The organism is Leptothoe sp. PORK10 BA2, assembly GCF_034932105.1.
GTDB lineage: Bacteria > Cyanobacteriota > Cyanobacteriia > Phormidesmidales > Phormidesmidaceae > Leptothoe.
In genome coordinates this window covers 1-57,222 of the sequence record NZ_JAYGIG010000008.1, presented here as the reverse complement: position 1 = coordinate 57,222, position 57,222 = coordinate 1, and the positions used below count along the sequence as shown (strand labels likewise).

Sequence of the window (57,222 nt, the reverse complement as noted above, 5' to 3'; positions counted from 1 at the left end):
GGGCCTAGCGCCCGCCGATGGGGAACCGGCGGAGGGGTGTCGTATTAGGGCGCGCGATCGCAACTGGTGGCAAGCGTTTATTGGACATTAGGCTAGAGATCCTACATCTGTGATGCTGAGGTCACAGTGTTTCACGTCGATTTCTACGAGTGAAATTGCGCAATTGATTACGATCACTGCAACAGTGCAATCCGTAGTTGTCAGGATAGCAACAACATTTTAGGACTAAGCCAGTGATCCATGGCTAAACGGCGACTGTCCCTGACAGTTTTTCTTCGAGAATTCACGTGCTATTGGATACTGGCTACCGAAAAAGAATCGGTAAATAGCGCAATTGCTTGGCCTTGCTCCCAATCTGGCCCGTTCTTTATAAAGATAACCCTCTTATTTTAGTCACCCTGTTTCTCTGGTTAATGGCCTTGGTCATATTTAGTACGTAGAGCATTGGTTTTTACTCAGGGATTATTATGAAAGTATTGGCTAAACGGGTAATGTTAGGCGCGATCGCATCAGCGAGTCTCCTAACCGTTGGAGCTGTTGAGGCAAATGCAGCTGACATCAAAGCAACCGTCACCGCCGATAATTTTTACGGTCTCTTTTACGGCAATGAAGACGGCAGCAACTTAAACTTTGTGGGCCGCAACGAAACTGGAGATGGTGGTTCTTCTGGCGGCTATAACTGGTCCAAAGCTGAAAGCTGGGACTTTGAAGTGAATAATGATGACTACCTTTATCTGGTTGCCTGGGATGATGGTCGCGTTGCAGAATCCTGGATTGGGGAATTTGAAATCGCAGGTAAAACCTTGCTATCCGGTGCAGATGATTGGGAATACATTGTTGGTGACGATAATCCCTATTTAACTGATAAAAGCACAAACCTCTTACCCGGTAGTGATGAACTAACATCCCTAATTGACGGTGCAGAGTGGCAAGATACCGTCAGTATCGGCAAAAACGGTATCAACCCCTGGAAAACTATCGATGGCGTTGATCAAGAGTCTGACTGGTTGAAAACGGCATCCCATACCGAAGGGAAGTACACCATTTTCCGCACTGGAACAACTGTTGGTGATTTAGCCGATCTACCTGATGAAGATACTGCTGATGTGCCCGAACCTGCTTCTATGCTGGGTCTGTTGGCAGTTGGTGCCATGGTTACTACCATGAAGCGCAAGTTTAAGGCATAAATACTGAACGCATCGAATAACATCATGTCACATTAATCGTGGTGAGACTTTATTGGTCTCACCACGATTTTTAATAGGCGCACAATCGAATTTCACCCCTTCACCCCCTCAACGCGTGTGGAATCGTCATCGCAATCCACACACCATGCCTGCCGCAGGAATGAGATCGCATCGACAAAGGGCTGTGAGTTGCGCGTCACCCCCGCCAGCACTAATCCACCCTGAATGCAGGACAGCCCCACGTTGGCTAAACTTCGGGCATCGGGTTTACCCGCATCGCCAAGGGTTGTTTCCAACGAATCCAGCCAGCTCATGACCGCCTGTCTAAGGGTAGAGGTGATGTGATCGCTATTTTCACCAATGGCAAAGATGCTGACGAAACAGAGATCCTGGCCACCGTTATAGAAATCATGGGTGGCATCAAGCATCGCTGTCAGCCGCTGCGTTGGAGGAGAACTACTATTGAGTGCTGCCAACACAGTCTCACTCAGCTCATCTAAGACTTGGGTGAGCATCGCCTCGGCCATCGCACGCTTACCACCGGGGAAATAGTGATAGAGACTAGCGCGCTCCAGTCCGGTTTTCTCTGTGAGCTTACTCAAGGTGGTGCCGTCGTAACCATTTTGCCGGAACACCTCGGTCAGCTCACAGAGAATTTGAGCCCTATCTTTGGTTGGCTTTCTCATCAGTGCCTTAGAACGTAATCGATAAGACTTCTGAATGTACCACGTTGGTCAAGACGCCTTGCTCCCAGCCGCCATCGACCAGGTCATCGGCAGAGTCTTTCAGGGCAGCGGCAACCAGCCCACCAAAATGGGCATCCCGAGCGTCTTCGTCGACGAATAGGTCGTAGATAGCAAAGCGGTTTTCATCAATGCGCAGGGCATACCAAAGCACGGTTCCCGGCTCGGTCTCTTCAACAATCTTGGCCCCACCGGTCAAAAATTCCGCCAAGTTTTCCGCCTGGCCTTCCTTGGCCGTCAGTTCGATATAGCTTGCCAACCGGGGTTGACTCTCAGTATCGGCAACGCGGACCACCGAGGCTAACACCTGTGAGTTCTCCACATTGGCAACCACCCCTTGCTCCCAACCGGACTGAACGAGTTCAGGTGCTTGTTGTTGCAATGCCGCTGCCACCTGCCCGGCAAAGTGGGCAGTGCGACCATTTTCATCGGCAAAAAAGTCAACGATGCGAAAGGTATCGAAACTCTCCCGTTGGGCGACCCATTGCAGGGTGCCCGGCTCAGTGTCATGCACGATAGCGGCAGCCGAGCTAAGCAGATCAGTTAGTGCCTGCTCATTGCCTGGAGTCGCCTGAATGCGAATAGACGTCCCTTCGTTTGGCTGGGTAGTGGTTTGAGTTGCAGCAGTCATGATGTTGTCTCCTTCTTCAAGTTGAGTGGACTGGACATTGAGGCTAGTGGGTTCGACAGCGCAAGCAACGGCTGTCATGGCAGTGGAAGCAACGAGAACGGTCAAAGCGGAAAGAAGAGTGCGTTTCATGGAAAAAGATCCTTGGGGCATCAGTGGTTATGTAATGGGCTGGTGAATGTCAATCGTTTAGGTGAGTAACCTTTGTTCCGTGTCTATAATCATATTAACCGAACGTTCGGTAAAGTCAAGGGTATTCCAGCTTTTTTTTTCTGGTCTAGTCGTAAAGTATTGATGCATAAGACTTTTGAGTTTCTGGTTGACCCAGAGTTCAGAGTTGCTTGTCCTAACTTTTTGCAAAAAAAAGCCTCTGCCGATAAGGCAGAGGCTTGGAGTGTGTGTTGAAGGGAGAGTCTGAGTAGAGAAGGGTGCCTCATGAAAGATAATGAAGCTTCACAGATGTACGGAGACGCACTCGGCACCCAAACTTGGTTAGCCGACCTACGCCCCGCTAATAGCGGACCCAGTCTGTCAGCGGACGACGGACTTAGTACGGGCATCAAGACCGTTCAAACGCTCAGCTTGGATATTGTCAACGGCGTTGGATGGGCTATTTAGGGATTCGAGGCGTAGTTTGTGAACGCTGTTCTTAGTACGAGCATCCAATGCTTCTAAGCGAGTCTCTTGGATATTATCAACGGCTTTGGTGCGGGCATCCAGAGCGTTTAAACGAGTTTCTTGGATGTTATCGACAGCTTTGGTGCGGGCGTCTAGAGCCTCTAGACGAGTGGCTTGGATATCTTCGATAGCCTTGGACTGATTGTTTAGGTGGTCGATGCGTAACTTGTGAACGGAATTCTTACTGCGGCTATCCAGCTCTTCGAGGCGAGCAGACTGGATATTGAAACTAGCGGGCTCGATGGCGGAGGCAACGGGGGCAATAGCAGCGGATGCAACGAGGACGGTTAAGGCGGAAAGGATAGTACGTTTCATGGTTAAAGCTCCTGGGTGAATCAGTGAAGTGTGTTTGCTCCATTGATTACAAGAATGCAGCCGCTACCTGAACGCTATCTGACCAGTAACTGAACGTTGCTTAAGGGGTTTCTGAGATTGGCTGAGGAATTGTGGTGATGGGGGTCACAAGGATTGTTTGATGGAATTTGAAGTGGCTATCGACTTTAACCACATAAATTGACTTTGCGTTTCTGGAACCCTGAAACCACGAGCATTTGAAAGCGCATCGAGGGTTTTATCCAGACTATTGCCAAGCAGAAGATATAGGGCTGAGACAATGGTTGGGGCACGTCCTGCACTCATTCGGCAATGGGCTCCAACCACTTTGCCTGCTTCTAATTTGCTTACCAGCAGCTTCAACTTTTGCTCAATTTCTTCAGGCGCACTCATATCTGTGATGGGAACAGAAACAAATTCAATGCCTAATTCATGGGCAATCTGACTCTCTTCGGCCAAACCCAGCATCTCTTCTTCATCCTTCCCCAAGGCTGAAACCAAGACATCGACGCCTTCAGCTCGAAGATTTAGAAGATCAGTCTTTAATTCATCACCTGATCTTGGCCGAGAAACGATGACAGCTCGATTACTATTCAAACCGTTTGGGCGAAAAATTTTCATACTACCTGGCTTAGAACTTAAAATATACTTCCAGAAGTTTATATGCCTGAGAGTTAAACTGCGACCACTAATTCTCTTAGAGAAGTCTGAGCATCCGTTATCTATCGCACAACGGAAGGGAATAAGCTTAGATGAGGCTTGGACCTTTGTTCATCAACATCTCAACTGAGAGCTACATAACGAAAATCTGCAGTAAGTTGTACCAGCCGCTAATTATTCGATGAAATACTGGGCATCAGGTTTTCTGGGGGCGTAGTGTTTGGATCGATGGTTTGGGGGTTACTAGGCGCGATCGCACCCTCTAGGACTCTAGGACAGTTTGCGATCGCACCTAGCAGCCTTGCTCTAAACCAGCCGCCACTCTGCCAGCCCCTACAACCGCCGCACCAGCATACTAATCATCTGGTCAGCATCGGGCCGCAATATCAACCGATTATCGGGCACTTCGATCAGTGTGCTCCACTGGCTCGTCTCCACGTAGCGTAGATTATGCAGCAGGTGAATCGTCTGGCGAATATCGCTGGGTCGCCCTAGCAAAATATGGCGGATCGTACTGCCAGTGGGCAGTCGGTCAAAATCAGTCGGCAATGTAGACTCTGTGAAACTCATCGGGGCTTTCCTTCGCGGATTTTCCGCAATACAACAGGAGGAAATGCCCCAAAAAAAGTTAGCCACCCTGCAACTAAAATCAGGGTGGCTGTAAAATGCTCACAGCTCACCAACTGGGTTCGTCAGTTGGAAGGGTTAGCGGGGTGGTCGTGTTGGTAGCACTTCCATCTCGCGCAGCTAAATTTTTTTGGGTGCGAAAAAGCAACTTTGGACAGCTGCTTAGTTTGTAAATTATCAGGCCCAGATCGATGCGTCAAGCCAGATATTAGACGGTGCATCATCAGACCGCACCCGGCTAGATTATCTCGTTTTATAAAGCAGGTCCCGCTACTGACAGCTGACTAAACGCTAAAATGCAGACACCCACTCGGGAGTATCCCTAGTATGAAAACCCTGGCGAAATGGTCAGTCAGTGACTATCACCAGATGGTAACAGCGGGCATTTTGGCGAACCGTCAGGTGGAACTACTGGCAGGAGAAATCATTGAAAAGGTACCGGAAACACCGCTACATTACAACGTTGCCAAGCGGGACTCCCGGTACTTAGAGACGTTACTCCAGGGTAAGGCGGATGTTCGGTTTAATGGCCCCATTACCCTGGCGGATTCTGAACCGGAGCCGGATATTGCTATCGTGCGGTTGCCAGAGTCTGCTTACGATACACGCCATCCCTATGCTGAGGATATTTATTGGGTGGTGGAGGTGGCTAGGACTAGCTTACAAAAGGATTTGACGATCAAGGCGGCGATCTATGCGGCGGCTGAGATTCCTGAGTATTGGGTGTTAGATCTGAAGGGACAGCAGCTGAGGGTGTTGCGTGATCCTGTTGGGGATAAATATGAAACAGAAACTGTTTATGAGTCTGGTGTGCTGAAGCCCCTAGCTTTTCCTGAGATTTCAGTATCTATCAGTAAGCTATTGAGTTAGAGAGTGCATATTTTTACTGGTAGTTGTCAGTTGTCTAGTGAATTGACGGCCTACTACACACTAATTACATTCGGATTGAGCTAGCTAACGCATCAGGGGAGTAGTTACGTCGCGTTCCAGCTGAGTGTGATTCACTGGTTGTTTTGAAATGTATGAGCTATACCAGATAAGAATTGCTGCCTATTCATCTGACTTGGTCAGTGTAGCTCAATTCTGGATGTCATCAGAGCATATCAATGGCCCTCAAGAAAATACGTCGAAATACCAGTACCCCGGATAGTCCTGAGCAACTGTTTAACGATCTGAAAAACAGGGTTTATCCGGCAATGTTGTCCTACCAGGCAGACGTTACACGTAAATATTGTGATGAAGCTCTGGACTCAGCAGACGTTGCCCTGCAACTCCCGACAGGTAGTGGCAAAACGTTAGTTGGCCTCATGATAGGTGAGTGGCGGCGACGCAAATTTGAAGAACGTATTCTTTATGTTTGTCCAACTAACCAGCTTGTGCATCAGGTAGTTAATGAGGCGGCTAATAAATATGGTCTTCAGGTTACAGCATTCACAGGATCTAAATCTCAATACAGTGCAAGCGATAAGAGAGCATACAAAAGCGCTGAGACAATAGCAGTCACTTCTTACAGTAGTCTTTTTAATACCGCTCCATACTTTGAGAATCCGGAAGTCATCATCCTTGATGATGCACATTCGTCAGAGAATTATATTGCCGAGTTTTGGACTCTACGCATACTGCGTTTTTTAGATGGCCATGAGAGCCTGTTTGACGCATTAGCTGCACTGCTCAAACCTTTAATTCAAATGACTTCCTATCAAAAAATGGTGGGTATTCAGGAAGATGCTTGGACTAGAGGATGGGTTGATAAGCTGCCAACGCCACACTTTTTGGAAATTACACCTGACCTTATCAATATTATTGATACTCATCTCCAGGGCGAAGATCTTGATATCTGGTATTCATGGTCAGTAATTAGAAATAACCTACATGCATGTCATCTCTATATTGCTGCCTATGAGATTGTCATTCGTCCATTAATCCCTCCGACATTTAGTCACCCTCCATTCCAGAATGCGAAACAGAGAATATATATGTCAGCCACTCTTGGCTCAGGTGGCGATTTAGAACGTTTAACAGGTAGGAAGAAAATTCAGAGACTAGCAGTCCCTTCAGGATGGGATACCCAAGGTATTGGTAGAAGATTTTTTCTGTTTCCGAATCAGGAAAATCAGGAAAATCAGGCACTGGTGCTTTCATTAATGAAGAATGCAGGCCGTTCTTTAGTACTTGTCCCTCATGAAGGTTTAGCAAACACTGTCCGTGAACAGGTTGAGAAGGAAATCAAGTTCAAGACATTTAATGCACGTGATATTGAAACAACTAAATCTCCGTTTATCGAGAGTGCGCAAGCTGTAACGATTGTTGCTAATCGTTACGATGGCATTGACTTCCCTCAAGATGAATGCCGTTTGCTTATTGCACAGGGACTACCTAAAGCAACGAATCTACAAGAGAAATTCATCATGAGTCGAATGGGTGCAATCACCTTACTCAATGATCGGATTTTGACGAGAGTGATTCAGGCTATTGGGCGTTGTACTCGCTCACCGACCGATTATTCAGCGGTTGTTATCCTAGGTGATGAATTACTTGATTATTTCTTAGACAAGAATCGTAGGCGTTATCTTCACCCAGAACTACAAGCTGAAATATTTTTTGGGCAAGAGCAATCTAAAGAGGCAACGACAGAGGATTATCTGGAAAATTTCGACATATTTCTCCAGCATGACAAAGAATGGGCTGAAGGCGGTGATGATGAGATATTGTCTTTGAGGAATGAGATGTCCCAACTTGCCCTGCCAGGGACGGATGATTTGCGGAGCAGTGTTGAACATGAAGTGAAATATCAAGTCCATCTCTGGAACGGTAGCTTTCCTAACGCATTGGAAGCTTGTCGTGCAGTTCTTGGAAAGATTCAGGACCCATCTCTACAAGGGTATAGAGCCCTTTGGAATTATCTGGCCGGTAGCGTTACGTTTATGGGGCATGCGAGTGGGGTTGATGGATACCAGTTATTGTTCAAAGACTATTACACTCAAGCCTCTAAAGGAGCGCCAACTCTTCCATGGTTAAATGCCTTGTCGTCTTTTCAGCAAGAGCTAGATCCCCAGGAAAATGATGATGATACTCAAGCACTAATTATTATTGAACGGATGGAACGAGTCCTCGAACAATTAGGCGTTCGTCATGATAGAAAGTTTGAAGCTAAAGAACGTATTATTCTTGACGGTTTAGTTTCTGAAAAATCTACGGAGTTTGAAACCGCTCACGTAGAGCTTGGTCATTTGTTGGGCTATGAAGCAGGGAACAGTGAAACAAACGGTGCCCCTGATCCTTGGTGGCAAGTCGATGATAAGTTGTGCTTTGCTTTTGAAGATCATTCTTCAGCGAAAGCTACATCACAATTGAGTGTAGATAAAGCGCGTCAAGCACATACGCATCCTAATTGGTTGCGTAGCAAGCTTGAGCTTCAAGAGAATGCAACTATCATTCGTATTCTGGTGACGCCAGTGCGTAAAGCTGATGAAGGCGCAGTTCCACACCTTAAAAATGTCTATTATTGGGCATTGAGTGACTTTCAGGATTGGGCAAAAAACGCTTTATCAGTCATTAGAGAGAGCCGAAAAACGTTTTCTGGGGCTGCGAATGTGGTGTGGCGTGCTGAGGCATTAGATCAGTATAAATTACATGAACTAACACCAGCAGCTCTGATAAATAAGGTTCAAGATTCAATAGCTTCAGACATATTGGAATAATGTGCTGGACATCTTTCTTAAATAAGCGGTGAATTTGATTTTTCCTGTGACTCAAGCTCACTAGGAATGTTTCAATTTTAAGGCAACCAAGGATATTGACTAAAGTCCGGCGGACGTTTCTCCAAAAACGCCTGTTTCCCCTCTGCTCCTTCTTCTGTTAGGTAATACAAAAGCGTAGCGTTTCCCGCTAGTTCCTGTAGCCCTGCCTGCCCATCACAGTCCGCATTAAACGCCGACTTCAAACACCGAATCGCCGTAGGACTCTTCTGCAATACCTCCTGCGCCCACTGCACCCCTTCCGCCTCCAGCTGATCCACCGGAACAACATGATTCACCAACCCCATATCCATCGCCTGGTTTGCATCATACTGCCGACACAAAAACCAAATCTCCCTCGCCTTTTTCTGACCCACAATGCGCGCCAGATAGCTAGCCCCAAAGCCCCCATCAAAACTACCCACCTTCGGCCCCGTCTGACCAAAAATGGCATTGTCCGCCGCAATGGTCAGGTCACAAATCAGATGCAGCACATGGCCACCACCAATGGCATAGCCCGCCACCAGGGCAATAATCACCTTAGGCATGGACCGTATCAGCCGCTGCAGGTCCAGCACATTCAAACGGGGAATACCGTCATCGCCCACATAGCCCGCTTTCCCCCGTACGCTTTGGTCGCCCCCCGAGCAAAAGGCATACTTGCCATCGGTGTGGGGACCGGCCCCGGTGAGCAGGATGACGCCGATGGACGTGTCTTCGCGGGCATCGCAAAAAGCATCGTATAGCTCAAATACGGTTTTAGGCCGAAAGGCATTGCGCTTGTGGGGCCGATTGATGGTGATTTTCGCCATGCCGTTGGCCTTGTGATAAAAAATGTCTTCGTAGGTTTTGACCGCTTGCCAATCGACTTGCATGGTGTGTCCGCTGATTAGTTTGAATGAAAAGCCACAGCCATTATGTCAGTTGGGTGGGTCCGGCCAATCATTACAAGGCTGTTACAAAGCAAAGCTGGGACAGTCAAAACAATGGCATCTACGGGAGAATAATTCTTGGATAATAATTAAGTCTGATTCCCACCGTGTAAATCCATGGCCTACTACTGGTTTAAGTCGTTTCATATCTTTGGTGTTGTGGCCTGGTTTGCAGGTCTTTTTTATCTGGCCCGGTTGTTTATCTATCACGTGGAAGCGGAGATGGAGATGGAACCCGCCCAGGGCATTTTGAAAAAGCAGTACAGCATTATGGAAAAGCGGCTGTACAGCATTATTACAACACCGGCCATGGTGTTGACGGTGGCCATGGCGGGGGGGCTGCTCTACACCATGCCTGACTACCTACACCAGGGCTGGATGCATGCCAAGTTAGGCTTCGTGGGACTGTTGTTGTTTTACCATTTCTACTGCGGTCGCATGATCAATCAGCTGGAGGCGGGCGAATGTAAGTGGAATAGTAAAACCCTGCGTTTGTTTAATGAAGGGCCAACGCTGCTGCTGGTGATCATCGTCATGTTGGTGATTTTCAAAGGCCAGTTCCCCACCGGGGCCACCACATGGCTGATTGTGGCGCTGACAGTGTCTTTTCTGGCAACCATTCAGCTCTATGCCCGCAAACGTCGTCTGGATAAGGAAAAAGAAGTGGCCGAGGCCGCTGCGGCTGGTAAAGAACAGGTTTTGCAATCTTGACCCTATCAGTTGAAAAGATTTCGGAGGGTGGGCACTGCTCACCCTCTTTTGATTTGACGCATCACCGCTCGCTATTGCTGAACCATGAAACGTAAATCATCCTATTTTCTAGCAACCTTGTGCGCCGTATTGGCCACCGGACTGATCGCCTGGTCGGCTGTGGCCAATACGGCTGTGGCCAAAGTCCCCGTCGCCAACGGTTCGGGTGGTGCCGTGGCTTCGGTAGATGTGGAGGCCAGTCGCGTTGGCATTGAGGTGCTACACCAGGGCGGTAATGCGGTGGATGCCGCCGTGGCTACCGCTGCCGCATTGGGGGTGACTGACCCCTTCTCTGCTGGCATCGGTGGTGGTGGCTTTATGGTGATTTATCTCCACGATCAGGACCGCATCATTACCCTGGACGGTCGGGAAGAAGCTCCGGCGGCGGTCACCCCTGCTCTATTTCTTGATCCAGATGATCCAGCCGGGGGTAATCTACCGTTTTTTCCCAATCGCATGAGCAGTGGGTTAGCGGTCGGGGTACCCGGCACGCCCTTAAATTGGCAAACCGCCCTGTCCCGTTACGGCACCCTGTCCCTGGCCGATGCTCTGCATGGGGCCATAGATTTGGCTGAGTTTGGGTTTACGGTGGATGACACGTTTGCCCAGCAGGTGGCCCGTAATCGGGAACGGTTTGCTGCATTTACCTCGACGAGTGAGTTGTATTTGCCCCAGGGCGAACCGTCGGCTGTGGGGTCAACGTTTAAGAATCCTGATCTGGCTAACACCTATCGAGGGCTGGCGGATTACGGGGTGAATAGCTTTTATCGAGGAGACATTGCTGAGGCGATTGTGGCGACGGTGCAGTCGCCGCCGGTAGTTGCCGAGCCCACATTTAAGGTGATGCCTGGGGCTATGACTCTGGGGGATTTGGATCGCTATGAGGTGCGGGTGCGCCCGCCGGTGGTCAGCGACTATCGCGGCTATAAGTTCTATGGCATGGGACTGCCTAGCAGTGGCGGGATTACGGTGGCTCAGACCTTAGGCATTTTAGAGAGTAGCGATCTGGGGAGTCTGGAGCGAGGTGAGGCAATGCATCGGGTGATTGAGGCGGAAAGGTTGGCGTTTTGCGATCGCAACACCTACCTAGGCGACCCCGAATATGTCGATGCCCCCGTCGCCGGTCTGCTCAACCCCACCTACACCGCCAGCTTTTCCCTCCCTGCACGGGCCACTGATCCTTGTACTACCCCAGGCAATCCCCTGCCCCACCAAACCGACCCTAGCCCCAGTTTGACCCAAGTTCCCACCGTGGCCGCTGGCAATAGCCAAGAAGGCTTATCCACCACCCACCTAGTCACCGCTGACCAGTTTGGTAACGTCGTTTCCTATACCCTAACCATCGAATCCACCGGTGGTTCTGGCATCGTCGTTCCCGGCTATGGATTTATCCTCAACAATGAGCTAACAGACTTTGACACCGCCCTGCCCCACCCCAATGCCCCCGAACCTGGTAAACGGCCCCGCAGTAGTATGGCCCCCACCATTGCGCTGGCCCCCGATGGGCATGTGCTGGCCTTTGGCAGCCCCGGCGGTTCCACCATCATCACCACCGTCGTGGGCATTGCCACCAACCTGATTGACTTTGGCTTGCCCCTGCCCCAGGCCATTAGCGCCCCTCGGTTTTCCCAGCGCAACGGCAGTAGTACCACACTGGAGCACAGCCTAGATGGGACGGACGAGGCTAATGCCCTCCGGGAACTGGGACATCAGTTTCGCCTAACCCATGAAATTGGCGCAGCTACGGGGCTAGAAAAATTTCCCAACGGGACGATCCAAGCAGTGGCAGAACCCAGTCGTCGGGGTGGTGGGGCCGCCATGGTTGTTCATCAGGCCGTAGAATAAGTTACCCTGTGGGGTGCCCATTTATGTAGACAATTAGATAACTGCATCTACCCCGACACATTATGGTGAAGTATTGGGGATACTAGAAAAAATAAGCAGTCCTAGGGTCGCCCTATCCGTTACACAGTTCCGTTAGATAATTCCGTCACACAACTCCGTCACATAACACTTAAACCAATCTATTAAACCAACACCAGAGACGCGACAGCAGAGACGCGATTCGCTAACAGTGCTTCAAGAGTTTGACATATCAATTACAGCGGTCGGGAATGACCGATATTTGGTGCGTACGGAGCAGGTCGCACCGGGGGTTCCTCTTGCCCAGGAGCAGTTTAACTGGCCCATAGACGATTGGCTAAAGCAGTCAGCCATCCTGATGCACGACCCCCTGCTCGGCATCCTCAAGGGTGAATCGAGTCAACGCTGGGCTGCCAAACCTAATTATCGGTCAGGGCGTGACGATGCCCTTGGGGCTGATGGTCAGGTTGCCTCTCTCTTGGGCCTTGGCCAGTGCCTTTACAATGCCCTGTTTGACCAAGCCCTGCGCGATAGCTGGCTCACAGCCCAGGGGGTGGCCCAGAACCGCCGCTCTCCCCTGCGACTACGCCTCGGTCTGAAGGGAGAAAAGCTGCAGCAGCTGCCTTGGGAAGTCCTGCATGCTGGTGATCGTCCCTTGGGTACGGGGACCGATGTCACCTTTTCCCGCTACCCTCTGGATCGACGTCAGGGGTACGATCGCCCCGTGGCGACGGTGCCTGATTTTGATCAACCCCTGCGGGTGTTGATGGTGATTGCCGCCCCCAACGATCAAGACCGCTTAGAACTTGCCCGTGAGGCCAAACATCTCCAAAATGAGCTATGTCCCACAGCCATGCGCTCTGGGGGCAGCTATGACCTGTTGCCCAAGCAACAACTCGACGTACAGCTAACGGTTTTAGAGCAGCCGGGGCGAGCTGAACTCACCCAAGCCCTAGAGCAAGGCCACTATCAGGCTTTACATTATGCCGGCCATAGCAATCTGGGGAATTCCGGGGGGGATTTGTACTTGGTCAGTCGTCAGACGGGCCTGACTGAGCGGATTAGTGGTGAAGATCTGGCGGGTCTTCTATCCAACAACGGTGTTCAGCTGGCCGTTTTAAACTCCTGTCGGGGGGCCTATGCCCAAAGTGACCAGTCCGAGGTCGGCTGGCATGAGCAGAACCTGGCCCATGCCTTGGTTAATCGGGGCATCCCTGGGGTGATTGCCATGGCCGAACGCATCCCTGACGATGTGGCCATTACCTTTACCCAATTGCTCTATCGTAATCTCAAGCAGGGTAACCCGATTGATTTGTGCCTCAACCGTACCCGCCAGGGATTGATTTCAGCCCACGGCTCCCATCATAGCTATTGGGCACTGCCCATTTTGTATATGCAGCCTGGGTTCGATGGTTATCTGGCCAGTAAGCCCGGTACCCACAATAGCGCCCTGGACCAGTTGTTGATTGAGTCTGAATCCGCCCTGGCAGCCTTGGGGCAGACGCCATCGATGGCCCAGACCAATCCAGTGGCCCCACCCTTGGCTAAGGAGGATGCCCTGGATCATGCCGATTTAGACCAGGTCGATTTAGACAGCGTAGTAGAAACCGTAGAACTGGAGGAAATCCTTAGCTATAACGAGGAAGATGCCTCGGCCATGACGGAACTGGTGGAGCAGCTATCCCAACCAGCAGTGCCCGACAAGGTCATGCTGGCGGATGTGGATGAGTCGCTGATACCGGAGCCCTTGGAAACCCCCGGTCTCGATTTGTATGATCAGCTGCCTAAAAAGCCTGCGCTTCCACCAATTGTTGAAACCTTAGACAGAGAGCAGGATGGGGACTCCCCAAGTTCAACCACCATTTATGAAGATGCTCACCCTGTTGATGCAGATTTGGCAAGAGGCCCTGTATCGACGGCTGCTGTTAGACAGCGTAGGCAAGCGGCCATGATGGGGGTAGGGGCGCTTGCCGTAGTGGTGTTAGCAGGGGTGGGCATCACCGATCCGCTCAATGTATTTTCCCCATCGTCTCCCTCCCCTGATAATGCAGAGGTGGCATCTGATGTGCCAGCCCCTAGCCGCATTGCCAGTGGAGATCCTGAAAGTATGGCCCAAGCCCTGAGTGAAATGGCTGTTTCAAGTAATCAAACCAAGGCTCTGGCTTGGATTGATGAACGGGGTAGTGACGACGAGCCGACATTGTTGTTTGCTAAGGGACAGCTGCAGTGGGACATCATGAACCAAAGTTCATCCGTCGATAACTCTATCGGCCCCGCTGAGGCTATGCGTTCATGGCAAGACGCATTGGATGTGAAGCCCAACTGGCTGGAGGCTCAGGTTGCCTTGGGGTTTGCCTATTATGAGCAGCAGCGATACCAAGATGCGATCGATATCTGGCTAGATGCCCTGGAGATGGGCAAAGCCTATGACATTCCTACACTGACGCTCCATCGAGAGTCGCAGAATGCGGCTATTCAAACTGCACCGGCTCAACTCCATGCCCACATCGGATTGGTCATGGCCTACTATCAGCAGGCTGAAGAGAGTTTAAAGGAATCTGACAAACTACCCCTTCTGGCGTCTGCAGCTGATCATTGGCGAGATGTTGTCCAAACTGCTGAGGGCAAAGAAGTGACGGCTGGCGATTTGTCATCCCACTGGCTGTGGTCAAAGCAAGCCTTGGCCGACTGGAGTGAAGCTAGCCCGAAAATTGCCAGTAACGTTAGTCAGGCAAATTAGCTGATAGAACCCTGGATTAATTTTTGATATAAAGCTTATATTTATCGCTTCTAGGGTGATGAATTACCCTAACCCAGGGCGACAGTTGTTACATCTAGAAGCCATTCATTCGCCATAATATTCTGCAGATGTAACGGCTTCTAGACCCGTTTAATTTGTTATGATTTTTTGACACTAGGTTAGCCAATAGTGTTAAAAATCAAACAAATAGTTTTTATATTTACTGATACTGTTTGAGTGAAAGTTTGAAAAAGTTAGTTGAGCTTGCCCGGTTGTCGACATTCTTTTTCCCAGCAACGCTCTAAATGGGTAAGATTATGTTTTTTCAAAAACTCTGACGGATTAAAGAATGTCTTTTGCTTAGGGCTAAAGACCGGTTGTTGAAGGTACTGCCAAAGGGGAAATTTCATTATCGAGTGACTCAGCAAAACAAACGAGCGCGGTAATTGAAAGACAGATGTAAGTGAAAAGCAGCGTAGAACCCATAAATAAAGTGCATAAAATCACTCGTGGCTTATAACTAACCACAAGTTCCCGAAAACGCGCTTTGTAAACTTATATCGAAGGTGATAATTTCAAGTTTTCTTACATCTATATTCTTCTACTTGAAAGCTATACTCCTTCAGTATAATCACCTTATTTTTTGCCAACTATTCTTGTTCCCAAGTTGGAAAATTACTTCACTCAGCTTAAAGAAAAAAAATAGTTATATCTGATGACCGGTGCCGAGCCGGACCCATAAAAAAGGAACATCTGCTGAATGGCGGATGTTCCTTTTAGTCAGTATGAAATTGCAATGGAGCTGACGGGAGTCGAACCCGTGTCCGCCCTGAGTAATAACACGCCATTCATTCACAGGCTTAGCCTATCTGACCCTCAAGGCGGGAGCCGTCCATTATCCCGGACGTAGGATTCTCTGGTAAAGGTCTTTGTTAGGTTTCTCACCAGAGAAATTAACCTAACGCATCCGTTGGGGTTAGGCTTATCACCCTTAACGGAGTCAGGCGATAAGCGCTCGAACCTATGAGAGGTGTTTAAGCGGCAGCTACAGCTACTTGCTTACGAGCGAAAGGTACGATGTTGTTTGCATCTGTATTTAGTTGAGCCTTGATTAACGAGAGTGGACTCACTCTCGGCCTGTATCACAACGCGACTTTCGTCAAAACGTCGAAACCGTTACAGCCCCTTGGAGTAATCCGAAGGATTAACCTGCGGAGCAACTTCTATTATAATCCGTGATTTGAATTCTGGTGTCGGGTCTTAGCAATTGCGCGGGGGGTGGAGCTTAACTGGCTTAGGGTGGGGTTATCTGACTGATTAGCTTTAATAAACTAAATCGGTTGTCTTTTAACTTATAATTAATTATTGAGATTGAGATATGTGTATCGCCTAAGCATTCGGGCTGCCTTGATATTTTGTGGGTTTGTTCCCGGTAATTTACAGGCTTTCATGGGTGATCGTAGGTTCTGGCGATAGGTCTTGGACGGGCTAAATTACGGGCCAAAGACGAGAATCACAGGTATTCCTTCAGTTAGTAGTAGGGGTTATAAGGTAATGAGCAGCGACGCAGCGGAAACCACTAAAGCCACAACTCAGGCATCTAGTTCTTCGAGCAATACCCAGAAGAAGGCTACGACGTCTTCCGCTAGTAAGAGTGGCGGCATTGTTAAAGCTCAGAAACCAGATATCATCGTGTTGGCAGACAATAGTCGTGTGGTTGCGACGAACACTCTACCTAATAATCGTCCGATTACCATGAGTGATATGAATGTAGTGCATAATTTGTCATCTGCTGGTGTGCGCCCAGTCATGTCTGATAATTTTGAGATTGCCAGTACGGATCATTTGCCTGGTCATCGCCCTGTAGCGGTGAGTACGTTGGTGGTTTCTGATTTGGATACGTTGCCTGGTCATCGCCCTATTGCGTCTAATGATATTGACGAAGATAGTGCAGCGCTGATGGGCTATTTGGATTAAGTCGGCTGAAGGGTCGCTGTTTTAGTATGTATTGGTCATTGGATTCATCAGGGGGATGGGCTGTTAGGGTCTATCCCCTTTGTTTTGAAAACGAGTTTTGAAATCCGGTCTGGCAAACCGGTAGTTAAAACCGGCAGTAAAGACGAATTGGTGGGCGATTAGTCCAAGTTATGGCCGGTCAATTTGACGAAGATATCCTCTAGGTTTGACGGGCGGCTCATCATACCGGTTTTGTCTGGTTGCTGATCGAGGTAATGGTTGGCGTCTTGGAGAGTGGGGAAGAAATTGTAGCTCCAGCGGTCGTCTGTTTGTTTCATGACAATGCCTTTGCCATAGTTTGAGCGCAGCTCTTCCAATGTCCCCATTTCAATCAGCCGACCCTGGTCCATAATGCCGATGCGATCGCACAAATATTCCACTTCTTCCATGTAGTGGGTAGTGAGCAGTATCGTTACCCCCTGCTGTTTATTCAGATCACGAATAATTTCCCACAGGCGGCGACGGGTTTGAGGATCCAGCCCGACCGTGGGCTCATCCAGGAAAAGAATCTTGGGCTGATGGAGCAACGCGCGGGCGATTTGTAATCGACGCTTCGTGCCTCCGGACAGGGTTTTGACCTGATCGTCACGACGCTCAGACAGTTCCACATAGGCCAACCAATGAGCAATGTCGTGCTGCCGCTGGGGATTGGGAATATGGTGCATTCTGCCGTGGAATTCCATATTTTCCCAGACCGACAGATCCCCATCAACGCTGGTTTGTTGGAGCACCACCCCAATTTGACGACGCACTTCTTCCTTCTGGCGATAGACGTCATAGCCAGAGACCACAATGTCTCCTTGGGTGGCCCGAGTCAGGGTGGTCAGCATCCGAATTGTGGTGGATTTGCCTGCACCGTTGGGACCAAGCAGGCCAAATATTTCACCCGGTTGAATGGTTAATGAAAGATCGTTAACCACACAGGTGTTGTTATAGACTTTGTGAACGTTACGCAGGCAAACAGCCGCCACCATGGGTTTTGAATAAAAAATTACCGTTGTTAATGTAGAGGAGACACCCCTTGGGGTTGGGGCTGCTGCTGCTCCCCACAGCTCAAATCATACCGGGGATTAGTACCGTTAAGCATGGCGAAGGTGGGGAACCAGTGGTAGAACATCTAGTGGTAGAACATTGATCTCCATGCGAGCAAAGATTAGCAACCAAGTTTTATTTATTCATCAGGATGATGTGCCTCCCTATAAGAAGCAGGGGTCAATGGTGCGTAACAGTTACTTTTGGGCGCTTAAGTCCATTGCTGACCGAGCCGGATTTCACAAGGATTGGGAATTTGATGAAACGGTATGGATTGCCCTAGCCCGCTTGCTGATGTCGTTTACGGAGTCGGGCTACTTGGGCTATCGGGAGACCGTATTGGAGTTTCATCCTGAGGAGATGATTCCGCCAGTGCTGAAGACGGTAGCCACTTGGAGCGAGCCAGAGGAGGAGGAAGAGTGATAAAAAAGGGCAGACCTTGGCCCGCCCCCTATTCTCTGAACTCTATTGCGATTTGACCGTAAATAAAAAATGATTGGAAAATTGGCGATATCGCTTCTGTCTAGATGGCCTGATTAAGTGCCCTGAACATGGAGCTGATTTACATCAAACCCAGTTGGGAAAGGATGCCTTGGCCAGTCATAAACTCAGTGGCTAGACCGATAATGAAACCTAGCATGGCCAGGCGACCATTCCAGTTTTCAGCGATTTGAGTGAAGCCAAACTTTGTGCTTTCTTCTGTCATGATTCAGTGGGTCCTTTTAACGAAACGTTAAGGCGTGTAACGCCTTGTAACCAAATGTTAACGGTTATTTTTTGAATCGGCAACGATTGTTTTGGAAAACTTGGATAAGGCTTGAGTAAAGGGTTTGAGATGTTTGCCAGGAACATTTTGGGCGGTTATCCGGTGGCGGTTGCAATTAGGGTAATGATAACTATGGCTGCGATCGCAACCGCCAAGACCACCTTCCATTTTGCTACCGGACGCTCTCCCATCACCGCACCGGTTTGGGCATTGATCAGCACCTGATAGGTTTTGCCGCCATAGCGATAGGTGGCCATCCAAACGGGCAGCAAAATATGTTTGAAGGTTTCCTGCGAGTAGTCCGTCGAGACCGAATGAATCCGCTGTTCATCGCCACCAATGTCGGAGCGCACATCGCTGCGGATAGTGTTTTCCATGGTGCCCTTAGCTTGCCCATAGCCTTCTTTCACAGGGATTTCATAGCGTTGTGCCTGAAACCCTGCCAGGTATTCAGCGCTGTAGGGTTTCAATTGTGACACGGGTAGGCTGGGCCAAAGCTGCTGCAACTTTTTCGAGTCCAGGGCCCTTGTTGCCGGGACTAATACATCATCAAAGAACCGTGACACATGACCTGAGGTAGATCGCCATCGAGTTTTACGCACCTGTTGGGACCCATCCTTGGTCTTGCGAGTGACGTAATAGTGGGTGCCCCGTTCGCCACTGTAGTGACTCTGGGTTTGGGCGTCATAGGTCCAAAATGGTAAATAGATACCGAGCAGTGCCTGCTGTTGGGCTAGCTGCTTCAGCTGTCCTGGCAGAAAAATGGCTTTTAGATCTTTAACATCCCACCGAAACGCCAGCCAATCCCGCAGGTTTTGCAGCGCTACCTTCCGACCTATCTGAAAAGGCACCAATCCCGATGGGGCCAAGGTGGGGTCTGCTGGCTTAGCCTCTTGGGTAACAATGCTCGTGGTGCAAAAGGGACATTTCCCAGCTACATCCGGTGGCTCAAAGGTAATGGTGGCATGACAGCCAGGGCAGTTAACTGCCTGGGCGGTGATTGCCAGCTGAGCAATTTGAGTGCGATTGGTATGAATAAATGTAGCTAAATCATGTTCCTGTAGGGTCGCCCTCAGCTTAGTGGCGGTGACCTTAGGCATAACCTCATCACGACCACAGTAGGAGCATTTAAGTTGCCCTAAATCTGGGTCAAATGTCATGTCAGCTTTACAACCGGGGCACTGATATTGATTGACGGATGGATTAACGGAGGTCATGGGCTCCATTGGGTTGTAAAAAGAACAACTTCTCAGCTGCCATTAGGTTTGAGCGGTTTCTCGGCCTACCTTTCCCTTGGGTGGGATGGTGGCGGTGGGTTTCGGTCCCCCTCGCCCAGGGTTGCACCAACCCCGTTGTCCCGAAGGGGGGGGGAAACCTATTGGCGGGAGCGCGGGGGAATCAAGGGAAGGCTCTTAAGCCGCTGGTGGTGGCATGCTGCTGAGAAGTGCCTGCAACTCAGGCACTGTCCTTGCCGGTTGCCAGCTGGCCATGCCCTGCTGCCATACGTTTGACTCAGCTGTTAAGCCATTGACCAAGAGTTGGTTGGTGGCGTAGGGCCCAAAATTTTGGCCATCGCGGGTGATATACCAGGTGGCGGTGGGTAGAGGCGGTGGTGGGGCCGCTGGAGCCATAGGGGCCGGGGCGGCGGCCGGGGGGGCAGCGGGGGCCGTTGGTTGAGGATTCATGGCATTGGCGATTTGTTGGCCCATGGCTATACCGACGCCTAGGTCTAATCCCTGACTGCCACCCCCAGGATGCTTGGCTGACTGTTCGATGGCGTTAGCGGCTTGGTATTGGGTGTATTGCTGCATGTTGCCCAGGATGCCGATAGCAGCCCGCTTATCTAGGGCTGCTTCCACTTCGGGGGGCAGGGAAATATTCTCGATTAGCAGCTGACGTAGTTCGAGGCCAAACTGCTCCATATTGGGCTGCATGGCATCGCGCACCTGTTCGCCCATGGTCTGGTAGTTGGCGGCCAGGTCAAATAAAGGAGTCTGGTCTTGACCCACCCAACTGGCGAAGGCGGACACGATCATGTTGCGCAGGTGATCGCTAATTTCATCGGTTTGGAACAGGCCATCGGTGCTGATTAACTGCTCTAGCAGGTTGCGAGCGTCGCTGACGCGCATGGTGTAAGTGCCGTAGGCCCGCAGGCGTACTGGCCCTAGCTCGGGGTCACGGATGGTGATGGGATTTGCCGTACCCCATTTAAGATTGGTGAAAATCTTGGTGTTGAAAAAGTAAACCTCGGCCTTAAAGGGGGAGTTAAAGCCATACTTCCAACCCTGCAGGGTGCTCAGCACCGGCATGTTTTGAGTTTCTAGGCGGTGGCGGCCGGGTTCAAACACGTCGGCCACTTGTCCTTCGCCCACTAGAATTGCCACCTGACCGGGGCGTACCGTGAGCTGTGCCCCCATTTTGATTTCATTTTGAAATCGCTCAAAGCGATAGGCAATGGTATCTTGCGACGGATCGAGCCATTCGATAATGTCAATAAATTCGGCCCGAACTTTCTCAAATAAGCCCACTGGTCAGCTCTCCGTGGCGACAATGTGTATCTGGTCTAAGATTTACCCTAGTTTTCCCTATGGTTGGGAAGATTGTCCGTAACTGTTATAGAAATCAATACACGCTAATTTGTTCCGATTCCGCATGGAATAAGGCTCAGGGTGAATTCAGGCGTCAGGATTTAGGCGGTAGGGTTGGGACTGCAGGAATAGACTTGGGGCCTTCTGGCTGGGTTTTGTCTCTTGACTGCTTCTGCCCTATCTAGGTGACCTTTTGTTCTACACCGAATCCTACTAAGCCCAACTTTTCGAGGGGCTGCCCTGCTGGGGGACGGAGGTAGTTGAGAATACGACGAATGCGGGTTTCTGGATTAATTAGGGTGATGGAGTCCACCGAGACTACGCGAGTATAGTTAGTTGTCATCAATAGTTCCCTGGTATGACCGTCGAAGCGGAAGCGGGAGATGATGGGGCGAGCTTCTTCGTAGGCGCGATCGCGTAAATAGTCGCCTTCTAACGTATGACCAATTTCATGGTCGATCACAAATGTAAGATTTAAAGCCTGGGAAACCTTCTCCCCCTTTTCTGACACCGTATTAAAAGCTAAATGAAACCCTGGCAAGGCGGATAAATCTTGGTCCTCATCGTAGCCATTGTCCGACAGCACTTTGGTTTTCAGCTCGTTGGTCAGCGGTGACACTTGAAAATCCGTATGGGAGCGCTCTACTTCTTGTTGGGTGAGATAGTGGTAAGTGCGCTCTGTGGACCAGCTGCCCACGCAATGGTCAAAAAATGTATGGAAAACTGAGCGAAGCTCCATGGGGTTGTTCTTGAGAAGATTCTGTCTTTTCATAATAGATGGCAACGCCACCCCCATTCATACCTCTATTTTCGACGCATATGTCCCATGCAACCGACGTTTCTACCTTACTGAAGTGGATGGCTGCTGACTTTAGCAACCAGGCCCAAGCTATTGAAAATCCACCCTTTTTTGCCCACATTCGGGTATGTATGCGGCCTTTGCCATCGAGGTTTTTGCCTGGTGGCTCCCTATATCTAGAGCAGGCCTACGATTTTATGTTGGGTCAGCCCTACCGGGTGCGCGTGTTGCACTTCTTGCCCCAAGACGATCACATTTTGCTAGAAAACTATACGTTTAAGGATCAAGCCGCGGTAATTGGGGCTGCTCGCGATCAAGAGAAGCTGGCCACCATTGAAGCTGGGCAATTAGAGAAAATGCCGGGGTGTGATATGACGGTGCGTTGGACCGGTCAAAGCTTTATTGGTAAGGTGGTGCCGGGCAAAAATTGCATGGTGGTGCGTGAGGGTAAGACCAGCTATCTAGATAATGAGTTTGAAATTACTGACGATAAGCTGGTGAGCTACGACCGAGGCCGTGACCCAGAGACCGATGAGCTGCTTTGGGGCTCAATTGCTGGACCGTTTGAGTTTGAGAAACGTCAGCGATTTGATCGCGAAGTCGTATTTTGAAGAACGGCCTTACCCCACCGCAGTTGGTTGCTTCGCCAAGATAAATTCGAGGAAGGCATAGGTGGTGGCTGTGTCAAATCGATAGGTTTGGCCTTCATAGTCCACCAAGTACTCCCCTGAAACTTCGCCACAGGCGGTACAGGTAAATGCCTGGGATGCCAGGGTCTCGACGCTCAGTTCGCGAATACGCTTAGTCAACCAAGCATTTAACTGGCTAAAGGTGGGGGACTCTAGACTAGCCTGACGCTGTGCTTCGTAGTTCATGATAGATATTCGTTTGAAGGGGCACTTCTATTATGCTTACGATGTTTAAGGGGGAGCTGAGAAAGTAATTTAAGGGTATCAACTTAAGCCGGGAAATCCTGGCTAGGTGGGGAATCCAGGGCCAGAAGCCAGAAGCCGGTGAGGCCCTGACTCCTGACTTCTGAATACTATCCTTGGGAAAACGTCCCGCTTTGAGTTGGTACCCGAATATAAGGCTTCTGAGACTGTCTTCCTCTGAATCAGTGCATGGCATCGACAAAGTCTGCATTTTGGTCCTTGGGGATGGGCCAGTCTTCATTTTCACCACCGATGTACACCCGTTGGATGATGGTGTAGTCCTTACTGAACTGTTTGAGGGTATTGGTCAGCACATCTAGGGCAAGGGCATCGGTGGTGCCGAGGTCAAACCAGCAGCGGGCCCAAGTGCCTTCGAACTGCACTTCAGACATGTTGTGCATGACTGCCATGAGGGTGTCTTCGGCCTCATCATTGTCGTAGTCCATGTAGCTAATTTCGTGGCCGCTGTCTTGAACCTGGAGGTTTTCGGCATTAAAGCCACCGAGTTTGCCCAGGAAAAACCACGAGTCAAAAATTTCTTCGATGTACTGTTGCTCCATGGCGGAGGGTACATTTTCTAGCTCTAGCCAGATCCACAGGTTAAAGAAGTCGCACTCGCGAAAGCGAATTTCCATAGGTTCAGGTTTGCATGGTTTCGGTTATCTAGCATAGCAAGCTCCTTCGGTATCGAATCCTGTTATTGCTGACAAACGGGTGCCGCATCCTTAGGGGAGAAGAATGTCGAAAAGATTGGCTATAGTGTGCAATGGACCCTCTTGTTTCTCGAATGCTCACCCTTGATCGCGTTTCTTACCATCCAGCAGCTAGTGCAACGCCGATTCTCAGCCAGATTTCGTTTACGCTAGAGCCTAAAAAAATGGGGCTGATTGTGGGGCCTAGTGGTTCGGGGAAAAGTACGTTATTGGAAATTTTGGCAGGGCTGGTGTCTCCGTCGAAGGGTTCCATCCATTGGCGCGATCAGGAGCTTCAGCCAGAAACGTTGCAACAGCTGGCCGGACTTGTATTTCAGTTCCCAGAGCGGCATTTTTGTGGCCACACGGTATTGGAAGAGTTACGGGTGGGGCATCCGGAGCTAGGTTCTGAACAGGTGACGAAGACGCTGGAATCGGTGGGTCTGGGGACGATTTCATTGCAGGTGGCTCCCCATCTCCTCAGCGGCGGTCAGCAGCGACGCTTGGCCTTGGCAGTGCAGCTGATTCGTCAGCCCTATTTGTTACTACTGGATGAACCTACGGCTGGATTGGACTGGTCGATGAAACAACAGTTGATTAGTCTGCTGGCGGAGTTAAAGAAAGAGTGGAGCTTGCTGGTGGTGTCCCACGATGCGAGTGAGTTGGCCCATTTGGCGGATGCTTGCTGGACGTTGCAGAATGGAGAGCTGCTGACAAAGCCCCTGGAAATGATGCCGGTAGTGTAGGTTGGGTTGGCAGTCCAACTAGTTCAATTGTGAGTTGGTTACAGCCCGTGAGTTGGTTGCAACCCAACTTGCTGGCCATAGGAGAATCAGGGAATGACAGAAACTATCACCGAGACATTGCCAGTGAATGGCGAAATTTGGCAGAGGACGCTGCATTGGCAACCGTCTGAGACACAACAGGCCTCATTTGGTCGGCTGTATCAGGGGGTTCTGGCGGGTAACCGTCAGGCGAATCTGACCCGCATTACTGAGCCGGATGAGTTTTGGGAGAAGCATCTGTGGGATTCCCTGAGTGGTTTGGCTCCTTGGTATGAACCGCAGCCGCCGGACTGGCTGCCGACGGTGAAGTCGGTGATTGATATTGGTACGGGGGGTGGCTTTCCAGGTTTGCCGGTTGCGATCGCACGCCCTCAATGGCATGTCACCCTACTCGACTCCACCCGCAAAAAAATTACATTTCTAGAAACCCTGTGCGGGCAACTAGAATTGGCCAACACTGCCTTTTTAGCAGAGCGGGCCGAAACGGCGGGGCGAGACGGCAACCATCGGGCCCAGTACGACCTAGCCATGGTCCGGGCCGTCGGCCCAGCTTCCACCTGTGCAGAATACGCGCTGCCACTACTCAAAAAAAGTGGCTTTGCGATCATATTTCGCGGTCAGTGGACCGACGAGGAAGAAGACTTGTTTATGGGGGCCTTGGATACCCTCGGTGGGGAGCTAGTGGCCATATCCTCTTGGGAAACCCCCCTCACCCATGGGATTAGACACTGTTTGTATGTAAAAAAGATTGAAAAGACGGATAAGGAATTTCCTAGACCGGTGGGAGTGCCAGCAAAATATCCTTTATAGGTCTTAGGGTTTTATCGGTCTTAGGCAATCTGTGGGTCTAAAACTCCGCCGATCTATACGTTGATCTATTTCCCAATGCTTTTGACCACCAGGATGCCACCAAAGTAGAGAAAGAGGACGGCTCCGGCCAATAGACTTTGGGTGACGGGATCAGTGGACGGGGTAAGCACCGCCCCTAGTACCACAGCCCCCAGTAAAACACTGCGCCAGCCTTTGAGCATGGTTGCGGAGCTGGCAATGCCTAACACCCCCAACATAAATTGGATCACCGGAATCTGGAAGGAGAGGCCGGTGCTAAAGAGTAGCAGTAGGACAAACTCAAAGTAGCGATCGATGGACCATAGCTGTTCGACGACACCCTCACCATAGTTAATAAAGAAGTTGAGGGCGGCCGGAATCAGGGCAATATAGGCAAAAAATATGCCGACGATAAACAGGACGCTAGAACCTAGAACAATGGGGCCGACCAGTCGCCGTTCTCGTCGAGTGAGGCCAGGCAGAACGAATAGGGCGATTTGGTAGAGGATAAAGGGGCTAGCCACCAAAATGCCGCTGTACCCCGCCACCTTGATGGAGACAAAAAAGTACTCCCCAGGGGAAAGCTGGAGAAACTTAACTCCCTGGGCCGGAATTTCTAGAATTGAAACAATGCGGTTAACGACGCAAAAGCAGCCAATTACTCCGACCAGCACCGCGATTAACGAATAGAAAATACGTAACCGCAGCTCTTCAAGATGATCGAAGAGGGACATTTCGACTTCATCGGGCAGTTCGTTGAGATATTCGAGCTGATCGGTGGACTCTACTGTCTCTACGTTGGACGTCATGGGCTGCAATGCCGGTATTTTATGTAGATATATTTTTTATTGTATCGCTGTGCTTGTCCGACGGCTGCCCAAATCCGGTGGAGGTATTTGACAATGGTGGTGGGTGAAAGTCAAGGGAAGGTAAAGCGAGCCGCTTATTCTGCGGCTTTAAAGGTCAAAATCCCGGTTCCACCCGGTTCCCCGGCTGGTTTAGGTTCACTCCCATTGGCCGAGACGATTGCTGCGCCTGCGTTGCCGACGTTCATGGTGATGGATTCCTGGCCTTCCCAGCTTTGCTCGGTGTTGGGGTCCATCAGACCTTCAAAGACCACCTCACCGTCAACGTTAATGCTCATCCATGAGGGACCCGCCTCGGTGACTTTCACGTTTAAACTAACTGGGGCATTGCTGGCGGCAGGTTCCGGTTCGGGGACAGGCTCCGTTGCCGGGGCTGGGGCTGCGGGAGCAACTTCGGTTTGGGGAGCTTCGGTTTCAATATCCTGGGCAGTCTGTTTTTGGCCGTTACCGCCAAAGATATTGATGAGGATTGCTATTAAACCGGCAATCAAAGCCGCACCGATGCCCCAAGGTAACCAGTTAATGCCCGATGTAGAACCGCTAGCCAAGCTTGAACCCATGGGTATGGGAGATGGATCAACGGGAGCAGGCCTACCCAAGGATGGATCGGTCGCCGTTTTACCCAAGGCGGCTGTTGCAGAGCTAGTCTTGCTGGCAGCAACGTTGGTCAAGTCGTCCAGCCCCAAGGCTGCTAGTTCGTTGCTGGGTATGGGGCGAGGATCGAGGGTAAAGTCCCGGGTAGTTGCCTTGTCAGTTTGCTTGGGAGCGCTAATGCTTTGTAACTCAGCCTTAAGGGCATTGTTGACTTGGGGCATGGCCCCGATGGCTGGCTTCAGGGGAGGCTTGGGCTTAGGCGGTGGTATGGCTTTGGTTTGGACCGCCGGTTTGAGGGGCGTAGTCTGGTAGGACATGTCCACCTGGGTGGCCGGTCTGGGAGTGGGCCGTGGCGTGTCGGGTATGGAGTGGACCGGAAATTGCTTAGAAAAATTAGTCCCATCTAGTCCGAGGGCATCGGCATAGCGGCGGATAAACCCCTGAACAAAGATAGGCTGGGGCAAATCAGTAGTATCACCGGCTTCCACGGCTTTGAGCAATTGAGCCCGAATATAAGTCTGGAGGGAAATATCTTCTAAGGATTTACCCTGCTCCTGGCGTTTTTCTTGCAGGTAAGCGCCAAGTTGACTCAGTTGTTGCTTCTGAACGGTGCTATAGCTAGTCACGTTACTACACTGGTGATAATAGTGAATGGGGCAAGAGTCGACAGGTCAGCCTGGACTAGAGGTTTGGGGGAGCAATCTGACGTAGGCTGACCTGAACAGTTGAGCGGTTGCCTGGGGGCGATTCAAGCCTTGACCGGCTCTTAAAATTGTATCGCTGTATCAGATCGGTATACCTTAGGGGTCAACAGGCATACCGTAGGGAACTCCCTAAGTGTATTCCCTATGGGTCGTTGCTGGTGTAATGGGATAAATCTATGGTTACGCTAGCCATTGGTCAGAGCTTTAGGGATTAAATCTTTTTGGGGATCAGCATGGCTGTGGATTTATGTGATTCATTGTATGGTCAACCGTTCGAATCGTATAGGGCCATGAGTACAAATTGGTATTGATGACTGAATCTATCGATCTACGAATTGGGTCAGTTGGCTATTGATGGCAGGATTATAGAGTCGTAGGTAGTTCCAATAGCCGCCCAAAACCGCCTCCACATATCCTTGGGTTTCGCTATAGGGAATATTTTCGACAAAGACGTCTGGGTCGCCGTAGCCCTTGGCTATCCAGTCGGCGACAGCCCCAGGGCCAGCATTGTAGCTGGCGACGGCAAACATGGAGTTGTTGCTGTATTCCCGATGGGTATAGTCCAGATACCAGGTGCCTAGCTTGATATTTTCGCTGGGGGTTTCTAGCTTGGCGTCTAGGTCACTTTTGCTTTCGCCAATTTGCTCCACAATCCAATCGGCGGTGCTGGGGATGACTTGCATCAGGCCAATGGCCCCAGCACTGGAGCGAATTTTGGGTTCAAATCGGGACTCTTGACGCATGAGGGCGGTCACCAGCAGGGGGTTGAGTTGGCGCTGTTGAGACCAGGTCTGAATTAAATCGCTGAAGGGAAAGGGGTAAACCGTTTGCCAGTAGGTGGGAGTGGCTTTGAGTTTTTCAAATTCGGCTTTTTCGGTTGCTTCATCTCGCCAGGCTAGGCTGGTGAGCATAAAGATGCCGTCGAGGTTGTCGCCTACCCCCACCCGCAGTACGCCATCGGTAAACTGTTCGGCTACGGTTGGGTCTTGAGTGTTTTTGAATTCGGTTTGCCAAAGGCTCCAGGCATCGGCATTTTGCCCTAGACGATAGAGTAGTTGTAGGGTCTCTGAGCCAGCGGGCAGGGCTTCCCGTTGTTGGGGGAGGCTAACTTGGGGGGTCAGGGAACGCAGGCTGTCAAAATCCCCTACGTTCCAACCCAGCATGACGGCCGAGCGCCAGGCGAAGTAGGATTCGGGATACTGGGCTAGGGTGCGTTCGTAGGCTTGCTGAGCGCTGTCATTTTGTCCCTGTTGCTGGGCCCATTTTCCTGCCCAAAAGCTGGCTTCGGCGGCTAATTCGCTTTTGGGGGTAGCTGTGACTAGCTCTTCGGCGAGCTGTTGGGCGGTGGCCCAGTCATTGGCCTTAGCGGCTTTATGGGCGCGGCTTAGTCGGAGTTGGGCGGCGGCTTCTGAATCGCTATGTTGGTTCAGGACTGAGGCTCGGGCGTCTTGGGCGGAGGTGAGACTGTTGAGCTGTTCTAGAATGGTGGCTTTTTTGAGGAGGGCTTCCCCCGCGCGGTCTGGGAAGGTCTGCATGGCCTGATCCAGGGGGGCTAGGGCCGCTTGGTCTGGCAAGGAGTCGGCTAATTTGATCAGCCCTAGGCCAGTTTCAGGGTCATTGGGGTAGGTTTGGGCCAGTTTTTGGAAGGCTGCGATCGCAACCACATTTTTCTCAGCAATCTGGGCTCCCCGCCCTGTTCTATAGAGGTTGGTGGGAGACATCGGAGCTTTGCCATAGGCCTCCGACGCTTTCCCATACTGCAGGTTTTCCCAATACCCAAAGCCAACGGTTTCCCACTCTTCAGGGGTCAGTTCCTGGCCATACTCCTTCGTGAGTCGGTCAAGGCTGGCCTCATATTCTTCACGGTAGAGGCCATGGGCTGCCACCAGCAGTAAATTATTTTTAGACGTGCCCGTCTTCAGCTGCTGTAGCGCCACTTCCACCGCCTTGGGATGGCTCGGATGTTTAGCCAACAGAGCTTCCCACTGCGCCGGATCCCGTTTCCCCAGCTCGTAGCGAGCCTCTGCCGTGGCACCGTGGGTGTCATAGTTTGCCAGCAGCTCATTCCAGCTAGTGGGGGTTTCCCCTGCTAGGAGCTGAGCCTGTCCCCGCTTTAGCAGCACATAGGGGGTCAGGGCATCACTGGCCTTATTTTTCCCTGGCTCCCCCAGGGCGGTTAAGGCCGCCGCCGCCTGGCCCTGGTTCAATAAATCCGTAGCCAGTAAATAGCGCGCTAACCCACTATCCGCCTTATTCTGATCCGCAGTGATCACCTGTTGCAGCAGTTCCTGGCGGATCTCGGGTGGCTGCATGGCCAACCGCAACGTCTCTGATGTTTCTGCTCCTATGCTCGATGCTGTTTGCCCTGGGCTTGGATTAGTTGCCCCATGGGACAGTGTCCGTCTAGCCGCCTGTCCAAAAAATAAGATCAAGGCTAAGCTGGCCAGACTGATACCCCCCAACATTAGTAGGGGTAACTGCTCTTTTAATCGGTCTATCAGACGTTTATCCATGGTGGATCTGCTGAATCAGTAGTGTAGAAAGCGTATCAACCGTGTCCACAGTGTGATCATGCGCTACGGTGCTGTCAAAGCCTACACCGATAGGCTAGTTATTTTTCTATCAAACAAAACATTAAGCATGATAGAGAGACGTATATGATAATCACTCAATAGAGACGCCGAAATCATTAGATACTAAGACGGGAATTAGCACAGAGATGGGAATGAAGTTTTTAGCATCAGACGAGTCTTGTTTAACGTGGTCAGGGGATTGCCTGGTCGTCGGTTTATCTGAAGAATCGCTACCCCTCACCGGGTTACTGTCTGACCTAAATGAGCAGGTCTCTGGGCTGCTTCAAGAACTGATCGACGAAACAGACTTTAAAGCAAAAGCCGGCAGCTCTGCTGTGATCCGTGTCGGTGGCTCCGTACGTAAGTTGGCCATCGTTGGCTTAGGTGCCGCTGAAGACCTCAAACTAGAAGTTCTGCGCCGTGCCGCTGCCACCGCCGCCAAGTTGGCCAAGCGCGAAAAATGTGCATCCTTAGGTATTAGCTTCCCCATTTGGAATAACGGTCCGGAACGCACCACCCAAAGCATCGCCGAAGGGGTGATCTTGGCCCTGCACGAAGACAAGCGATTTAAGTCCGATGCCGAAACCCCTAAGGTGGTGCTCAGCGACGTTGCGCTGCTAGATTTACCCGGCTATTCCGCTGCTTTAGACACGGCATCCCACGTCTGTGACGGTGTCATTTTAGCGCGGGAACTGGTGGCCGCCCCCCCCAACGTGGTCACTCCCACCGCCTTAGCCGAGACCGCCGCTGCCATTGCCCATGACCATGGCCTCACCCTCAAGATATTAGAACAGGCTGACTGTGAAGCCCTGGGTATGGGGGCCTACCTGGGGGTTTCCATGGCCTCGGACATGCCCCCCAAGTTTATCCACCTGACCTATACCCCTGAAGGCACACCCAAACGAAAGCTAGCCCTGATTGGCAAAGGCCTCACCTTTGACTCCGGTGGTCTCAACATCAAGGCCGGGGCGGGTAGCATGATTGAGCTAATGAAAATGGACATGGGCGGTGCCGCAGCGGTGCTGGGGGCGGCCAAAGCCATTGCCCAAATTAAGCCCGATGTGGAAGTGCACTTCATCAGTGCCACTGCTGAAAATATGATTAGCGGCCATGCCATGCATCCAGGGGATATTTTGACCGCGTCCAATGGGAAAACCATTGAGGTTAATAATACCGATGCCGAAGGTCGCCTCACCTTGGCCGATGCCTTGGTCTATGCCGATAAACTGGGTCTAGATGCCATGGTGGACCTGGCCACCCTCACAGGGGCTTGCATTGTGGCCCTAGGGAATGATCTGGCCGGTTTGTTTAGCCCCAACGATGAGCTAGCCAATGCCTTGTCTAAGGCGGCAGATGAAGCCGGGGAAAAACTCTGGCGGATGCCCATGGAAGATAAATACTTCGATGGGTTGAAGTCCATTGTGGCGGATATGAAAAATACAGGGCCTCGTCCCGGTGGTTCAATCACAGCGGCCCTGTTCCTGAAGCAGTTCGTGAAAGATACACCATGGGCGCATTTAGATATTGCTGGGCCGGTGTGGAGTGAAAAAGACAATGCGTACAACAACCCTGGTGCAACGGGGTATGGTGTACGCACATTAGTTCAATGGATTTTAGAGAATGCTTAACTGGCCTGAATGCCGACTCGCCTGAAGCGGTCGGCCACTTTTTTGGTTAGTTTGTGCTGGGGGGCTGCCGCTTGACTGAGGCAGCTATCTACAGCGGGTTCGAGGGATACAGTGGGTTGGAGAGAACCCGTGGGTTGCCCTTCGCAGAGCATTTCTTGGCGACAGCTAGGGCAATACCAAAATATTCTGCTTTGGTTAATGTGGCGCAGTAGGGTGTCTTGGCAAAGGCCACACTGAGCGCTCTGTTCTAAAGGTAAAATGTTAAGCAATTTTTTCATAGGTCGTCGCATTCTGTGGATGACTCACTGACTACACCTACGATGCCCAGTCTTTTCAAAAATTGCTGTAGCGTCGCATATATTTGTACAAAATTTAAAGATAATTGTTTCATTACATAACTATGTGATTTAAACACTACGCATGTTGAGGCGTACTTATGCATAGGCACCGAAGTTGTAGTGTGTGTTGAATTGGCATGAGATTGTTAATGGCACCATTTTGGAATGTGGTTTTGTAGGGTGCTGTAAGCGCAGCGTTACGCACCGCTAACCTGCATTCTTGGCTTTTGGTAAATCGCCAAACCGATTGCTCGGGGGTTCCTCCGATTCTTATCGTCGCAGTGACAGCATTGCTGAAACTGGCTGCATTTATGACCGATTGGAAAGTGAATTTGGTCGGGCTCATGGGTTTAAGGATGTGGATAGCATCCTGTTTGGGGTGGATTTTGCGGAATATTTGGACCAAGCGGTTAGTCGGTGCCTGGTGGTGCTGGTGATCATTGGAAAAACCTGGCTGACGGTGACGGAACCGGATGGGACTCGGATGGGGGAAGTATCTGGTTACTCAAGCTCAATGGCAGGCTGTTGCCAAGTTGAAGAAGGTAGACATAGACCTGGAGTCTGAGCCGTCTCAGTTCAAAGGGAATGATTTGCCGGTGGAACAGGTGAATGGGTTTGGGACGGTGGAGTTTTGTCAGCTACAAGAATAGTGAAAAAGGACAATATCGAAAAAAGACAACAGCTGTAGGGAGTTTTCCTGCCAATAAATTTGATTTGTATGACATGCATGGCAATGTGTGAGAGTGGTGTCAAGATCATTGGCATGAGAATTATAAAAGTGCTCCTAAATCCGCTCGCTGCTACAACAATACGCCCAACAGCCGCAACAACACCTATGGTTTTCGCCTAGTATGTTCTGTTCCCAAGACTCGACTATAGCCCTTTTCTCTCTTTCAAGACGAGTGCTGACATCGGTCAGTAATCAAGATAAAAAGAAAAGTGTTTCAGCAACAGGTAAGCGTCCCATCAAGTGGTTTATCTCTGATGAGACGCTTACCAAAACAGTCCTAAGCCAATAATTCTCCTGTTTCTTGTAACTGGTGCAACCGCTGATAGAGACCACCTTGGGTCAGCAGCTCATCATGGCTGCCCACTTCGCTAATGCGACCTTCGTCGAGCACCACAATTTGGTCCGCCTCACGGACAGTGCTTAGCCGGTGAGCAATGATGATCAGCGTGCGGGTACCAAATAGCGATCGCATCGCCACCTGAATCGCACGTTCTGACTCATAGTCCAAACTAGATGTTGCCTCATCAAACACCAGTACATCTGGCTCCATGACTAAGGCCCGCGCAATGCCAATCCGCTGTCGCTGACCGCCAGATAGCCGCACCCCCCGCTCCCCCACGGTAGTCAAATACCCATGGGGCATATGCTGAATAAAGTCGTGGGCCTGGGCAATCTTACAAGCCGCCTGCACCTGCTCCACCGTGGCCTCTGGACAGCCATAGAGCAAGTTATCCATCAGCGTGCCGTTGAAAATATCCACCTCCTGGTGAACAATTGCCAATCGCCGCCGATAGCCCGTAATGTCCAAACGCCGCAGATCCTGACCATCCACCAAAATGGCACCCCTTTGGGGCTCAAAATAGCGGAAGAGCAGCTTGACCAGCGTCGACTTACCCGACCCCGAACGCCCCACCAAAGCTACTGTCTGACAGGGTTGAATCAACAGCTCAATATCCTTGAGCACGGGTTTATCGGGGATATAGCCAAAGGTGAGCTGACTGAAATGTACCTTGCCCGTAAACCGGTAGTCGGGGACATCGTCCGTGAGCTGTCCCGCATCCATGCCCGCTGGCAAAGCCATAAACTCCTGGAACCGAACCATGGCACCATAGCGCCGCACAAACATTTCCGCCAGGCTACAGATCGGATCCACCTCGGCATAGGCCATGCTAGACAGGGTGAGAATGGTAATAAAGTGTCCTAGGGAAATACTCCCCTGTAGCGTTGCCCACAGGGTGAGGGCCAGCACTCCAAAGGTACAGGTTTGAACAATGGTGCGCTGCCAGGTGCCTAGCTTGACGTAGCCCAAATGGATCCGATAGTCCACCACCTTAAACTCTCGATTCAGTCGCTGTTGCTGACGTTTTAGCTCGCGCATTTCTGTCGCGAACGCCTTTACCGTCTTAATGTTGGTAATAATTTCCGAGGTGCGGCTCTCGGTATTTTCCATGTATTCATCCAGTTTTTCCTCTTGATAGGATAATCCTTTGAGGCGAACAAGACTGTAGCTGATAATGATGGCCAACGATCCCAAAACAACCAAGGCAATCGACCAGTCTAGAAACGCAATTACCACAAAAATCCCCAATAAACGGACGATTTTTGGCAAAAACTGACCAACAATTTCTGGATAGCTCCAGGTGTAATTGGCTAATCCTTTGGCCACCCGGGCGGCAATGCGGCCCGGGTTGTTTTCGTCATAAAACTCTAGGGGCAGAGTCAAGATTTTGGCTAGGGCGCGGTTAGCCTGGTCCCGTCGAGCCCGTAAGGCTGTATCCCAGTTAAACCAGGCACCAATCCAGGGCTGAATCGGAGCCCGACCGACTGAGATCAAGCCCACCAGCCCCACTAAAACAAACAGAGAGAACATTGGGGTAATGGGTTGTTTAAATAATTGACCCACAACAGAAATTAAACTCTCTAGGGGCTTGTCTAAGGGTTGTTGGGAGAGCACATTGAGGATTTGGCCAATGGCATAGGGCACGAACAAATCAATGATTTCGAACGTTCCCATAGCAGCCGCGTTAAATACGGTGATCAGCCAATATTGTCGATAGTATTGAAGAATGTTGAGTAACTTGCCCACGAGATGCCTCCTGTTGTCATCCGCTGGATGACACTGTCTGTATTATTGGTGAATTACAATCCTAATTTGTGACCATGGGATCGATAAGTTGACTGGCACCCATGGCCTCAAACTCTTGCTATGCTGACTTCTGGTTCATATTTCTGGTTATAGCCCTGCACCATAGTTCGCACCATAGGTGCTTGCTAAAAGTTAGAGATAACAGCTGCTGTAGCAAATGTTCTGGTGCATTAGGCCATTTGCGAGTTAGGTTAGCTCTTGCAATTCAATACTTTCAGAGATATCCATTGTTTTAATTAACCTAGCAAAAACCTAACAAATGCAAGATGGGCGGTGCAATCTGCAGAAGGCCTCAGCAGATTGGCATATCGTGCGAGACCTGGGTGGGCAGAGGTTACCATTCCTACGGGATGATCTATTCTGATCTTATATTTTCTGTGAAGAAAGACTAATAGAGAGGGGGCTGTCTTCAGCTAACCGTTTTAGGGCCAGGGTTTGGTCCGTTTGGATGGAGATTTGTAGGTCTGAAAGGTCTTGCAGCTGGGCTTGGATGGCCTCGGCTTTTTTCTGGGCAGCGTGACGTTTGTGGAGCGCCGCTCGGGCTAAGTCTTCACGGCCTCGACCCAGGGCAGCCTGGGCAACTTGTTTCCACTTTTCGCCATCGGCCCGGGCCTGTTGGTAGTCGGGGAGGAGGGTGCTGGTTGCGATCGCAATATTATCCAACGCCTTAGCAAATAACTCCAAAATTGCCTGGGGTGTCTCCTGCTGGGCTGCCTGCCGAGTAAATCCACCGGGCAACTTGATCTGTTCTAACTGCAGCCCAAAATTATCGAGCTGAAGGCTCACGTTATTACCCGTTTTACACCAGTTGGCAAAATGCTCGCAGTTATTAAAAAATAAGTTGTAGCGCTGTTCCCCCAGGCGACTTTCAGCCCGGTTGAGCACCACATCGGGGATAAACGATACCGACTGGGGCAGGGTGTATAGCGGATTGCCGCGAGCAAAAGCTGCAGCACTGGTACGGGCAATGGTGGCCGTACCCACCTTGCGATAGTGAATAACACTGCCATCCCCACAGTCAATCCCATGGTGCTGGTAAGGCACCCCCATCACATCCCGCATCACATAGATCTGATCACCTCTGGCCATCTAAGCAAGCCCGTTGCCGTTATCCATTGGGTCGGGATTGGTTTTGTGAGATGTGGTATCCCGAATATCTGTTTTGATCACGTCTAAGTCAGTGCCAACGGATTGCTCAGGCAAGGAGTGGCCAACCTGAGGCTGTTTGCGCCGAGCCAATAGCTCTTTGATCGAAGCCGCAGAGGATTTCTCGGGCTGCTCGATGGTGATTTTTAGGTTGGGACCAGACCGCGCTAACCGAACCACCAGGCCATCTTCAGCTGTAACATTTTTGATCCGCTTGCCATCTAAATAGGTGCCGTTGGTACCCAGACTCTGAATGGCCCAACCCTCTACCCCTTTATGAATTTCCAGGTGATGTCGAGAAACAACGGCACTGTAAAGAACCACATCATTGTCCGTAGAACGGCCAATCCGAATGATGTCTTGTTTTTCCTCAAAAGTCCAATACTGGATAGGCTTTTTATTCTGCGGGTGGAGTAGCGATAGGGTAATCACGTTAGTACATCGAAGGGCAATCTTACAGGGATGGCAGCGCAGAAGTGACAATCAAATGGTCAAGGGAGGTATCCTTTGACCCCTATGCAAGTTGAAAAATAAAGCTTACCTTATCACCTTTTCCAAGGGCGATGCGGTCTCCAGGGCGCAAGCGATGGCGGTTTCCTGCAGCGAGTGGCAAGTTATTAATGTACGTACCATTGGAACTTCCGACATCCTCAATATAGTGGACATCGCCCTCAATACGGATATTTGCATGAACGCGAGACACAATTTCTGATTCTGGAAAACCAGATACGTCTATATCAGGTGGAATGCGGTCGTTGGGCTTACCAATATGTAACAGATTGAGCTCAACGGGTAACTCGATGGTGGAGTTTGTTTGCACATGGAGCAACTTGGCGGTGAAGCTCTGGATTTGGGTTTGAGGAACGGTCAGGTTGGGGGCGTTCCCTTCAGGGATGTTCCCCTCAGGGGCACCCACTTCAAATGCATTGACTTCAGCGACGGTGGGCTGGGTGGTAATGGGAGGTGAGCTATAGATATCAACCGCCGATTGCAGGGTTGCCGGGCTGGGATCGGCCGGTAAAGGTGGCGGCGGCGAGCTAATCGGTGGCGAGCTAATGGGCAGGGGCTCTGGGGGCACCAGCGGTTCGGGTTCCACCAGGTCTAATGAGCCACTGTAAAGCGGTGTGGAGGCTGCTGGGGGCATCGGGCTTGTAGGGGCCATCATGGGCTCAAAGGGCAGTGGGGCCGTCGGAGGGGCTGCTGTCGACGGGGCCACCCGAGGGGCCGATGGCGTTGCCGGAGCCACTGCTGAAGCGGATTGATTGGCTAGGCTATGTCCACACTGACCACAAAAGCTCGCATCTGCCTGCACCTTGGCTCCACAGTTGGCGCAGATTATGAGGGAGGGCAGGGGGGTATAGCAGGCTTCGCATTGCGAAGCTGCTTCTGGGTTCTGATAGTTGCAGTTTGGGCAAATAATCATAGCGGTCAGGTTTACGCTAGCTCATGTATAAACTACACGGTTTCGGAGGTTTTCTGTCGATCGGTTGGTAGAAGTATAGGTAATCTTTGACTTTGTTCCGTATCCTGGCATGTCTAAGGGTTTGAGGAAACAAAGGGGCTGCCCCCCCAGCTATGTAAGGGCATTAGGGGATTGCCCGTGGGATTTGGGGGTATCTTCCCTGTAATCGCACAACTGGGGAGTTTTCCATGGGGATTCCTCAGGGAGTTAACTGATGGACCGTACGTTCGACGGTGGTGGGTAATCCGTGGCTAGCATCCGCATCGAGTAACCACCGTAATTCGCCCTTTGGGGCAATCAGGCGGGATGGATAGGTGGCACTGTCGGCGTCAGCGGCAAATACCTGGGATAGGGCTGCTTGCTTGCTGGCTCCGGCCACTAAAAACATTACTTGCCGGGCTTGGTTGATCAGCCGGGCGGTAAAGGTGATTCTGGGCTGCTCGTCTTTTTGGCCCACGGTGATCCAGCGCTCGGTTTCATTGAGGGCCGCCGTATGGGGAAATAGCGAGGCGGTATGGCCATCGTCACCCATGCCTAGCAGGATGATGTCAAACTGTGGGGTGTCGGGGAGGGTGGTGCCAAAGCTGCTGGCTAAGGTCTGCTGATATTGGTCAGCAGTGGTTTGGGGGGAATCTGTGTCGGTGGGGACCGGGAAAATATTGTCAGCCGGGATGGCGACATGGCTGAGCCAGGCTTCATAGGTCATTTTGGCATTGCTGTCGGCATGGGTGGCTGGGACATAGCGCTCATCGCCCCAGTACACATAGATTTTGTCCCAGGGGAGATCGGCCTGGGCGATGGCTTGGTAGATGGGTTTGGGGGTGCTGCCCCCGGAGAGGGCTAGGCTGCAGCGACCACGGGATGCGATCGCATCCCGCATCAGTTCAATCACCTGGTCAGCCGCTGCGGCCACCAGGGCAGTCTTATCAGCAAAAACATGCACAGTGGGTGCGGTCTTTTGGGGAGGGGCGACGGTCATAGGGGCTCAGAAATTACATTAAAAAACTGCAGAGACGGTTTTAGCATCCTATTCTGAACGCTAGCGCAGCTAGGGAGACCCGCCGCTACTCTTAATAGACTTTGTATTATTGTGGGCGGTGACTTGTCATCGGTGACGTGTCATCGGTGCCTATGATTGGTGACTATGATTTCAGTTGTTCTGCCTTGCCTCAATGAAATTCGCCACGGCTATCTGCCAGGTATTTTGGATAATTTAGTTCTACAGCCGGGGGACAAACAGTTAATCATCGTCATGAGCCCTAGCACGGACGGTACCTACGATGTCATTACCCAGCATCCCGCCGCATCCGACTTTAAATTGATTGACACCGATGCCACCAATCGGGCCCAGCGGCTGACCATCGGCATTGAAGCCAGCCAGGGGGATGTCGTTCTGCTGCATCATCCGGCCACCCTGCTCCCCCCTGACGCCCTGGCCCAAGTCCGTCAGGTGATGGCCAATGAAACCGCTATCTGGGGAGGATTTCGCCACAGCTTCGACCTGGACCATTGGCTGCTGCGGTTCACCTCCTGGTATTCCACCACCCAGCGACCGCGCCTGAGTCAGATTCTGTACCTAGACCACTGCATTTTTGCCCGCCGAGACGCCTTAATGACCATCGGCGGCGTGCCCGACATGGATATTTTTGAAGATACGGCCCTTAGCCTTGCCCTCAGTCAGTTTGGCCCGCCCCATTTGGCTGAGGGCACCATCGTTACCTCCGCTCGCCGCTTCAAAGAACGGGGCATTTACAAACACGCGGCCCTCAACCAACTACTCAAGGTGATGTATCACCTGGGGTTAGATCCTAAAAAGATGAATTGGCTATACGAAGGCACCAGCCAAATTAACGTAAGCTACGACAAACAGAAGTTTTAATTGTTTAGGTTGGCGTTTTGAGTGGATCCCCTATGTCCCGCACCTACAAAGCCACTGGCATCAACCTAAAAGCTTCCCCCATGGGGGAAAACGATCGGTTGATAACGATTCTGACTAAAGAATACGGTCTGCTGCGAGCCATTGCCCCCGGTGCTCGTAAACACAAATCTCGCCTGGGGGGGCGCAGCGGTCTGTTTGTGGTCAACGAGTTAATGCTGTCCAAGGGGAAATCCCTGGACAAAATGATTCAGGCCGATACTCAGCAATCTTTTCCAGGGTTGAGTCGGGACTTAGCCCGGCTGACGGCGGGGCAGTATTTAGCTGAGTTGGTGCTGTGCGAGGCCAGTGAGCAACCTCAGGCGGAGCTATTTGAGTTGCTAATCGCCCATTTAGAACGTCTGGAAAATGCGCCTCCTAGCACGGTACTGGCCTGTTTAGCCCATGGCACGTTTCATATTTTGGCTTTAGCGGGGGTGGCTCCAGAACTGCGTTACTGTTGTCTTAGCCGGACACCGATTAATCCCCAGCTGGGGGGTGATAAGGATCATCCTTGGCGGGTGGGGTTTAGCATCCAGGCCGGTGGCGTGATCACCCTAGAACAGCTGGAACAGCTGGAAAATAATGCTGGCCCCGCCGACTATGAAGCCGGCCGTCGCAAGCGAATTTATGGCTCCCTAACCACCACCATCGGTGCTCCGGAACTAGCCCTGTTACAACAATTAGGGAAAGCAGAGCTTGTGTTTACCCAGGCTAGTTCTTTACCATCTATGGCAGGGGAGAGTGTCGCCTCCCATGGTCTGTGGCGTCGGGTGGAACGTCTGCTGCGAAACTATGCCCAGTTTCACTTCGATCGACCGATTCGATCGGCTGCCCTAATCGATAGCTGCTTTGATTCATCTGCCTATGCTTCGTGAGTCTGACTCCAGTACATCTAAATCGTCTTCCGGGTCTGACCATCGGTCAGATGCCGGTTTAGGTACTAATTTGGTTACCGATAAACCTGGGCGGTCTGCGGTGGAGCCTTCTGAGCCTGACGCGCCTTCAGAGCCGGGGAGTGCGTCCCCAGGGACTGTGGACAATGCCGAGGTTAACGGCTTAGGGGGGCAAATCTCTGGGCCGATCACTGGTTTTTGGCCGGTGTTGCAAAACCGTAATTTTTTGATCCTATGGGGTGGACAGGTTTTTTCCCAGCTGGCGGATAAGGTCTATTTGGTGTTGATGATTGCCATCATCGCTAGTCAATATGACACGCCAGGCCAAACCATTAGTGGCTGGGTGTCGGCGGTGATGATTGCGTTTACGATTCCGGCGGTGCTCTTTGGTTCCTTGGCTGGGGTGTATGTGGGCCGTTGGCTGAAGCAGCCGGTGCTGGTGCTGACTAATGTGTTGCGGGGGGCTTTGGTGCTGCTCCTGCCGTTGGGGCTGTGGCTCACCCAGGACCTGGGCTCTGTGGCGGGGATTCCCCTGAGCTTTTGTCTGCTGTTGGTGATTACGTTTCTCGTCTCCACCCTGACCCAGTTTTTTGCCCCGGCGGAGCAATCAGTGATTCCGTTAATTGTGGAAGACCGTCATCTGCTGTCGGCGAACTCCCTCTATACCACCACCATGATGGCGTCGGTGATTATTGGCTTTGCGGTGGGGGAACCGCTGCTTGCGATCGCAGATCAACTCCTCGTCCCCTTCGATGGCGGCACCGGCCTTGGCAAAGATCTCCTGGTGGGCCTAGGCTATGGTCTGGCGGGGATGATCCTGACCACCATGGGCACGGGGGAGTCTGCCAAAAACCTCACCCAAGATAGCCACCTGTGGTCCGATATCAAAGACGGTCTGCGCTATATTCAGCAGCGCCCTCCCATTCGTAATGCCATCATTCAGCTGGTGCTGCTGTTTTCGGTCTTTGCAGCTCTGGCGGTTTTAGCGGTGCGCATAGCGGAGGTCATCCCCGCCCTCAAGTCCTCCCAATTTGGCGTACTCCTCGCGGCGGGCGGTGTGGGTATGGGGGTAGGGGCTACCTTAATCGGTCAGTTGGGCCATCGCTTTGCTCGCAGGCACCTGAGCCTAGTGGGACTATTGGGCATGGGGGTCGCCCTAGGAGGGCTGTCCTTGACCATCCATAGCCTGTGGCCCACCCTAGCCCTCATGGCCATGCTGGGGGTGTTTGCGGCCAGCGTTGGAATTCCCATGCAAACCACGGTGCAAGAACACACCCCCGAAGAAATGCGTGGCAAGGTCTTTGGCCTACAAAATAATCTGGTGAATATTGCTTTGAGCTTGCCCCTAGCCTTTGCGGGGGTGGCCGAAGCGCTCGTGGGGTTGCGCTCGGTATTGTTGAGCCTAGCGGCCATCGTCATCCTAGGCGGTCTACTCACCCAAACTGTGTTTACGGTGTCGGCTGAAACGCCGTCCGGTTCTTAGAGCTGAATATAACTGGTGAAATGTAATTCGTAAAATGCTGATAAAGTCATATAAAGCATTTGTACGGTTGCTTAAGTAACATTAAGTTGGTTCCTTTAAGTAGTTACTTAATTAAACAAGGGTTCCTCAGGGGCATCTTGCCAAACGGTTTAAATCGTGAAGCCGTTCATATTTGCTTTGAATATCATCTGCTGCTAACAGCGCCATTTTAAATAAACGTCCGAATTTATAGCCCCCTTTAGATGCACATTGCCTGGATTGGTAAAAAATCCCCGTTTTGTGGAAACGTTACCTACGGTCGAGAGATTACAAACGCTCTGCTAGAGCGTGGTTACCGGGTAACATTTCTGCATTTTGCGACGGATGAAGACTCATCAGACGATCACGTTGGCTACGAAGAGGTTTCCTTACCCTTTATTTTCAAGTCCCAGATTCTTATCATTCCAAGCTTTAGTTCGGCCCGCCGTCTGGCTGAGGTCCTAGCCGAACTCAAGCCCGATCTGGTGCATGCCTCCTTATCCCTGTCTCCCCTAGATTTTAAGCTGCCAGAAATTTGTCACGAGTTGGGTATTCCCATCGTGGCTACCTTCCATCCGGCCTTTGACCGTAAGCGGCGCAATCTCACTTCCGGCACCCAGCACTTCACCTACCAGCTATATGCTCCACGCTTAGCTAACTATGACCGGGTGATTGTATTCTCTCGTATCCAACAAGAGCTGTTGGTGAAGCTGGGGGTGCCTCCCAACCGGGTGGTGGTGATTCCTAACGGAGTAGATGTCTATCGATATACCCCAGGCCCGCCCGCCATCAAGCAAGAGTTTCGGGCTAGCCAAATCTATGTTTATCAAGGGCGACTAGCCATTGAGAAAAATGTGGAGTCCATGCTCAAGGGGTGGAAACTGGCCAACATGGGGCCGGACAACAAATTGCTGATTGTGGGTAGTGGTCCTTTGGAAATGGCCTTAAAAACGGCCTATGGGAAGGATGATTCGGTGATCTGGCTAGGGTTTGTGGCCGATGAGCAGCGCCGCATTGAGATTTTGCAAGGGGCCGATGCCTTTATTTTGCCGTCTTTGATTGAGGGGCTATCCCTGTCCCTGTTGGAGGCCATGGCCTGCGGTGCCGCCTGTATTGCCACCGATGCTGGGGCAGATGGGGAGGTCTTGGAAAACGGGGCTGGCATTGTGATTGACACCCAGCGCGTAGCTCAACAACTCCAGACAATTTTTCCCCTGCTGCGGAATCATCCCGAGATGATTTCACTGTTGGGCAGTAAGGCCCGACAGCGGGTGCTAGATCGGTACACCCTGAGTAAAAATATTACCCAGTTGGAAAATCTTTACGCCCAGATGGTGCCTAGTAAGGCTCGGTACTCGGTGCCTCAGCAGGTGGGGAAACTTTAGCTGTAACCCCATGGCCATTAAAGGCTAACTAGGGCTATCCCAGGTCCTTAAACACGGATTTAAATACACATTAGGATTTGATTGAACCAGTCTAGATCCTCAGGCCGATCCACATCTCTCAGCTTCTCTAGGGTGGCGATGGAAAGGTCGAGGTGGGTTGCGATCGCAACCGTCCGCTCAAACACTTCCCCAGTGCCCCAGGGAATCTCCTCAAACAGCTGGGCCTGGTGTCCCCTCAGCCCAATTAGGTAATAGCCCCCATCCACCGCTGGCCCCAGTACCACATCGTGGGTCTGGAGTTGTTGAAACGCCTGCTCAAAATGGTTGGCACTCAGCTGGGGACAGTCCGCCCCAATGGCCACCACCGCCTCCATTCCCGCCTCAAAATTTCCCCTAAATGCCTGCTGTAGCCGGTGTCCCAATCCCCCCGCCACCTGGGGCCGGTAGGTAAACTGCCCTCCTAACCACGTTTGCATTTGGGACAGGCCACCCCCCGAGAAATGCACCTGTCGGTCAATGCCCGGACCCAGGACCGCCATTTCTCGGGCCATCGTCGCTGTCATCCATCGCTGCAGTTCAGCTGCCTTCGCCGCCCCCAGAGAGGGAATCAAGCGAGTTTTAGTATTGCCAGCTTCAGGGTATCGTGTAAACAACATTACACAGGCCCTTGCATCCACGCTGGATTCTTTTGCTTGATTTTCTACTAGATAGTTTGCCGTTTGCTTGACCTGTTTGCTTGATCTATTCGTCTTAAATTATCACTGTTTATTCAAAGACCAGTCGTAGTCAAAATAACTCAAGCTATAGTTTCCGGCTGCCAAATAAGCCCGATCGTCCTCACTGACATAGTTGCTAATGAAATTGAGCACGGCCTTCTCCGCATTGCTACCGGTAAAGCCATCCTCCACCCCATAGGTGGGGATCCAGTCATCGCCAAACCAGCTGAAAATCATCGATATCTGGACTTCCCCCGCCTCCTGGTCGATCCTCAGTCCATCGGGCCTGGCCAGCCACTGGGTGACTTGATCATCCAGCTGGGCGTCCAGGTCCTTCCCCGTAAAGACTTCGCTGCGTAGGGGAGGGCAGCTAATGGCCGCGCAGACCAGGGCAGAATGGATCCGAGGCTCGTTGAAGTTAGCTCGCAAAATATCATGCTCAATATTATCCAGGGTCTTTTCCTGGCCGTTAATCCTATGCTTATTCAAACGCCACACCCCTACGATGTCTTTGATGCTGGCTTTCAGGGGCGTCTGGTCAACAATGGATTTTAGCGTGAGGGAGTTGTAAGCATTCACCCAATAGGCAATCTGGTCAGTCTCACTCCAGCTTTTAGAGGTGGCGTCATCCACCGTCGCGAGGCCGTTGTTAAAGGTATCCAGCATCTGGCGAGAGGCCTGTAGGCCACTGTAGTCCACCAAGCCGGATGCATCGACATAGGTTTTCAGAACATCATCATAGATGGCGTAATTTACCACCTTGTCTGGGGGCTCAGATAACGCGGCCTCGCTGGCAGGGGGAGCTGGTTGGGGCGTGACAGTTCCAGTGGAACAACCGACCAAGCCAATGGAACAGGCCAGGAAAAAAGCAGAAAAATAGTGGCGTTTCATAATGGGTTGCACGATTATTTATGGGTGAGGACTAAGGGCCATCAATCACAATGATTGGCGTTTGATTCCCTCGCAATTTCCCATTGGCAACTGAACAAAGCCTGAGAATCAGCTTAAGTTCTGTTCAATTTTGTGGGGATTGCCAGACCTGGCCAGGTTGCCTGGGCGCTGCTCCACAGCACCCCCAACACGAACGGCCACCATAGACAGTGGCGTAAGGTTTCTGGTAGATGCCAGCTATAGTCTCCTATGGACAACTGGTATTGCAAAATAAAGTACACATATGCCGACAGGCTAACCAGGCGACTACCCAAATTGCGACTGACCACTAGAAAGGGCATAAGCCAGCTGAAGTACCAAAAATGGACAATCGGCGAAATTACCATCAGCCCAATCAGGTACCACTCGGTAAATGTGTCAAAACTGCTTGTTCGCACAAGAAGCCACAGTACTACCAGTGCCAGGGGAAAAGCATAAAGCCAGTTAGCTGAGCGTGATGGCTCCCATAGTTGCGCTACTAAGTGGGGAATCAGCTCAGCGCTACGGCCATTCTTTACAAACGAGGAGCCAAATCGCACCAACGGGCAGGAGGCGGGACTACAGAAGGGAATCGCTGTCAGTACGATGGGGAGTAAACCGGTCATACCGCTCATGAGGGCGATGCCAATTCGCCCCCGTCGGAGCCCATGCCAGACTAGAAAAGCTAGCACCGGCAGCGATATCCACTTGACAGCAATGCTGATGCCGACCAATAGAGCACTGCCAAGATAGGTTAACGATGGCCGCGTAACGGGTATACCTGGCCGTTCAAACCATAGCCAGGCCATCACCAGCGGCAGCACAAACCAGCTGTCATAATGGCCACCGCCAGCAAAACTGTAAATTACCATCGGGTTCCAGGCATAGAGTAGTGTCGCTCGATACCCAAAGCGCCGGCTCAGTAGCCAGCACACCATCAAATCTGCAATGGTAAAGGCTGCTTTGAATAGCGTTACCGATACGGCAATTTGAGCCAATGACCGGAACCCAATCTGGGTTACCGGCGGGTATATTGCCGAGGCAAAGGCGTTATTGATTTGGCCCCACCACTCCGTGCGTAGGGGCTCAAGGATATCGGCCGTCGGTGCAAAATCATAGGGGCTAAATCCCTGCAGTTGGATATACCCTTCCCATAGGTAGCGCCAAATATCGTCCCCTGGATACATGGCCAGTAGCAGTCCCCGAGTGGCTATGGCCACCGCCCAAAACCAGATACCTGGCAAACTCTTGATTGCCCAGGCCAAGATAAAGCCCACCCCCATAATGGTGCTACCAATCCAAAAGTGGATGATCGATGTTGTGGCGCGAAAGTCTCCATTGGGCAGCACATAGACACTGCCTGCCACCAGCAACATCGCACTGAGAAATAGCAAAATTGGTTGAGACCTAGGGCCATTGGCTATTTTTTCCCACGATCGGGTTGAAACATCATACTCAGCCCCCCGCCATAGTGTTTGCCAATACAGACGAGCCAGGGTAGACAGAATGATGATTCCGGCTTTGAAGCTGCCGGAGACAGTACCTGAAATCTTGGACTGGCCGCCTTGACGGGGTAAATAGTTGACTGGTAATTCACGGATGCGCAGGCCGCATTCTACTGCCCGGGCCTGCATTTCGACGGTCCAGCCAAAGTTGCGATCGCACATGTCAATCTCATCCAACGCCGTCTTTCGCACCAGTCTTAAGGGCCCCAGATCATGAAAGCGATACCCCCAGCCCCAGGCAATCAAAGTCCCCGATAGCCAATTACCAAAATTCTGCACCGGACTCAGTTGCTGACGTCCCTGGTCCGTCCCTCGACGATTGCCCAAAATTAGATCATGCTGCTGCCGCTGCGCAAAAAAATCTGGCAACTGACTCAGATCATCACTGCCGTCCGCATCACAAAATAAAATCCACTCAATCTCCTTGGGTACCGATTGCAACCCTCGCCAGCAAGCCTGTCCGTAGCCTTTTTGGGGCTCTAAAATTACCTCAGCTCCTGCCTGGGTGGCAATCTCAGCCGTCTCATCCTGACTGCCGTTATCCACCACGCGAATGTGGGTTAAACCCTGAACAAGCAACGCCTTAACCACATTGCCAATCGTGGCCGCTTCATTCAGAGCTGGAATAATAACTAAGGTATTCTCTAAATCCATGGGATGCCACGAGATGGTGTCCAGCACCTATTAAATAGGTTTTGGCTGAAATTCAGCTGAGCTGATCCAAGGCTAATTCTCAGACTAGGATGGCCTAAAAAATCAGCCAATTGACCCACTTGCCCTGATTAATACCTCATCATCAGACCGATATCTGTACACTCGATATCTGTACACTCTCGATATCTGTACACTTAAGTAGCGATCCGCCGGAGCGAGATATTTTTATGGGTAACGCAGCAGACACATCGACAACAACAGCCATTATCGATCCGCAGCTGCAAACCTATCGCTCTGCCCTGGCTCAGCTGCTCCAGCGGATGCAAGATCTAGCCAGCGATATCAACAACCCTGGCCTGTCACAAACCACAGACGGCCTGCGGCGCAGCATCGATGAACCCTTTTTGTTTGTGGTGGTGGGGGAGGTCAAGGCAGGAAAAAGCAGCTTTGTCAATGCGCTGCTAGGGGCGGAGGTGTGCGCCACCGACATTGCCCCCTGCACCGATTCGATCCAACAAATTGTCTACGCTGACCAGGAAACGGTGCAGCAAATGGAGCCCCATTTACGCAAAATTGGTCGCCCCATCGACATCTTGCAAGAGATTTCCATTGTGGACACCCCCGGAACGAATTCCTTGGTGGCAGGGCATCAGGTGATTACAGAGCGCTATATTCCCAATAGCGACCTGACGTTTTTTGTGCTGTTTGCCAAAAATCCTTACCAGAAAAGTGCCTGGGACTTTTTGGACTACGTCAGCGTTGAATGGCGTAAAAAAGTCGTCTTTATTTTGCAACAGGCCGATCTGCTACGCCCCGAAAATCTAAAGACCAATGTCCAGCAGGTGCGGGACTATGCTGCCCAAAAGCAGATTGTCTCACCCATGGTGTTTGCCACCTCCGCCGAGCTGGAGTTTGAAGGCGCTCATATTGACAGCGGCTTTACCCCCGTGCGGCAGTACATTCGTGACATGGTTTCAACGGGGGAAAGCTACAAAATTAAGCTGCGCTCCGTGGGCACCACCACCCAGAAGCTGATCGAAGCCCTAACGGACGACATTCACACCCTCAAAGTACAACTCCAGCAGGACCGGGCTACGGCAGCTCGGATTCAGCAGCAAATTGAGGTGGGGCGGGGGCGATCGCAAATCGAAATCAACACCCTAGTCAGTCGCCTTTCCGATCGCTACGACACCATTGCCAGCCGCATTAAGCTGGAGTTTCGCGATAGCCTCTCCGTCGTCACGGTAATGCGTCGGTCCTTTGTCGGCATTTTCAACAAAGAGGTGTCCCTACAAACCTGGATCAACCAATTTAAAGATCGCTGCCAAACGGAATTCAAAACCTCCCTCGAAGAACTATCCAATGAGGGTGCCCAGCATTTCGTCGACGGCATTCGACAGCTATTAGATGGATTGACCGTGAACCTCAACTCCATCCAGACCCATGAACTCCAAAGCAGCGCCATTTCCATCAAAATTTTAGAGCGTCGCCAGGAGGTAATCGAAAGCGTCAAAGCTAAGGTCAATAACCTCCTCACCGATGACGGCTTGGCCCGTACCCTAGGCTCCGAAGCCGAAAACATGGCGGCAGAAATCGTTGGTGGTGCCTTTGTGGCCGTGGCCGGTACCATTTTGCACATCGTTGAGTTTGCCGTGGCTGAGGCCATTATGAACGCCATTGGCATTGCCTTTGCGGGCATTGGTGTCATTTTCCTCGCCATTGGCATTGCCTGGCAGCGCCAACGGATTATTACCAAGTTTGAACGGGCCCTCGACGGCGAAAAGGATCGGTTTAAAGCCGATGTCGCCGACCGCCTTAACCAAAAGCTGAGTCTAATCTACGAAGAAGTGGAACGGATATTTGTCCAGTTTTACGACTACGTAGAGCGTGAAACGGCAGAAGTGGCCCCGGTACTGGAGCAGTATGACTCTATTCAAACAGAGGCCAAGAACCTGTTCAACGACATGGCCACTAAAGATTTACTTCGGTAAGGGTTTTACTTCAGTAAGGCCCTTACCGAAGTAAGGATGGACTGCACTGGCACCCACCAGCCTAGGCATATCCAACCCGAATTTATTAACCCCAATAAAAAATAGATGGTACAGCCACTTACCCACTGCACCATCTATTTTTCCAACGTATATTTTCCAGCCGGTATGCCGACCCATTCGAGCTCAAAGGCAAGGAGACGTTAGTCGTCTTTCTTGTCGTCCAGGGTGCTGCCACCCCCTGAAGATTCATAAATGGCATCTAGCTGCTCGCGAGCGTCCTTAATGGAAATGGAACGCATGACCAGTAGGGGTTCATCCAAGAGGTTCCCATTGCTGTCTAGCAGTTCAGGATGGGCCACCCGACGGGCCTGCTGGGGCATGGACGACATTGCACTGCCGCTACCTCGTCGGGTCTCAATACCCAAACTAATGAGGTTACGCACCAGATTGGCGATGGCCAATGAGGCCAGAATGGTGAAAGCGAAAATGTAGAGTAAATGCAGCATAGGTTCAGAAGCGGTGGCGCTAATTATCCTGGTTTAGGTTGTCTTGGGCTGCTTGGGCTTTCTGCTGTCGAAAGCGGATACCCACATTCCAACATTCGTGAACCAATTGATGCCATGACATGACTACAGACATATCGACACCTGCTTGGTTACCAGTAGCCTGGGATAGGGACTGGGATGCAATAACAAGCTGTTGAGCCTGGCGCACCCGACTGAGTAATTCCTCTTGCTCACGCTCACTCAAAAAATTGATAGCTTCGGATTCAAGCAAATTTATCGAGCGACCAAACCAATGTTTGAAATCGTTCAGTAAAGGCTGTAAAACTGCCTTCATTAGTTCAGATTCGGAAGCATTGGAGCTGTACATCAATTGTACTTAAGCCAGTATCAATTGTAGGAAATTTGTGAAGCAACGTAAGGAGGTGTAAACGATTACTAACTTAGACAGAATCGTTAAATAATGCTACCCAGGACAGCCATCTATGGCAGCTGAACAAACCGAGTGAGGTTTCTGTAAACATTATTACCTTAAGCCCATCTTAACGCTATTTCTTAAAGCAGATGGTTAAGATATGCCATCAATTTTGGTTTGAATGTTAGGTATTTGATCTCGGGTTTGCCATCCTGCTTTCCAGAGCTGACGGTTCTTTAAGACATTGGCATTGATCCAAAATCGAATGGCTGGATCACAGGAGGCAACCAGTTCAGCAAAGACGAGTTTGCCTTCATTTTTACGGTTTGTAACTTGAAAATGTCGCCAACCCATGGTGCGTTGCTGGGCGGTCCATTTGGACCCCACCAGGTGGGGGAATTTTTGCTTCTTTGGTTTGGACATGGACCGGCTTGGTGATGGATATAACAGAGGTCACACCTTAAGACAGGTGAACTCTTAAATGAGAAAATGCGAACGTTCAGGGGCCATGCTCGATTCTTGCAGTAGCCTACTGAAGCTTCTGCTTTAGCCCTCGGATGTGGACAGCGCGGCTGGTGATGTAGGCCGTTTTAGGTTCTAGGCGAATATAGATTTTGCCCGACAGTAGCCCCCGTAATTTGCTGCGGGAGTACATGACGATATCGGTTGAGAGACTGTCATCATCGACCTGGCTATATCCCAGTTCGGCCAGGGGCTGACTGATTTGGTTCAGAAAAACCTTATGGCCTTTAATCGGTTGTTTGAGGGTGATGGAGCGATTAAAGTACAGGCCCAAACCACCACCTACCAAGCCCATAATCAGACCCAGTTGATTGGGTATGGGACTCGCGGGACTGAGCTTGAGTACCGCACTGGCCAGTCCCATGGTGATCAACGTGGTGGTGCCAAAGTAGTAAAGAAATGTAAGGGAATGCTCGGGGCCTTGGTTACTCGCAGTCATGGTGGGTCTAGTACCTTCTCTCTGTATAGGGTTGCACAATTTCATCGCAACCGTTGTGAAAATCAGTGGCAGAATGGTCAGGCGAGATTAGTCATCGTTGTTTTAGGAGTCGGTTTTAATAGTCGGTCTATGGATATTGGGCTGAATATTGATTCTATTGGGTTAAACCATGATTGAGGTAGAGCAGCTAAGCAAAGCGTATGGTCCGACCGTGGCCATCAGCGACGTGTCCTTCAAGGTCGATCCAGGGGAAATTTTAGGTTTTTTAGGGCCGAATGGGGCCGGAAAAACTACGACTATGAGGATCTTGGCTGGATATTTGCCCGCCACTAGCGGTACGGCGCGAATTGCTGACCACGAGGTCCACAGCAATTCGATGGCGGTCCGGCAGAACATTGGCTATTTGCCGGAAACACCCCCCCTATATCCAGACATGACGGTGGAGGCGTTTCTTTATTTTGTGGCGCGGATCAAGGGACTGCCCATTGGCGATCGGGCGGCGCGGGTGGCGTCGGCCATGGCACGTTGTAACCTGAATGATAAGAAACGGGTGTTGATCCGTAAGCTTTCTAAGGGTTTTCGGCAGCGGGTGGGTATTGCCCAGGCCATTGTCCATGACCCGCCGGTGATTATTTTGGATGAACCGACGGTCGGTCTGGACCCGAAGCAAATTATTGATGTGCGCAACCTGATTAAGAGTCTGGCGGGGGAACATACCATCATTCTCTCGACTCATATTTTGCCTGAGGTGAGCATGACTTGCGATCGCATCACTATCATTAATCAGGGGCGCATCGTCGCCACCGATACCCCGGAAAACTTGACCGCCCGCCTAGCCGGACAGCTGGGCTATGCCATTGAGGTGGCGGGGGACCCGGAACGTGCCCGGGCGGTGCTCCAGGAGCTAAACCAGGTGGAATCGGTCAAATCCTTGGCCAGGGAAGGCTTAGATGAGGGCCACCACCGGTTTCAGGTGTTGGCGGCCACCGGGGAGGATCCGGGGAGTGCGATCGCAAACGCCATCATCAATGCCGATCTTGGTCTGTACGAACTCTCCCGTAACCGCGTCAGCTTGGAAGACGTGTTCATTAACCTCACCACTGAAGAACCGACCCTAGTCACCCCAGATTCTGAAATAGATTCTGGGACAGATACGCCATCCGATACGGCTCCCTCACCTCCAGCTCCATCTGATGCCACCGCCTCTGATGTGCCCACATCCGAAGCATCAGGCCCTGACTCCACCGACGCCCCCTCCACAGAACTTTCAGCGGACAGCGATGAATAGCCTCATTACCGTTATCAGCAACATTATTGCCATCTACCGGCGGGAACTACAAAGCTACTTTGCCTCCCCCATGGCCTATGGCATTGCCACTATTTTTTGGCTCCTCGCCGGGTTTCTCTTGGTCATTCTGGTGTTTGGCCCCCAGGGTCTGTTGACCCAGTCAGCCTTTGCCGACCAGGCTGGTCTCCAGAGCGCCCCCTTGGATCTACCCTACGAGTTCACCCAGTTTTATCTAGGTCTTTTGGGCTCCCTAGCCATGTTTATTCTGCCTGCGCTCTCCATGGGGCTATACACCGAGGAGCGCAAACAAGGCACCCTAGAACTTTTGGCTACCTCACCCATTACCAATTGGGCTGTTGCCCTGGGCAAATTGCTGGGGGTGGTGACCTTCTTTATCACCATAGTGCTGCCGCTGTTAGTCCTCGAATCCTTTGTCGTCGGCTCGTCAGACCCCCCCTTCGATTTTCGCCTATTGCTTTTGGGCCATGGCGGGCTGATCCTAATGGCTACTGGCATACTCTCCCTGGGGATGTTTATTTCGTCCCTCACCGAAAGTAGTGTGCTGGCCGCCATTCTTACCTTTGCCTTGGTGTTGGTGCTGTTTGTGGTCGAAGGGGTGGCCAGCGGTTTACCCGGCCCCGTTGGTGACGCCATTGGCCATCTCTCCTTGCTAAAACACTACAACGACTTTACCCAAGGCGTGTTTGATGTCAGTGGTCTGATCCTCTTTCTCTCCTACACTGTCCTAGGGATTTTTCTCACAGCCCAATCCATCGAAGCATTTAGGTTTCAGAGAAACTAACATTTGGGTTTAAATCGCGAGCACTTAGTTTGCTGGTTAACCCCTGACTGCCCTGGGCTAAGACCTCAAAACAAAATCTCAAAATTAAATGCCCAGGGCTCAAAATTTCTTTCTCCCTGACCTATTTCTGTTACTTTTTCTTTCTGTCCCCCTCTATGAAAGCGCTATCTACCTTTCGCAAATATCTTCGCTGGCTGATATGGCCTGGGTTAGCTCTGACTACCGCTGGTCTAGTGGCTGGTTTGGTTGAAACTTGGAGTACCCTGCCCATTGTGCTGCTGGTGCTAGGTCTGGTGCTGACCTTGGCAAGTCTGGTCCTAGGCGGATTTGGTTACCGCAGCTTTTGGCAAAATCGGTCTACCCAGGCTGGCACCAATGCCGTCTTGGCCACCTTAGCCATGGTCCTGATTCTGGGTATCGTGAACTTTCTAGGGGTGCAATATGCCCCTCGCATTGACCTGACTGAGGGGGGCCTGTTTACCCTGGCCCCGGAATCCAGATCCGTGGTCACAAAATTAGCTCAACCGGTAAAGGTGGTGGTGTTTGACTCAGCTTTGAACCCCAATGACCAGCAGCTGCTAGAAAGCTATCAAAAATTTAACGACAATCTCACCTACGAGCACATTAATCCGTTCCAAGACCCGGCGGCGGCCCGTGAGTTTAATGTGACTGGTGAGGGCCGAGAGGTCCACCTAGCGTTGGGGGATGAAAAAATATTCGTTCAGGCGTTGGGGGCACAAGGGTTAACCGAACAGGATTTGACCAATAAGCTGTCCCAAATTGGTCGCGATCGCAACGCCGTAGTTTACTTTATCCAAGGCCACGAAGAATTTGTCATTGATGGCACTGCCTCGGGCTATGCCCAGGCCGCCGCCGCCTTGGAGGAAGATGGTTTTACCGTTGAAGCCCTCAACCTGGCTCAAACGGCCATTGTCCCCGATGATGCCGATGCAGTGGTAATTGCAGGGCCGAAACAAGCATTTTTTCCCCCAGAAGTAGAGGCCCTCAAAACCTACCTAAATGACGGCGGCAGCGTTCTATTAATGGTGGATCCACAAACCGAGCCTGAGCTGGATGATTTACTAGGGGACTGGGGGGTGACCCTAGACGAACGACTGATTATCGATGCCTCGAATACGGGGCAAATTGTCGGTTTAGGGCCCGCTGCCCCCCTAGTGACCACCTATGGAGACCATCCCATCACCGCAGACTTTAACAGTGGCCGTTCATTTTATCCCCTGGCCCGACCCATTGAGTTAAAGCCAGTAGAGGGGGTGGAGGCCACACCCTTACTTTTAAGTAACCCCCAAAGCTATGCCGAACCTCTTTCTGAAACAGGAGAGCTGAATGTTGACACCCAGCAGTCGCCAGAGGGGCCGTTTAATATTGGTGTTGTTTTAACTAAAGAGGTCGAGGGATCACCCCAGGAGGAATCGGCCGAAACCACCTCTGAAGAAGACGAACTATCGACAGAAGAAGAGGCCTCGGAAGAGATTATTGAGGAGACTCAAGATAATGCTCCTGAATTAGAAACAGACCCACCCGAGAGTGAGGTATCTGAGACGGAAGGCGCTGGGATAGATTCAAGTGAAGAAGAGCCTGCTGAGCAATCGTCCCTACCCGAATCCGCAGATGAACTGAGAAAAGAAGCTCGCCTTGTGCTGATTGGGAACGCTACCTTTGCGACTGACGGACTATTCGATCAACAGATCAATGGAGATGTGTTTCTCAACAGTGTTACTTGGCTCAGTAATTTAGACGATACTACGTTATCGATTCGCCCTAAGGAGATTACCAACCGCCGCATCACCATGACCGTATCCCGACAGATTCTGGTGATCGTTTTAGCCCTGGTTGTATTTCCATTGGTAGGGCTCGTGGGAGCCGGTATTACCTGGTTCCGTCGTCGCTAAGGAGTCTATAAACACTATGAAACTACAGCGCAGTACGGGTATCTTGTTGGCAGTTGCGATCGCATTAGCCGCCACAGTCGCGATTATTGAAACCAGAAAAGGCACTCCATCAGCCGATGGTGAAACCCTATACGATTTTACGGAAACCGATGTCAGTTCTTTTTCCATTGAGCTAGAAGATGAACGCTTAGCCTTTGCCAAAACCGATGATACATGGCAGATGACTGAGCCTGATGCCGCCCCAGCAGATCCCTCTTCAATTGCCTTTTTACTCAATATCATCACCAGTGATCTCATCCAAGAGACTATCGTTGTTAACCCCAGCCAGCTAGAAACCTATGGTTTGGATCAGCCTACCGCTACGATTGAGCTAACGGTGGATGAGGAAAGCTACACCCTAACCGTAGGCGATGAAGACTTTAGTGATACATCCCTCTATGTGATGACGGCTCAAGATGTGGCAACCGCTGACTCCGTGGATGTTTACCTGATGCCTAAAAGACTAGAAGATGGTTTGAAGCGTCCAGAAGAAGAGTGGCTCCTTGCAAATTCCGAAGAAAATGGCACCGTCGAAGGGGGCGATGACTCTGAGGAAGTGCTGCAGGACGAAGAGAATGGCACCTTTGGAGGTAGCGATGACTCCGAGGGAGTGCTGCAGGACGAAAATAGCCCAGATAAAAGTGAGTAAAACCAAAGCAGTAAATCTACCGTTGCTGATTTAGCGGATGAATTCGATAGTCATCAATACGGCTCGTCAGCTCCTCTCTACTTAAATCATCCTGAAAATCAGCGATACCGTAAATCTAGTTAATGGGGCCATCAAAAGGACACCTCTATTAATTGCCTTGCCCTCAAAAGCAATATCTGAAGCCATTGGAACTTCGTTCACTATTCTCAGTAAAATGAGTCTTTTTTAATAAAATTGAATTAATCAAAATGTCCTGAAGTTAAGACAATCTGTGGTTAAGGCGAAAGTGATGCAAAAAATGGGAAAAATTTAGATAAGGAACTTCAATAGCTTTTATTAAATTCATGAACTACGAGGATCATCGCTTGATTTAAATTTTGTTCAAATTTAAGTGCATGCCAACCCTAGTCAAATTACATCCTAACCAACATTCCGCACTCCCAACTGTCACAATCAGGCATTAAATCTGAAAGACTTTTACATAGAGACTTTGAATGCCTTAATAGTTCTCTTGAACTATTTTTAGATTATTCTCAATAGTGCCTAGCTATTGAGAATCTATGCCTCTTTAGAGACTGTAATCCATTGGCTTCGTCATTAATTATCGGATGTGCCAATTTAATGGCGGAATGTGGGATCCTAAGTAATTAAAAGTTAATTTATCAGTCAACTATCTTGCCTATGGCACCTAGGTAATTCATCTATGAATTTGTGACCCCCTTGCTCTGCCAAGAGCCATCTCAGTGGCTTTACGGAAACTTTAACCTCAGTGTAAGTATCATTTAGGATGCTTGTTACCAAAGCTTTTCTTTTACTCAGTATAAATATTGTAATTATTGTTGTTAGTTTAGGCATTACCTACCAACTCCTCGGTGGATAACCTGAAAAATTCTGATTGACTTAGTTTATTGTCTTCAGAATGTTCTGATTTTCATTACCTACATAGAAATACTAGGTTCAGGTTGAGGTGAATTGACTAGGTGCATTCGCTAGTTTCATTTCACTATGATTTGCTCCCATTCTTTATCAGGGTTTTAGAAAATTGAACCATGTTATGAAGTTCTCATGCCTAGGCCCAATGATCACTGTAATTCATTACCCTGCTTGAAAGAATGGGTACACCTCTGTTAGAAGGGGCTGATACATCATTCCTAGGTGTCTCTATAGTCACCTGTGCTAGGTGGTTCTACTGATAATAGTTCTACTGGTCATGATTGTTTTGTCGAGTCCTAGTCCGTTCCCTCATCCTTCAATGAAGTAGCTTGTTGAAAACTTTATATAGATTGATATTTAGATTTTAACCTCTGAGTATTGAATCCGTTACCCTCTCCGTCGTAGTTCGTTCCTTTTCCCAGTGAGGCTCAATGGCATCTAAAGATAACTCTGTTCAAGAGATTGAAATAGATTTACACAAGTATTGGCTAGTTATTCAGCGTCGCTGGCTAATTGTGTTGACGGTTTTTGGCCTAACGGCAACCGGTGCCGTTGCTCTTGGTCTGACTCAGGAACCTAAGTATGAAGCCGAATCAAAACTTTTATTCGAAGCATCTAACCAAACATCGTCCTTGGTTGGTCTGGAAGGTGCTGACCGAGAGCTAAAAGCGTTAACCAACTTGGATAACCCCCTCGATACCCAAATCGAGGTTTTCCGTTCTACCCCCATCGTCCAGAAAGTGA

General features: G+C 50.8%; 54 protein-coding genes and 1 other RNA gene (1 of these 55 only partly in view). 25 read left to right on the top strand and 30 right to left on the bottom strand.

Features of this window, described 5'->3' with window-relative positions; genetic code table 11:
• Both VB741_RS03935 and VB741_RS03930 read left to right on the top strand, forming a co-directional pair.
• Nucleotides 1–91 carry the 3' end of a pentapeptide repeat-containing protein gene (locus tag VB741_RS03935; protein WP_323363842.1) on the top strand. Its footprint begins 815 nt before the window's first position, so only the last 91 of its 906 coding nucleotides appear in the window; the start codon falls outside the window, past its left edge; the stop codon is at nucleotides 89–91.
• Nucleotides 92–467: 376 nt separating this feature from the next.
• Entirely contained in the window at nucleotides 468–1,187 is a 720-nt protein-coding gene (locus VB741_RS03930; RefSeq protein ID WP_323363841.1) for a PEP-CTERM sorting domain-containing protein, read from the top strand.
• Nucleotides 1,188–1,279: 92 nt separating this feature from the next.
• On the opposite strand, the gene VB741_RS03925 is transcribed toward VB741_RS03930, so the two are convergent.
• The 5 genes from VB741_RS03925 to VB741_RS03905 all read right to left on the bottom strand — a co-directional run bounded on the left by VB741_RS03925 (nucleotide 1,280) and on the right by VB741_RS03905 (nucleotide 4,799).
• Nucleotides 1,280–1,873: a TetR/AcrR family transcriptional regulator gene (locus VB741_RS03925; protein WP_323363840.1), complete on the bottom strand. Its 594-nt coding sequence runs from the start codon at nucleotides 1,871–1,873 to the stop codon at nucleotides 1,280–1,282.
• A gap of 7 nt (nucleotides 1,874–1,880) precedes the next feature.
• Entirely contained in the window at nucleotides 1,881–2,690 is an 810-nt protein-coding gene (locus VB741_RS03920; protein WP_323363839.1) for an antibiotic biosynthesis monooxygenase, read from the bottom strand.
• Between the two features lie 399 nt (nucleotides 2,691–3,089).
• Entirely contained in the window at nucleotides 3,090–3,551 is a 462-nt protein-coding gene (locus VB741_RS03915; protein ID WP_323363838.1) for a hypothetical protein, read from the bottom strand.
• Nucleotides 3,552–3,695: 144 nt separating this feature from the next.
• Nucleotides 3,696–4,190 carry a protein-tyrosine phosphatase family protein gene (locus VB741_RS03910; protein ID WP_323363837.1) on the bottom strand — a complete coding sequence of 165 codons (495 nt, stop codon included), beginning with the start codon at nucleotides 4,188–4,190 and terminating at the stop codon, nucleotides 3,696–3,698.
• A 372-nt stretch (nucleotides 4,191–4,562) separates the two neighbouring features.
• A complete protein-coding gene (locus tag VB741_RS03905) occupies nucleotides 4,563–4,799 on the bottom strand; it encodes a hypothetical protein (RefSeq protein WP_323363836.1) in 237 nt (78 codons plus the stop codon).
• A gap of 384 nt (nucleotides 4,800–5,183) precedes the next feature.
• Here VB741_RS03905 and VB741_RS03900 point away from each other — a divergent pair, with 384 nt between their 5' ends.
• Together VB741_RS03900 and VB741_RS03895 are read left to right on the top strand one after the other, a co-directional pair.
• Entirely contained in the window at nucleotides 5,184–5,726 is a 543-nt protein-coding gene (locus tag VB741_RS03900; protein WP_323363835.1) for a Uma2 family endonuclease, read from the top strand.
• Nucleotides 5,727–5,962: 236 nt separating this feature from the next.
• Nucleotides 5,963–8,557: a DEAD/DEAH box helicase gene (locus VB741_RS03895; protein ID WP_323363834.1), complete on the top strand. Its 2,595-nt coding sequence runs from the start codon at nucleotides 5,963–5,965 to the stop codon at nucleotides 8,555–8,557.
• A gap of 77 nt (nucleotides 8,558–8,634) precedes the next feature.
• Here the strand turns inward: VB741_RS03895 and menB are convergent, their stop codons facing one another.
• Nucleotides 8,635–9,468, bottom strand: a complete 834-nt coding sequence (gene menB, locus VB741_RS03890; RefSeq protein WP_323363833.1) for a 1,4-dihydroxy-2-naphthoyl-CoA synthase — start codon at nucleotides 9,466–9,468, stop codon at nucleotides 8,635–8,637.
• 174 nt (nucleotides 9,469–9,642) lie between these two features.
• Here menB and hemJ point away from each other — a divergent pair, with 174 nt between their 5' ends.
• The 3 genes from hemJ (at nucleotide 9,643) to VB741_RS03875 (ending at nucleotide 14,878) form a co-directional block, all read left to right on the top strand.
• Nucleotides 9,643–10,236 carry a protoporphyrinogen oxidase HemJ gene (gene hemJ, locus VB741_RS03885; RefSeq protein ID WP_323363832.1) on the top strand — a complete coding sequence of 198 codons (594 nt, stop codon included), beginning with the start codon at nucleotides 9,643–9,645 and terminating at the stop codon, nucleotides 10,234–10,236.
• A gap of 84 nt (nucleotides 10,237–10,320) precedes the next feature.
• A complete protein-coding gene (gene ggt, locus VB741_RS03880; RefSeq protein ID WP_323363831.1) occupies nucleotides 10,321–12,120 on the top strand; it encodes a gamma-glutamyltransferase in 1,800 nt (599 codons plus the stop codon).
• Between the two features lie 229 nt (nucleotides 12,121–12,349).
• Entirely contained in the window at nucleotides 12,350–14,878 is a 2,529-nt protein-coding gene (locus VB741_RS03875; protein ID WP_323363830.1) for a CHAT domain-containing protein, read from the top strand.
• Nucleotides 14,879–15,672: 794 nt separating this feature from the next.
• Here the strand turns inward: VB741_RS03875 and ssrA are convergent.
• Nucleotides 15,673–16,064, bottom strand: a transfer-messenger RNA (tmRNA) gene (gene ssrA / locus VB741_RS03870).
• A 368-nt stretch (nucleotides 16,065–16,432) separates the two neighbouring features.
• On the opposite strand from ssrA, the gene VB741_RS03865 reads away from it, so the two are divergent.
• The gene (locus VB741_RS03865) at nucleotides 16,433–16,855 is read left to right on the top strand and encodes a hypothetical protein (protein ID WP_323363829.1); all 423 of its coding nucleotides are present in this window, start codon (nucleotides 16,433–16,435) and stop codon (nucleotides 16,853–16,855) included.
• Between the two features lie 158 nt (nucleotides 16,856–17,013).
• On the opposite strand, the gene VB741_RS03860 is transcribed toward VB741_RS03865, so the two are convergent.
• Nucleotides 17,014–17,868 carry an ABC transporter ATP-binding protein gene (locus VB741_RS03860; protein WP_323363828.1) on the bottom strand — a complete coding sequence of 285 codons (855 nt, stop codon included), beginning with the start codon at nucleotides 17,866–17,868 and terminating at the stop codon, nucleotides 17,014–17,016.
• 166 nt (nucleotides 17,869–18,034) lie between these two features.
• On the opposite strand from VB741_RS03860, the gene VB741_RS03855 reads away from it, so the two are divergent.
• A complete protein-coding gene (locus tag VB741_RS03855; RefSeq protein ID WP_323363827.1) occupies nucleotides 18,035–18,349 on the top strand; it encodes a hypothetical protein in 315 nt (104 codons plus the stop codon).
• Nucleotides 18,350–18,488: 139 nt separating this feature from the next.
• On the opposite strand, the gene VB741_RS03850 is transcribed toward VB741_RS03855, so the two are convergent.
• The 4 genes from VB741_RS03850 to VB741_RS03835 all read right to left on the bottom strand — a co-directional run bounded on the left by VB741_RS03850 (nucleotide 18,489) and on the right by VB741_RS03835 (nucleotide 22,019).
• Nucleotides 18,489–18,632, bottom strand: coding sequence for a high light inducible protein (locus VB741_RS03850; protein WP_323363826.1), 144 nt, complete (start codon nucleotides 18,630–18,632; stop codon nucleotides 18,489–18,491).
• Between the two features lie 155 nt (nucleotides 18,633–18,787).
• On the bottom strand, nucleotides 18,788–19,852 hold the full coding sequence (locus tag VB741_RS03845; RefSeq protein WP_323363825.1) for a hypothetical protein: 1,065 nt from the start codon (nucleotides 19,850–19,852) through the stop codon (nucleotides 18,788–18,790).
• A 252-nt stretch (nucleotides 19,853–20,104) separates the two neighbouring features.
• The gene (locus tag VB741_RS03840) at nucleotides 20,105–21,220 is read right to left on the bottom strand and encodes an SPFH domain-containing protein (RefSeq protein WP_323363824.1); all 1,116 of its coding nucleotides are present in this window, start codon (nucleotides 21,218–21,220) and stop codon (nucleotides 20,105–20,107) included.
• Between the two features lie 241 nt (nucleotides 21,221–21,461).
• A complete protein-coding gene (locus VB741_RS03835; RefSeq protein ID WP_323363823.1) occupies nucleotides 21,462–22,019 on the bottom strand; it encodes a phycobiliprotein lyase in 558 nt (185 codons plus the stop codon).
• Nucleotides 22,020–22,099: 80 nt separating this feature from the next.
• Here VB741_RS03835 and VB741_RS03830 point away from each other — a divergent pair, with 80 nt between their 5' ends.
• Nucleotides 22,100–22,690 (top strand): chromophore lyase CpcT/CpeT, encoded by a 591-nt coding sequence (locus VB741_RS03830; RefSeq protein ID WP_323363822.1) that lies wholly within the window; start codon nucleotides 22,100–22,102, stop codon nucleotides 22,688–22,690.
• A 9-nt stretch (nucleotides 22,691–22,699) separates the two neighbouring features.
• Here VB741_RS03830 and VB741_RS03825 read toward each other — a convergent pair whose 3' ends face one another.
• Nucleotides 22,700–22,954, bottom strand: a complete 255-nt coding sequence (locus VB741_RS03825) for a hypothetical protein (RefSeq protein WP_323363821.1) — start codon at nucleotides 22,952–22,954, stop codon at nucleotides 22,700–22,702.
• A 239-nt stretch (nucleotides 22,955–23,193) separates the two neighbouring features.
• Nucleotides 23,194–23,646: a DUF3531 family protein gene (locus VB741_RS03820; protein WP_323363820.1), complete on the bottom strand. Its 453-nt coding sequence runs from the start codon at nucleotides 23,644–23,646 to the stop codon at nucleotides 23,194–23,196.
• Between the two features lie 152 nt (nucleotides 23,647–23,798).
• Here VB741_RS03820 and VB741_RS03815 point away from each other — a divergent pair, with 152 nt between their 5' ends.
• Nucleotides 23,799–24,449, top strand: a complete 651-nt coding sequence (locus tag VB741_RS03815; RefSeq protein WP_442786285.1) for an ABC transporter ATP-binding protein — start codon at nucleotides 23,799–23,801, stop codon at nucleotides 24,447–24,449.
• A 105-nt stretch (nucleotides 24,450–24,554) separates the two neighbouring features.
• The gene (gene rsmG / locus VB741_RS03810; RefSeq protein ID WP_442786284.1) at nucleotides 24,555–25,298 is read left to right on the top strand and encodes a 16S rRNA (guanine(527)-N(7))-methyltransferase RsmG; all 744 of its coding nucleotides are present in this window, start codon (nucleotides 24,555–24,557) and stop codon (nucleotides 25,296–25,298) included.
• Between the two features lie 65 nt (nucleotides 25,299–25,363).
• Here the strand turns inward: rsmG and tatC are convergent, their stop codons facing one another.
• The 3 genes from tatC to VB741_RS03795 all read right to left on the bottom strand — a co-directional run bounded on the left by tatC (nucleotide 25,364) and on the right by VB741_RS03795 (nucleotide 29,993).
• Nucleotides 25,364–26,125, bottom strand: coding sequence for a twin-arginine translocase subunit TatC (tatC, locus tag VB741_RS03805; RefSeq protein WP_323363817.1), 762 nt, complete (start codon nucleotides 26,123–26,125; stop codon nucleotides 25,364–25,366).
• 134 nt (nucleotides 26,126–26,259) lie between these two features.
• Nucleotides 26,260–27,402: a helix-turn-helix domain-containing protein gene (locus VB741_RS03800; RefSeq protein WP_323363816.1), complete on the bottom strand. Its 1,143-nt coding sequence runs from the start codon at nucleotides 27,400–27,402 to the stop codon at nucleotides 26,260–26,262.
• A 398-nt stretch (nucleotides 27,403–27,800) separates the two neighbouring features.
• Nucleotides 27,801–29,993 carry a lytic transglycosylase domain-containing protein gene (locus VB741_RS03795; protein WP_323363815.1) on the bottom strand — a complete coding sequence of 731 codons (2,193 nt, stop codon included), beginning with the start codon at nucleotides 29,991–29,993 and terminating at the stop codon, nucleotides 27,801–27,803.
• 212 nt (nucleotides 29,994–30,205) lie between these two features.
• On the opposite strand from VB741_RS03795, the gene VB741_RS03790 reads away from it, so the two are divergent.
• Nucleotides 30,206–31,681 (top strand): leucyl aminopeptidase, encoded by a 1,476-nt coding sequence (locus tag VB741_RS03790; RefSeq protein WP_323363814.1) that lies wholly within the window; start codon nucleotides 30,206–30,208, stop codon nucleotides 31,679–31,681.
• Here the strand turns inward: VB741_RS03790 and VB741_RS03785 are convergent.
• Nucleotides 31,678–31,959 (bottom strand): hypothetical protein, encoded by a 282-nt coding sequence (locus VB741_RS03785; RefSeq protein WP_323363813.1) that lies wholly within the window; start codon nucleotides 31,957–31,959, stop codon nucleotides 31,678–31,680. The genes VB741_RS03790 and VB741_RS03785 overlap by 4 nt on opposite strands.
• A 280-nt stretch (nucleotides 31,960–32,239) precedes the next feature.
• On the opposite strand from VB741_RS03785, the gene VB741_RS03780 reads away from it, so the two are divergent.
• Complete coding sequence (locus VB741_RS03780; RefSeq protein ID WP_323363812.1) at nucleotides 32,240–32,584, top strand: hypothetical protein; 345 nt, start codon at nucleotides 32,240–32,242, stop codon at nucleotides 32,582–32,584.
• A 44-nt stretch (nucleotides 32,585–32,628) separates the two neighbouring features.
• Nucleotides 32,629–32,760: an SUMF1/EgtB/PvdO family nonheme iron enzyme gene (locus tag VB741_RS26240; protein WP_442786283.1), complete on the top strand. Its 132-nt coding sequence runs from the start codon at nucleotides 32,629–32,631 to the stop codon at nucleotides 32,758–32,760.
• 266 nt (nucleotides 32,761–33,026) lie between these two features.
• On the opposite strand, the gene VB741_RS03775 is transcribed toward VB741_RS26240, so the two are convergent.
• The 5 genes from VB741_RS03775 to pgl form a co-directional block, all read right to left on the bottom strand.
• Nucleotides 33,027–34,835, bottom strand: a complete 1,809-nt coding sequence (locus tag VB741_RS03775) for an ABC transporter ATP-binding protein (protein ID WP_323363811.1) — start codon at nucleotides 34,833–34,835, stop codon at nucleotides 33,027–33,029.
• Nucleotides 34,836–35,261: 426 nt separating this feature from the next.
• On the bottom strand, nucleotides 35,262–35,984 hold the full coding sequence (locus VB741_RS03770; RefSeq protein ID WP_323363810.1) for a lecithin retinol acyltransferase family protein: 723 nt from the start codon (nucleotides 35,982–35,984) through the stop codon (nucleotides 35,262–35,264).
• On the bottom strand, nucleotides 35,985–36,473 hold the full coding sequence (locus tag VB741_RS03765; RefSeq protein ID WP_323363809.1) for an FHA domain-containing protein: 489 nt from the start codon (nucleotides 36,471–36,473) through the stop codon (nucleotides 35,985–35,987).
• 82 nt (nucleotides 36,474–36,555) lie between these two features.
• Nucleotides 36,556–37,464, bottom strand: coding sequence for an FHA domain-containing protein (locus VB741_RS03760; protein ID WP_323363808.1), 909 nt, complete (start codon nucleotides 37,462–37,464; stop codon nucleotides 36,556–36,558).
• 238 nt (nucleotides 37,465–37,702) lie between these two features.
• Entirely contained in the window at nucleotides 37,703–38,482 is a 780-nt protein-coding gene (gene pgl, locus VB741_RS03755; RefSeq protein WP_323363807.1) for a 6-phosphogluconolactonase, read from the bottom strand.
• 165 nt (nucleotides 38,483–38,647) lie between these two features.
• Between pgl and VB741_RS03750 the strand changes: the two genes are divergently transcribed.
• The 4 genes from VB741_RS03750 (at nucleotide 38,648) to VB741_RS03735 (ending at nucleotide 43,200) form a co-directional block, all read left to right on the top strand.
• Complete coding sequence (locus VB741_RS03750; RefSeq protein ID WP_323363806.1) at nucleotides 38,648–39,382, top strand: glycosyltransferase; 735 nt, start codon at nucleotides 38,648–38,650, stop codon at nucleotides 39,380–39,382.
• 32 nt (nucleotides 39,383–39,414) lie between these two features.
• Complete coding sequence (gene recO, locus VB741_RS03745; protein WP_323363805.1) at nucleotides 39,415–40,296, top strand: DNA repair protein RecO; 882 nt, start codon at nucleotides 39,415–39,417, stop codon at nucleotides 40,294–40,296.
• Nucleotides 40,286–41,797, top strand: coding sequence for an MFS transporter (locus tag VB741_RS03740; RefSeq protein WP_323363804.1), 1,512 nt, complete (start codon nucleotides 40,286–40,288; stop codon nucleotides 41,795–41,797). The genes recO and VB741_RS03740 overlap by 11 nt, the downstream gene beginning before the upstream one ends.
• Before the next feature lie 242 nt (nucleotides 41,798–42,039).
• Nucleotides 42,040–43,200: a glycosyltransferase family 4 protein gene (locus VB741_RS03735; protein WP_323363803.1), complete on the top strand. Its 1,161-nt coding sequence runs from the start codon at nucleotides 42,040–42,042 to the stop codon at nucleotides 43,198–43,200.
• A gap of 59 nt (nucleotides 43,201–43,259) precedes the next feature.
• Here VB741_RS03735 and VB741_RS03730 read toward each other — a convergent pair whose 3' ends face one another.
• The 3 genes from VB741_RS03730 to VB741_RS03720 form a co-directional block, all read right to left on the bottom strand.
• Entirely contained in the window at nucleotides 43,260–43,856 is a 597-nt protein-coding gene (locus tag VB741_RS03730; protein WP_323363802.1) for a TIGR04282 family arsenosugar biosynthesis glycosyltransferase, read from the bottom strand.
• Between the two features lie 102 nt (nucleotides 43,857–43,958).
• Nucleotides 43,959–44,807 carry a DUF547 domain-containing protein gene (locus VB741_RS03725; RefSeq protein WP_323363801.1) on the bottom strand — a complete coding sequence of 283 codons (849 nt, stop codon included), beginning with the start codon at nucleotides 44,805–44,807 and terminating at the stop codon, nucleotides 43,959–43,961.
• Between the two features lie 113 nt (nucleotides 44,808–44,920).
• Entirely contained in the window at nucleotides 44,921–46,984 is a 2,064-nt protein-coding gene (locus VB741_RS03720) for a glycosyltransferase family 2 protein (protein ID WP_323363800.1), read from the bottom strand.
• A 227-nt stretch (nucleotides 46,985–47,211) separates the two neighbouring features.
• On the opposite strand from VB741_RS03720, the gene VB741_RS03715 reads away from it, so the two are divergent.
• Nucleotides 47,212–48,975 carry a dynamin family protein gene (locus tag VB741_RS03715; protein WP_323363799.1) on the top strand — a complete coding sequence of 588 codons (1,764 nt, stop codon included), beginning with the start codon at nucleotides 47,212–47,214 and terminating at the stop codon, nucleotides 48,973–48,975.
• 200 nt (nucleotides 48,976–49,175) lie between these two features.
• On the opposite strand, the gene VB741_RS03710 is transcribed toward VB741_RS03715, so the two are convergent.
• The 4 genes from VB741_RS03710 to VB741_RS03695 form a co-directional block, all read right to left on the bottom strand.
• Nucleotides 49,176–49,481 (bottom strand): DUF2973 domain-containing protein, encoded by a 306-nt coding sequence (locus VB741_RS03710; RefSeq protein ID WP_323363798.1) that lies wholly within the window; start codon nucleotides 49,479–49,481, stop codon nucleotides 49,176–49,178.
• Between the two features lie 19 nt (nucleotides 49,482–49,500).
• A complete protein-coding gene (locus VB741_RS03705) occupies nucleotides 49,501–49,848 on the bottom strand; it encodes a DUF2605 domain-containing protein (protein WP_323363797.1) in 348 nt (115 codons plus the stop codon).
• A 198-nt stretch (nucleotides 49,849–50,046) separates the two neighbouring features.
• Entirely contained in the window at nucleotides 50,047–50,316 is a 270-nt protein-coding gene (locus VB741_RS03700; protein ID WP_323363796.1) for a TIGR02450 family Trp-rich protein, read from the bottom strand.
• Between the two features lie 106 nt (nucleotides 50,317–50,422).
• Nucleotides 50,423–50,854: a hypothetical protein gene (locus VB741_RS03695; protein ID WP_323363795.1), complete on the bottom strand. Its 432-nt coding sequence runs from the start codon at nucleotides 50,852–50,854 to the stop codon at nucleotides 50,423–50,425.
• Nucleotides 50,855–51,023: 169 nt separating this feature from the next.
• On the opposite strand from VB741_RS03695, the gene VB741_RS03690 reads away from it, so the two are divergent.
• From VB741_RS03690 to VB741_RS03670, 5 genes are all read left to right on the top strand, one after another.
• Nucleotides 51,024–52,142: an ABC transporter ATP-binding protein gene (locus VB741_RS03690; protein ID WP_323363794.1), complete on the top strand. Its 1,119-nt coding sequence runs from the start codon at nucleotides 51,024–51,026 to the stop codon at nucleotides 52,140–52,142.
• On the top strand, nucleotides 52,135–52,944 hold the full coding sequence (locus VB741_RS03685; RefSeq protein WP_323363793.1) for an ABC transporter permease: 810 nt from the start codon (nucleotides 52,135–52,137) through the stop codon (nucleotides 52,942–52,944). The genes VB741_RS03690 and VB741_RS03685 overlap by 8 nt, the downstream gene beginning before the upstream one ends.
• A gap of 155 nt (nucleotides 52,945–53,099) precedes the next feature.
• Complete coding sequence (locus tag VB741_RS03680; RefSeq protein ID WP_323363792.1) at nucleotides 53,100–54,857, top strand: GldG family protein; 1,758 nt, start codon at nucleotides 53,100–53,102, stop codon at nucleotides 54,855–54,857.
• 16 nt (nucleotides 54,858–54,873) lie between these two features.
• Nucleotides 54,874–55,545, top strand: a complete 672-nt coding sequence (locus VB741_RS03675; RefSeq protein ID WP_323363791.1) for a DUF4340 domain-containing protein — start codon at nucleotides 54,874–54,876, stop codon at nucleotides 55,543–55,545.
• Nucleotides 55,546–56,909: 1,364 nt separating this feature from the next.
• The coding region (locus tag VB741_RS03670; RefSeq protein ID WP_323363790.1) for a Wzz/FepE/Etk N-terminal domain-containing protein at nucleotides 56,910–57,222 on the top strand (313 nt) is incomplete at its 3' end.

Excerpts from the sequence above, each read along its gene's own strand:
- VB741_RS03930 (WP_323363841.1), top strand. The coding sequence starts at position 468 with ATGAAAGTATTGGCTAAACGGGTAATGTTAGGCGCGATCGCATCAGCG.
- VB741_RS03925 (WP_323363840.1), bottom strand. The coding sequence starts at position 1,873 with ATGAGAAAGCCAACCAAAGATAGGGCTCAAATTCTCTGTGAGCTGACC.
- VB741_RS03920 (WP_323363839.1), bottom strand. The coding sequence starts at position 2,690 with ATGAAACGCACTCTTCTTTCCGCTTTGACCGTTCTCGTTGCTTCCACT.
- VB741_RS03915 (WP_323363838.1), bottom strand. The coding sequence starts at position 3,551 with ATGAAACGTACTATCCTTTCCGCCTTAACCGTCCTCGTTGCATCCGCT.
- VB741_RS03910 (WP_323363837.1), bottom strand. The coding sequence starts at position 4,190 with ATGAAAATTTTTCGCCCAAACGGTTTGAATAGTAATCGAGCTGTCATC.
- VB741_RS03905 (WP_323363836.1), bottom strand. The coding sequence starts at position 4,799 with ATGAGTTTCACAGAGTCTACATTGCCGACTGATTTTGACCGACTGCCC.
- VB741_RS03900 (WP_323363835.1), top strand. The coding sequence starts at position 5,184 with ATGAAAACCCTGGCGAAATGGTCAGTCAGTGACTATCACCAGATGGTA.
- VB741_RS03895 (WP_323363834.1), top strand. The coding sequence starts at position 5,963 with ATGGCCCTCAAGAAAATACGTCGAAATACCAGTACCCCGGATAGTCCT.
- menB (WP_323363833.1), bottom strand. The coding sequence starts at position 9,468 with ATGCAAGTCGATTGGCAAGCGGTCAAAACCTACGAAGACATTTTTTAT.
- hemJ (WP_323363832.1), top strand. The coding sequence starts at position 9,643 with ATGGCCTACTACTGGTTTAAGTCGTTTCATATCTTTGGTGTTGTGGCC.
- ggt (WP_323363831.1), top strand. The coding sequence starts at position 10,321 with ATGAAACGTAAATCATCCTATTTTCTAGCAACCTTGTGCGCCGTATTG.
- VB741_RS03865 (WP_323363829.1), top strand. The coding sequence starts at position 16,433 with ATGAGCAGCGACGCAGCGGAAACCACTAAAGCCACAACTCAGGCATCT.
- VB741_RS03860 (WP_323363828.1), bottom strand. The coding sequence starts at position 17,868 with ATGGTGGCGGCTGTTTGCCTGCGTAACGTTCACAAAGTCTATAACAAC.
- VB741_RS03855 (WP_323363827.1), top strand. The coding sequence starts at position 18,035 with ATGCGAGCAAAGATTAGCAACCAAGTTTTATTTATTCATCAGGATGAT.
- VB741_RS03850 (WP_323363826.1), bottom strand. The coding sequence starts at position 18,632 with ATGACAGAAGAAAGCACAAAGTTTGGCTTCACTCAAATCGCTGAAAAC.
- VB741_RS03845 (WP_323363825.1), bottom strand. The coding sequence starts at position 19,852 with ATGACATTTGACCCAGATTTAGGGCAACTTAAATGCTCCTACTGTGGT.
- VB741_RS03835 (WP_323363823.1), bottom strand. The coding sequence starts at position 22,019 with ATGGAGCTTCGCTCAGTTTTCCATACATTTTTTGACCATTGCGTGGGC.
- VB741_RS03830 (WP_323363822.1), top strand. The coding sequence starts at position 22,100 with ATGTCCCATGCAACCGACGTTTCTACCTTACTGAAGTGGATGGCTGCT.
- VB741_RS03825 (WP_323363821.1), bottom strand. The coding sequence starts at position 22,954 with ATGAACTACGAAGCACAGCGTCAGGCTAGTCTAGAGTCCCCCACCTTT.
- VB741_RS03820 (WP_323363820.1), bottom strand. The coding sequence starts at position 23,646 with ATGGAAATTCGCTTTCGCGAGTGCGACTTCTTTAACCTGTGGATCTGG.
- VB741_RS03815 (WP_442786285.1), top strand. The coding sequence starts at position 23,799 with ATGCTCACCCTTGATCGCGTTTCTTACCATCCAGCAGCTAGTGCAACG.
- tatC (WP_323363817.1), bottom strand. The coding sequence starts at position 26,125 with ATGACGTCCAACGTAGAGACAGTAGAGTCCACCGATCAGCTCGAATAT.
- VB741_RS03795 (WP_323363815.1), bottom strand. The coding sequence starts at position 29,993 with ATGGATAAACGTCTGATAGACCGATTAAAAGAGCAGTTACCCCTACTA.
- VB741_RS03790 (WP_323363814.1), top strand. The coding sequence starts at position 30,206 with ATGAAGTTTTTAGCATCAGACGAGTCTTGTTTAACGTGGTCAGGGGAT.
- VB741_RS03785 (WP_323363813.1), bottom strand. The coding sequence starts at position 31,959 with ATGAAAAAATTGCTTAACATTTTACCTTTAGAACAGAGCGCTCAGTGT.
- VB741_RS26240 (WP_442786283.1), top strand. The coding sequence starts at position 32,629 with ATGGGTTTGGGACGGTGGAGTTTTGTCAGCTACAAGAATAGTGAAAAA.
- VB741_RS03770 (WP_323363810.1), bottom strand. The coding sequence starts at position 35,984 with ATGGCCAGAGGTGATCAGATCTATGTGATGCGGGATGTGATGGGGGTG.
- VB741_RS03760 (WP_323363808.1), bottom strand. The coding sequence starts at position 37,464 with ATGATTATTTGCCCAAACTGCAACTATCAGAACCCAGAAGCAGCTTCG.
- pgl (WP_323363807.1), bottom strand. The coding sequence starts at position 38,482 with ATGACCGTCGCCCCTCCCCAAAAGACCGCACCCACTGTGCATGTTTTT.
- VB741_RS03750 (WP_323363806.1), top strand. The coding sequence starts at position 38,648 with ATGATTTCAGTTGTTCTGCCTTGCCTCAATGAAATTCGCCACGGCTAT.
- recO (WP_323363805.1), top strand. The coding sequence starts at position 39,415 with ATGTCCCGCACCTACAAAGCCACTGGCATCAACCTAAAAGCTTCCCCC.
- VB741_RS03740 (WP_323363804.1), top strand. The coding sequence starts at position 40,286 with ATGCTTCGTGAGTCTGACTCCAGTACATCTAAATCGTCTTCCGGGTCT.
- VB741_RS03735 (WP_323363803.1), top strand. The coding sequence starts at position 42,040 with ATGCACATTGCCTGGATTGGTAAAAAATCCCCGTTTTGTGGAAACGTT.
- VB741_RS03730 (WP_323363802.1), bottom strand. The coding sequence starts at position 43,856 with ATGTTGTTTACACGATACCCTGAAGCTGGCAATACTAAAACTCGCTTG.
- VB741_RS03725 (WP_323363801.1), bottom strand. The coding sequence starts at position 44,807 with ATGAAACGCCACTATTTTTCTGCTTTTTTCCTGGCCTGTTCCATTGGC.
- VB741_RS03720 (WP_323363800.1), bottom strand. The coding sequence starts at position 46,984 with ATGGATTTAGAGAATACCTTAGTTATTATTCCAGCTCTGAATGAAGCG.
- VB741_RS03715 (WP_323363799.1), top strand. The coding sequence starts at position 47,212 with ATGGGTAACGCAGCAGACACATCGACAACAACAGCCATTATCGATCCG.
- VB741_RS03710 (WP_323363798.1), bottom strand. The coding sequence starts at position 49,481 with ATGCTGCATTTACTCTACATTTTCGCTTTCACCATTCTGGCCTCATTG.
- VB741_RS03705 (WP_323363797.1), bottom strand. The coding sequence starts at position 49,848 with ATGTACAGCTCCAATGCTTCCGAATCTGAACTAATGAAGGCAGTTTTA.
- VB741_RS03700 (WP_323363796.1), bottom strand. The coding sequence starts at position 50,316 with ATGTCCAAACCAAAGAAGCAAAAATTCCCCCACCTGGTGGGGTCCAAA.
- VB741_RS03695 (WP_323363795.1), bottom strand. The coding sequence starts at position 50,854 with ATGACTGCGAGTAACCAAGGCCCCGAGCATTCCCTTACATTTCTTTAC.
- VB741_RS03690 (WP_323363794.1), top strand. The coding sequence starts at position 51,024 with ATGATTGAGGTAGAGCAGCTAAGCAAAGCGTATGGTCCGACCGTGGCC.
- VB741_RS03685 (WP_323363793.1), top strand. The coding sequence starts at position 52,135 with ATGAATAGCCTCATTACCGTTATCAGCAACATTATTGCCATCTACCGG.
- VB741_RS03680 (WP_323363792.1), top strand. The coding sequence starts at position 53,100 with ATGAAAGCGCTATCTACCTTTCGCAAATATCTTCGCTGGCTGATATGG.
- VB741_RS03675 (WP_323363791.1), top strand. The coding sequence starts at position 54,874 with ATGAAACTACAGCGCAGTACGGGTATCTTGTTGGCAGTTGCGATCGCA.